This is a genomic window from Nocardia sp. NPDC058176 (genome assembly GCF_042883805.1).
Taxonomy (GTDB): Bacteria; Actinomycetota; Actinomycetes; order Mycobacteriales; family Mycobacteriaceae; genus Nocardia.
This window is the reverse complement of the sequence record NZ_JBHVVA010000001.1, coordinates 2,421,265-2,476,903: the sequence shown is the minus strand read 5'-3', so window position 1 is coordinate 2,476,903 and position 55,639 is coordinate 2,421,265. Positions and strand designations below refer to the sequence as shown.

The 55,639-nt window shown below is 70.5% G+C and carries 53 protein-coding genes (2 of these 53 running past the window's edge); 21 read left to right on the top strand and 32 right to left on the bottom strand.

The features are described from left to right. The 7 genes from ACFVVM_RS11540 to ACFVVM_RS11510 all read right to left on the bottom strand — a co-directional run. A protein-coding gene (locus tag ACFVVM_RS11540; protein ID WP_387616293.1) for a carbohydrate ABC transporter permease crosses the window boundary here: on the bottom strand, nucleotides 1–141 show its 5' end (the start). 672 nt of this gene lie to the left of the window's left edge; only the first 141 of its 813 coding nucleotides appear in the window; its start codon is at nucleotides 139–141; the stop codon falls past the left edge of the window. Then, on the bottom strand, nucleotides 131–1,081 hold the full coding sequence (locus ACFVVM_RS11535; RefSeq protein ID WP_387616291.1) for a carbohydrate ABC transporter permease: 951 nt from the start codon (nucleotides 1,079–1,081) through the stop codon (nucleotides 131–133). The genes ACFVVM_RS11540 and ACFVVM_RS11535 overlap by 11 nt, the downstream gene beginning before the upstream one ends. After that, nucleotides 1,078–1,944: a metallophosphoesterase gene (locus ACFVVM_RS11530; RefSeq protein ID WP_387616289.1), complete on the bottom strand. Its 867-nt coding sequence runs from the start codon at nucleotides 1,942–1,944 to the stop codon at nucleotides 1,078–1,080. The genes ACFVVM_RS11535 and ACFVVM_RS11530 overlap by 4 nt, the downstream gene beginning before the upstream one ends. Further along, a complete protein-coding gene (locus ACFVVM_RS11525; protein WP_387616287.1) occupies nucleotides 1,941–3,311 on the bottom strand; it encodes an ABC transporter substrate-binding protein in 1,371 nt (456 codons plus the stop codon). The genes ACFVVM_RS11530 and ACFVVM_RS11525 overlap by 4 nt, the downstream gene beginning before the upstream one ends. 32 nt (nucleotides 3,312–3,343) lie before the next feature. Beyond that, entirely contained in the window at nucleotides 3,344–4,480 is a 1,137-nt protein-coding gene (locus ACFVVM_RS11520; protein ID WP_387616285.1) for an ABC transporter ATP-binding protein, read from the bottom strand. A gap of 123 nt (nucleotides 4,481–4,603) precedes the next feature. Next, a complete protein-coding gene (locus ACFVVM_RS11515) occupies nucleotides 4,604–5,833 on the bottom strand; it encodes a cytochrome P450 (RefSeq protein WP_387616283.1) in 1,230 nt (409 codons plus the stop codon). Between the two features lie 101 nt (nucleotides 5,834–5,934). Next, nucleotides 5,935–6,816, bottom strand: coding sequence for a LysR family transcriptional regulator (locus ACFVVM_RS11510; protein ID WP_387616281.1), 882 nt, complete (start codon nucleotides 6,814–6,816; stop codon nucleotides 5,935–5,937). A 78-nt stretch (nucleotides 6,817–6,894) separates the two neighbouring features. Here ACFVVM_RS11510 and ACFVVM_RS11505 point away from each other — a divergent pair, with 78 nt between their 5' ends. Then, nucleotides 6,895–7,824 carry an SMP-30/gluconolactonase/LRE family protein gene (locus ACFVVM_RS11505; protein ID WP_387616279.1) on the top strand — a complete coding sequence of 310 codons (930 nt, stop codon included), beginning with the start codon at nucleotides 6,895–6,897 and terminating at the stop codon, nucleotides 7,822–7,824. 101 nt (nucleotides 7,825–7,925) lie between these two features. On the opposite strand, the gene ACFVVM_RS11500 is transcribed toward ACFVVM_RS11505, so the two are convergent. Together ACFVVM_RS11500 and ACFVVM_RS11495 are read right to left on the bottom strand one after the other, a co-directional pair. After that, nucleotides 7,926–8,912, bottom strand: coding sequence for a zinc-binding dehydrogenase (locus tag ACFVVM_RS11500; RefSeq protein ID WP_387616277.1), 987 nt, complete (start codon nucleotides 8,910–8,912; stop codon nucleotides 7,926–7,928). Nucleotides 8,913–9,025: 113 nt separating this feature from the next. Then, a complete protein-coding gene (locus ACFVVM_RS11495) occupies nucleotides 9,026–9,427 on the bottom strand; it encodes a DUF4440 domain-containing protein (RefSeq protein WP_387616275.1) in 402 nt (133 codons plus the stop codon). A 139-nt stretch (nucleotides 9,428–9,566) separates the two neighbouring features. Between ACFVVM_RS11495 and ACFVVM_RS11490 the strand changes: the two genes are divergently transcribed. Further along, on the top strand, nucleotides 9,567–10,790 hold the full coding sequence (locus ACFVVM_RS11490; protein ID WP_387616273.1) for a DUF418 domain-containing protein: 1,224 nt from the start codon (nucleotides 9,567–9,569) through the stop codon (nucleotides 10,788–10,790). 84 nt (nucleotides 10,791–10,874) lie between these two features. On the opposite strand, the gene ACFVVM_RS11485 is transcribed toward ACFVVM_RS11490, so the two are convergent. Further along, the gene (locus tag ACFVVM_RS11485) at nucleotides 10,875–11,549 is read right to left on the bottom strand and encodes a class I SAM-dependent methyltransferase (protein ID WP_387616271.1); all 675 of its coding nucleotides are present in this window, start codon (nucleotides 11,547–11,549) and stop codon (nucleotides 10,875–10,877) included. A 115-nt stretch (nucleotides 11,550–11,664) separates the two neighbouring features. Further along, complete coding sequence (locus tag ACFVVM_RS11480) at nucleotides 11,665–12,330, bottom strand: TetR/AcrR family transcriptional regulator (protein ID WP_387616269.1); 666 nt, start codon at nucleotides 12,328–12,330, stop codon at nucleotides 11,665–11,667. Between the two features lie 91 nt (nucleotides 12,331–12,421). Between ACFVVM_RS11480 and ACFVVM_RS11475 the strand changes: the two genes are divergently transcribed. The 4 genes from ACFVVM_RS11475 to ACFVVM_RS11460 all read left to right on the top strand — a co-directional run bounded on the left by ACFVVM_RS11475 (nucleotide 12,422) and on the right by ACFVVM_RS11460 (nucleotide 16,206). Further along, complete coding sequence (locus tag ACFVVM_RS11475) at nucleotides 12,422–13,909, top strand: MFS transporter (RefSeq protein WP_387616267.1); 1,488 nt, start codon at nucleotides 12,422–12,424, stop codon at nucleotides 13,907–13,909. Nucleotides 13,910–14,160: 251 nt separating this feature from the next. Continuing rightward, on the top strand, nucleotides 14,161–14,811 hold the full coding sequence (locus ACFVVM_RS11470; RefSeq protein WP_387616265.1) for an urease accessory protein UreF: 651 nt from the start codon (nucleotides 14,161–14,163) through the stop codon (nucleotides 14,809–14,811). Between the two features lie 26 nt (nucleotides 14,812–14,837). Next, nucleotides 14,838–15,545, top strand: coding sequence for an urease accessory protein UreG (gene ureG / locus ACFVVM_RS11465; protein WP_387616263.1), 708 nt, complete (start codon nucleotides 14,838–14,840; stop codon nucleotides 15,543–15,545). Further along, nucleotides 15,535–16,206, top strand: coding sequence for an urease accessory protein UreD (locus ACFVVM_RS11460; RefSeq protein WP_387616261.1), 672 nt, complete (start codon nucleotides 15,535–15,537; stop codon nucleotides 16,204–16,206). Before ureG ends, ACFVVM_RS11460 begins: the two co-directional genes overlap by 11 nt. Nucleotides 16,207–16,418: 212 nt before the next feature. On the opposite strand, the gene ACFVVM_RS11455 is transcribed toward ACFVVM_RS11460, so the two are convergent. From ACFVVM_RS11455 to ACFVVM_RS11440, 4 genes are all read right to left on the bottom strand, one after another. Next, on the bottom strand, nucleotides 16,419–17,228 hold the full coding sequence (locus ACFVVM_RS11455; protein WP_387616259.1) for a hypothetical protein: 810 nt from the start codon (nucleotides 17,226–17,228) through the stop codon (nucleotides 16,419–16,421). A gap of 169 nt (nucleotides 17,229–17,397) precedes the next feature. Beyond that, nucleotides 17,398–18,816 carry an NAD(P)/FAD-dependent oxidoreductase gene (locus ACFVVM_RS11450; protein WP_387616257.1) on the bottom strand — a complete coding sequence of 473 codons (1,419 nt, stop codon included), beginning with the start codon at nucleotides 18,814–18,816 and terminating at the stop codon, nucleotides 17,398–17,400. A 134-nt stretch (nucleotides 18,817–18,950) separates the two neighbouring features. Continuing rightward, a complete protein-coding gene (locus ACFVVM_RS11445; RefSeq protein ID WP_387616840.1) occupies nucleotides 18,951–19,847 on the bottom strand; it encodes a tat pathway signal sequence in 897 nt (298 codons plus the stop codon). 84 nt (nucleotides 19,848–19,931) lie between these two features. Further along, nucleotides 19,932–20,138 carry a hypothetical protein gene (locus tag ACFVVM_RS11440; protein ID WP_387616255.1) on the bottom strand — a complete coding sequence of 69 codons (207 nt, stop codon included), beginning with the start codon at nucleotides 20,136–20,138 and terminating at the stop codon, nucleotides 19,932–19,934. A gap of 190 nt (nucleotides 20,139–20,328) precedes the next feature. Here ACFVVM_RS11440 and recC point away from each other — a divergent pair, with 190 nt between their 5' ends. From recC to ACFVVM_RS11425, 3 genes are read left to right on the top strand one after another with little or no spacing between them, the layout of a single operon-like run. Beyond that, nucleotides 20,329–23,907, top strand: coding sequence for an exodeoxyribonuclease V subunit gamma (gene recC, locus ACFVVM_RS11435; protein WP_387616253.1), 3,579 nt, complete (start codon nucleotides 20,329–20,331; stop codon nucleotides 23,905–23,907). Between the two features lie 8 nt (nucleotides 23,908–23,915). Next, a complete protein-coding gene (locus ACFVVM_RS11430; RefSeq protein WP_387616838.1) occupies nucleotides 23,916–27,275 on the top strand; it encodes a UvrD-helicase domain-containing protein in 3,360 nt (1,119 codons plus the stop codon). After that, nucleotides 27,272–29,422: an AAA family ATPase gene (locus ACFVVM_RS11425; protein ID WP_387616251.1), complete on the top strand. Its 2,151-nt coding sequence runs from the start codon at nucleotides 27,272–27,274 to the stop codon at nucleotides 29,420–29,422. The genes ACFVVM_RS11430 and ACFVVM_RS11425 overlap by 4 nt, the downstream gene beginning before the upstream one ends. Before the next feature lie 45 nt (nucleotides 29,423–29,467). On the opposite strand, the gene ACFVVM_RS11420 is transcribed toward ACFVVM_RS11425, so the two are convergent. The 5 genes from ACFVVM_RS11420 to ACFVVM_RS11400 form a co-directional block, all read right to left on the bottom strand. After that, nucleotides 29,468–29,725, bottom strand: a complete 258-nt coding sequence (locus tag ACFVVM_RS11420; protein WP_387616249.1) for a hypothetical protein — start codon at nucleotides 29,723–29,725, stop codon at nucleotides 29,468–29,470. Nucleotides 29,726–29,801: 76 nt separating this feature from the next. Continuing rightward, nucleotides 29,802–31,526 carry a DUF4153 domain-containing protein gene (locus ACFVVM_RS11415; RefSeq protein ID WP_387616247.1) on the bottom strand — a complete coding sequence of 575 codons (1,725 nt, stop codon included), beginning with the start codon at nucleotides 31,524–31,526 and terminating at the stop codon, nucleotides 29,802–29,804. Between the two features lie 337 nt (nucleotides 31,527–31,863). Next, the gene (locus ACFVVM_RS11410; protein WP_387616245.1) at nucleotides 31,864–32,901 is read right to left on the bottom strand and encodes an ATP-binding protein; all 1,038 of its coding nucleotides are present in this window, start codon (nucleotides 32,899–32,901) and stop codon (nucleotides 31,864–31,866) included. After that, entirely contained in the window at nucleotides 32,898–33,599 is a 702-nt protein-coding gene (locus ACFVVM_RS11405) for a response regulator (protein ID WP_387616243.1), read from the bottom strand. The genes ACFVVM_RS11410 and ACFVVM_RS11405 overlap by 4 nt, the downstream gene beginning before the upstream one ends. A 69-nt stretch (nucleotides 33,600–33,668) precedes the next feature. Then, nucleotides 33,669–34,349, bottom strand: coding sequence for a TetR/AcrR family transcriptional regulator (locus ACFVVM_RS11400; RefSeq protein WP_387616241.1), 681 nt, complete (start codon nucleotides 34,347–34,349; stop codon nucleotides 33,669–33,671). Nucleotides 34,350–34,494: 145 nt separating this feature from the next. On the opposite strand from ACFVVM_RS11400, the gene ACFVVM_RS11395 reads away from it, so the two are divergent. Both ACFVVM_RS11395 and ACFVVM_RS11390 read left to right on the top strand, forming a co-directional pair. After that, nucleotides 34,495–36,069 carry a succinic semialdehyde dehydrogenase gene (locus ACFVVM_RS11395; RefSeq protein ID WP_387616239.1) on the top strand — a complete coding sequence of 525 codons (1,575 nt, stop codon included), beginning with the start codon at nucleotides 34,495–34,497 and terminating at the stop codon, nucleotides 36,067–36,069. Nucleotides 36,070–36,100: 31 nt separating this feature from the next. After that, nucleotides 36,101–36,928 (top strand): SDR family NAD(P)-dependent oxidoreductase, encoded by an 828-nt coding sequence (locus tag ACFVVM_RS11390; protein WP_387616237.1) that lies wholly within the window; start codon nucleotides 36,101–36,103, stop codon nucleotides 36,926–36,928. Nucleotides 36,929–36,998: 70 nt separating this feature from the next. Here ACFVVM_RS11390 and ACFVVM_RS11385 read toward each other — a convergent pair whose 3' ends face one another. After that, nucleotides 36,999–37,901, bottom strand: coding sequence for an NAD(P)-dependent oxidoreductase (locus ACFVVM_RS11385; RefSeq protein ID WP_387616235.1), 903 nt, complete (start codon nucleotides 37,899–37,901; stop codon nucleotides 36,999–37,001). Nucleotides 37,902–37,967: 66 nt separating this feature from the next. Between ACFVVM_RS11385 and ACFVVM_RS11380 the strand changes: the two genes are divergently transcribed. After that, on the top strand, nucleotides 37,968–38,372 hold the full coding sequence (locus ACFVVM_RS11380) for a MerR family transcriptional regulator (RefSeq protein WP_387616233.1): 405 nt from the start codon (nucleotides 37,968–37,970) through the stop codon (nucleotides 38,370–38,372). On the opposite strand, the gene ACFVVM_RS11375 is transcribed toward ACFVVM_RS11380, so the two are convergent. Beyond that, complete coding sequence (locus ACFVVM_RS11375; RefSeq protein ID WP_387616231.1) at nucleotides 38,364–39,176, bottom strand: putative protein N(5)-glutamine methyltransferase; 813 nt, start codon at nucleotides 39,174–39,176, stop codon at nucleotides 38,364–38,366. The genes ACFVVM_RS11380 and ACFVVM_RS11375 overlap by 9 nt on opposite strands. Nucleotides 39,177–39,213: 37 nt before the next feature. Next, nucleotides 39,214–40,089 carry a YdcF family protein gene (locus tag ACFVVM_RS11370; RefSeq protein ID WP_387616229.1) on the bottom strand — a complete coding sequence of 292 codons (876 nt, stop codon included), beginning with the start codon at nucleotides 40,087–40,089 and terminating at the stop codon, nucleotides 39,214–39,216. A 176-nt stretch (nucleotides 40,090–40,265) separates the two neighbouring features. Between ACFVVM_RS11370 and ACFVVM_RS11365 the strand changes: the two genes are divergently transcribed. Beyond that, entirely contained in the window at nucleotides 40,266–41,117 is an 852-nt protein-coding gene (locus ACFVVM_RS11365) for a bifunctional 5,10-methylenetetrahydrofolate dehydrogenase/5,10-methenyltetrahydrofolate cyclohydrolase (RefSeq protein ID WP_387616227.1), read from the top strand. 24 nt (nucleotides 41,118–41,141) lie between these two features. Here the strand turns inward: ACFVVM_RS11365 and ACFVVM_RS11360 are convergent, their stop codons facing one another. From ACFVVM_RS11360 to ACFVVM_RS11350, 3 genes are all read right to left on the bottom strand, one after another. Then, nucleotides 41,142–42,263 carry a hypothetical protein gene (locus ACFVVM_RS11360; protein ID WP_387616225.1) on the bottom strand — a complete coding sequence of 374 codons (1,122 nt, stop codon included), beginning with the start codon at nucleotides 42,261–42,263 and terminating at the stop codon, nucleotides 41,142–41,144. Between the two features lie 116 nt (nucleotides 42,264–42,379). Beyond that, nucleotides 42,380–43,132: a L,D-transpeptidase family protein gene (locus ACFVVM_RS11355; RefSeq protein WP_387616836.1), complete on the bottom strand. Its 753-nt coding sequence runs from the start codon at nucleotides 43,130–43,132 to the stop codon at nucleotides 42,380–42,382. A 173-nt stretch (nucleotides 43,133–43,305) separates the two neighbouring features. Beyond that, nucleotides 43,306–43,734 carry a winged helix-turn-helix transcriptional regulator gene (locus tag ACFVVM_RS11350; protein WP_387616223.1) on the bottom strand — a complete coding sequence of 143 codons (429 nt, stop codon included), beginning with the start codon at nucleotides 43,732–43,734 and terminating at the stop codon, nucleotides 43,306–43,308. Nucleotides 43,735–43,800: 66 nt separating this feature from the next. On the opposite strand from ACFVVM_RS11350, the gene ACFVVM_RS11345 reads away from it, so the two are divergent. Next, entirely contained in the window at nucleotides 43,801–44,694 is an 894-nt protein-coding gene (locus ACFVVM_RS11345) for an NADP-dependent oxidoreductase (protein WP_387616221.1), read from the top strand. Nucleotides 44,695–44,852: 158 nt separating this feature from the next. On the opposite strand, the gene ACFVVM_RS11340 is transcribed toward ACFVVM_RS11345, so the two are convergent. After that, complete coding sequence (locus ACFVVM_RS11340; protein ID WP_387616219.1) at nucleotides 44,853–45,512, bottom strand: cyclodeaminase/cyclohydrolase family protein; 660 nt, start codon at nucleotides 45,510–45,512, stop codon at nucleotides 44,853–44,855. Nucleotides 45,513–45,663: 151 nt separating this feature from the next. Between ACFVVM_RS11340 and ACFVVM_RS11335 the strand changes: the two genes are divergently transcribed. Further along, the gene (locus tag ACFVVM_RS11335; protein ID WP_387616217.1) at nucleotides 45,664–46,701 is read left to right on the top strand and encodes an LLM class F420-dependent oxidoreductase; all 1,038 of its coding nucleotides are present in this window, start codon (nucleotides 45,664–45,666) and stop codon (nucleotides 46,699–46,701) included. 66 nt (nucleotides 46,702–46,767) lie between these two features. On the opposite strand, the gene ACFVVM_RS11330 is transcribed toward ACFVVM_RS11335, so the two are convergent. Continuing rightward, nucleotides 46,768–47,103, bottom strand: a complete 336-nt coding sequence (locus tag ACFVVM_RS11330; protein WP_387616215.1) for an STAS domain-containing protein — start codon at nucleotides 47,101–47,103, stop codon at nucleotides 46,768–46,770. 205 nt (nucleotides 47,104–47,308) lie between these two features. Between ACFVVM_RS11330 and ACFVVM_RS11325 the strand changes: the two genes are divergently transcribed. The 3 genes from ACFVVM_RS11325 to ACFVVM_RS11315 are packed head-to-tail and all read left to right on the top strand — an operon-like array spanning nucleotide 47,309 to nucleotide 49,505. Further along, the gene (locus ACFVVM_RS11325) at nucleotides 47,309–47,788 is read left to right on the top strand and encodes a cation:proton antiporter regulatory subunit (RefSeq protein WP_387616213.1); all 480 of its coding nucleotides are present in this window, start codon (nucleotides 47,309–47,311) and stop codon (nucleotides 47,786–47,788) included. Nucleotides 47,789–47,818: 30 nt separating this feature from the next. After that, the gene (locus ACFVVM_RS11320; RefSeq protein ID WP_387616211.1) at nucleotides 47,819–48,301 is read left to right on the top strand and encodes a cation:proton antiporter regulatory subunit; all 483 of its coding nucleotides are present in this window, start codon (nucleotides 47,819–47,821) and stop codon (nucleotides 48,299–48,301) included. Nucleotides 48,302–48,311: 10 nt separating this feature from the next. Next, nucleotides 48,312–49,505, top strand: a complete 1,194-nt coding sequence (locus ACFVVM_RS11315) for a cation:proton antiporter (protein ID WP_387616834.1) — start codon at nucleotides 48,312–48,314, stop codon at nucleotides 49,503–49,505. Between the two features lie 14 nt (nucleotides 49,506–49,519). Here ACFVVM_RS11315 and ACFVVM_RS11310 read toward each other — a convergent pair whose 3' ends face one another. Next, nucleotides 49,520–50,173 (bottom strand): response regulator, encoded by a 654-nt coding sequence (locus ACFVVM_RS11310; protein WP_387616209.1) that lies wholly within the window; start codon nucleotides 50,171–50,173, stop codon nucleotides 49,520–49,522. Further along, on the bottom strand, nucleotides 50,170–51,156 hold the full coding sequence (locus ACFVVM_RS11305) for a histidine kinase (RefSeq protein ID WP_387616207.1): 987 nt from the start codon (nucleotides 51,154–51,156) through the stop codon (nucleotides 50,170–50,172). Before ACFVVM_RS11305 ends, ACFVVM_RS11310 begins: the two co-directional genes overlap by 4 nt. A gap of 181 nt (nucleotides 51,157–51,337) precedes the next feature. On the opposite strand from ACFVVM_RS11305, the gene ACFVVM_RS11300 reads away from it, so the two are divergent. The 3 genes from ACFVVM_RS11300 to ACFVVM_RS11290 are packed head-to-tail and all read left to right on the top strand — an operon-like array spanning nucleotide 51,338 to nucleotide 53,371. Continuing rightward, a complete protein-coding gene (locus ACFVVM_RS11300; RefSeq protein ID WP_387616205.1) occupies nucleotides 51,338–51,634 on the top strand; it encodes a hypothetical protein in 297 nt (98 codons plus the stop codon). A gap of 2 nt (nucleotides 51,635–51,636) precedes the next feature. Further along, complete coding sequence (locus ACFVVM_RS11295; RefSeq protein ID WP_387616203.1) at nucleotides 51,637–52,074, top strand: CBS domain-containing protein; 438 nt, start codon at nucleotides 51,637–51,639, stop codon at nucleotides 52,072–52,074. Between the two features lie 13 nt (nucleotides 52,075–52,087). After that, the gene (locus ACFVVM_RS11290; RefSeq protein WP_387616201.1) at nucleotides 52,088–53,371 is read left to right on the top strand and encodes an ArsB/NhaD family transporter; all 1,284 of its coding nucleotides are present in this window, start codon (nucleotides 52,088–52,090) and stop codon (nucleotides 53,369–53,371) included. Here the strand turns inward: ACFVVM_RS11290 and ACFVVM_RS11285 are convergent. Continuing rightward, complete coding sequence (locus ACFVVM_RS11285; protein WP_387616832.1) at nucleotides 53,362–54,267, bottom strand: arginase family protein; 906 nt, start codon at nucleotides 54,265–54,267, stop codon at nucleotides 53,362–53,364. The genes ACFVVM_RS11290 and ACFVVM_RS11285 overlap by 10 nt on opposite strands. 363 nt (nucleotides 54,268–54,630) lie before the next feature. Next, nucleotides 54,631–55,639 carry the 3' portion of an imidazolonepropionase gene (gene hutI / locus ACFVVM_RS11280; RefSeq protein WP_387616199.1) on the bottom strand. Its footprint extends 167 nt past the window's final position, so 1,009 of the gene's 1,176 nt are visible here — the last part of the coding sequence; the start codon falls outside the window, past its right edge — the gene reads right to left on this strand; it ends in the stop codon at nucleotides 54,631–54,633.

The window sequence follows — 55,639 nt, the reverse complement described above, 5'->3', positions numbered from 1 at the left end:
CGGCAGCGGCGACAGCGAGGTGACGTCCTGCGGCCTGCGCAACGCGGTCGCGAACAGCCAGTAGATCGGGAACACGCACACCAGCGAGGTCCCGGCGAGCAGCAGATGGCTGCCCACGCCGCGTAGACGCTCAATCATCATGGAAGGCAACCTTTTCCGAGATCCAGACCAGCAGCGCCGCCAGCACACCGAACCCGACGAACAGCAGCACGCCCGCCGCGGCGCTCAGGCCGGCGTCGAAGGAGCGGAAGGCGTAGTCCCACAGCAGGTAGTAGATGTTGGTGGTGGACTGGGACGGGCCGCCCTGGGTCATCGAGTCGATCAGCGGGAAGGTCAGGGTGGGGGTGAGCAGGACGGTGGTGAGCACGAGGAACACCAGGGTGGGCGAGAGCAGCGGCAGGGTGATCCAGCGCCGGATCTGGCCGGGTGAGGCGCCGTCGACCTGGGCGGCCTCGCCGTAGTCGCCACTGATTCCGGCGAGCCCGGCCCACACCACCAGCACGGCGAAGCCGAGCAGCTGCCAGCCGGTGATCACGATGATCACCAGGTGCGAGGTGGAGGCGTCGTAGACCCAGTTGTGCCCGGTGCCGAGGAGCTGGTCGACGAAGCCCGCGCCCGGATGCAGCAGCCACCGCCAGACCGCGGCGGTCGCGACAGGGGCGATGAGGAACGGGGCGAAGATCAGCGCCTGGTAGATCGTGCGCGACCGGCCGAGAATCCGCCTGCTCGCCAGCGCGATCAGCACCGGCAGGAACACGGTGAACGGCAACAGGGCACCGATGAGCACACCGGTGCGGCCCAGCGACGCCCAGAACGACGGAAGTTCCAGCAGCCGGGTGTAATTGGCCGTGCCGACCGGAATCATCGGCGCGGTCGGCAGCAGGTTCCACGAATACGTCGACAGCTGCACCGCCTGGGCCAGCGGCCGATAGGTCCACACCACCAGCAGCACGAGTGCCGGGGCGAGGTACAGGTAGGGCGCGGCGAGCCGGGCGACCCGGCGCCGGGTGAACCGACGCGGCACGGTGGCCGCCTCGGTGCGCACCGGCGCCGGGGTTTCCTCGAGGACGAACACCGTCACCGCGCCTGTGCCACGTGCGCGACGATCTGGTCCAGGATCTCGTCCTCGGCGCGGTCGTAGACCGGTTCGGCCGGGGTGGCCTCGATCGCGGTGGCCAGGATCGTGTCGCCGACGAGATCGATACGGCTGTAACCGAATCCGGCGAAACCGCGCTGCCTGCCCACCGGTGCCATCGGATCGAGGCGATACGCCAGCGCGGGCCCGATCCACACCGGGATCCCGGCCAGCGCGGCCGCCGCGGTGAGGTGGTTGTGCCCGCACAGGATCATCCGGACATCCGTGCCCGCCACCACGGCCGCCAGGTCCTCGGCATTTTCGAGCCTGAGCAGATCGGTCGCCGGAACCGAGGACGGCAGCGGCGGATGGTGCAGGATCAGCAGAGTCCCGCGCGGGGCCGGTTCGCGCAATTGCGCTGCCAGCCAGACCAACTGCTCGGGTTCGAGATAACCGTCGTGGCGCGTCGGCGTGGTGCTGTCGAGGGTGATGACGCGCAGGCCGTCGATCTCGGTGCGCTGATCGTGCGGCTGGTCCGGATCGACGGTGCCGGGCTCGCGGTCGAGCAGTTCGACCGCGAAGGCCACCCGCTCGTCGTGATTGCCCATGGCATAGATGATCTGGGCATCCAGGTCCGCCGCGACCGGCTCGACGGCCGCGCGCAGCCGTCGATACGCCTCGGGGGAACCGTCGTCGGTGAGATCGCCCGAGAGCACCAGCGCGTCGACCGGCTGACCGGCCTCGCGGAGCAGGGTCAGCACGCGGGTGAGGTTGGCGTGGGTGTCGACCGTGCCGCGCAGGAGTTCACCGGCCGGGCGCAGGTGGGTGTCGGTGAGCTGGACGATCGTCAGCTCGCTGCGGCCGCTCATGTCGTCGGGAGGAGTTTGTTGCCCTCGGTCTGGGCTGCGGTCAGGGTGGACTGCGCGTCTTTGCCCTGGAACACGACCGCCTCGATCGCGTCCATCATGCCGTCGCGCATCTGCAGGTAGTTGTTGCCCGGCATGGACACCCACGGCTCCATGGTGGCGAGCTGGGCGACATTGGGCTTGAGCAGGGGGTTGGCCTCGGCCCAGTCCTTCAGGGCGTCGGGCTGCTCGAGCAGGCCGGTGCGCAGCGGCAGATAGCCGATCTTCGTCGCGATCTTCACGAAGGACTCCTCACTGGTGAGGAACTTGATCAGCTCCCAGGAGGCACGCTGCTTGGCCGGATCGTTGGACAGGATGTGCAGGCCCGCACCGGAATTGGTCGGCACGATCGGCTTGCCGCCGAAACCGGGCATCGGGGCCGAGCGCAGATCCCACTTGTCCTTGGCGCCGGTCACGAACATGCTCTGCAGGGCACTGGTCTCCAGCATCATCGCGACATCGCCGCGCGCGAACGCCTCCCAGCTCTGCGGCTGGTTCAGCTTGGGCATGCTGCCGGTGTTCACCAGATCCTGGGCCATCCGGACCACCTCGACGGCGGCCGGATCGGCGTAGGTGAGGGTGCTGCGGTCCTCGGCGATGACGCGGCCACCGTTGGAGCGCACCAGCGACTGGAAGCACCAGTCCTTGGCCGACTTGGTGAGGCAGTCGATGTACACCCCGCCCTTACCGGTGCGGTCGGCGATCACCTTCGCGGCCTCGGCCACCTCGGCCCAGGTGGCCGGCACGTCGGCCGGGTCGAGACCGGCGGCGGTGAACAACGAGGCGTTCAGGTACAGCACCGGCGTGGAGAACACGAACGGCACACCATAGGTGTGGCCGTCCCAGTCGTCGAGGGTGCGGGCGCGCGGGGCGTAGGCGTGCGGGGAACCGTCGAAGTTGGCGGCCACCTCGTCCGCGCCGACCAGGGTGTCGAGCGGCTTGGCGCGCAGCTGGGTGATCGTGAAGTCCAGATCGCTGAAGCCGAGCTGGGCGACATCGGGCGGGGTGCCCGCGACCAGCTGGTTCTGGATGCTGGAGATGGTGTCGGTCGCCGGGTTGGGGCTGTTGCCCTGCGGCTTCTGCGCGGTGACCTTGATGTTGGGGTACTTCTGGCCGAACTCGCCGAGGAGTTCGTCGAAGGTCTCGGTCCACGCGCCCGCGGCGCCGTAGCTGTAGGACTCGAAGGTGATCTCGACCTGCTGGTCGGGGGCGAGTTCGGGGATCTGCGCGGCCGCCGTGTCGTCGGTGGCCACGGTGCCGCCCAACCCGCAGCCGCTCAGCGCGACGGCGGTGGCGAACACCACGCCCAGTATGGGCAGGGTGCGTTTCATGGTGATTCTCCTCATCGGGGTGGTGCGGAAGATCAGGCGGCCGGTACGGCGAGCGCGTCGGTGTTCGGGCTCGGCTCCGGTTGCGGCGCTTGCCAACTCAGGCGCAGGCCGGTGTCCGGGTCGAACAGGTGGATGTCGGCCGGGTCGACGCGCAGCGCGATGTCCTCACCCGCGCCGACCCGCGCGGGGCGCGGCGTGCGCAGGCACAGTTCGGTCGGTCCGGTGTCGAGGTGCACGAGTTCCTCGCTGCCGAGGTTCTCCACCATCCGGACCCGGCCGCGGATCGCGGTCGCGCTGTGGTCGATGCGCAGGCGTTCGGGGCGGATGCCGACGATCACGGCGCGGGTGCCGGACTCGTCCGCCGGTGCGGGGATGTCGAGCGCCGCGTCGACGCCGTCGGCGACCACGCGCAGGCCGTCCTCACCCACCGTGACGACGGCGGGGAACAGATTCATCGGTGGTGCGCCGAGAAAACCCGCGACGAAGGTGGAGCGCGGCCGGTCGTAGAGCTCGGCCGGGGTGCCGCACTGCTCGACCCGGCCCTCGTTGAGCAGGGCGATGCGGGTGGCCATCGTCATCGCCTCGACCTGGTCGTGGGTGACGTAGAGGAAGGTCGCGCCGAGGCGCTGGTGCAGCGCGATCAGTTCGGCCCTGGTCGCGCTGCGCAGTTTGGCGTCGAGATTGGACAGCGGTTCGTCCATGAGGAACGCGCCGGGATCGCGAACCATGGCCCTGGCCAGCGCGACCCGCTGGCGCTGCCCGCCCGACAGCGCCACCGGACGGCGATCGAGCAGCGCCGAGAGCTCCAGCGTCGCCGCCACTTCGCCCACCCGCTGGGCGATCTCGGCCCGCGGTCTGCGCCGCGCCCGCAGCGGGAACCCGATGTTGCGCGCCACCGACAGGTGCGGATACAGCGCGTAACTCTGGAACACCATCGCCAGGTCCCGGCGCTGTGGCGCGGCGTCGGTGACGTCGACGCCGTCGACCAGGATGCGGCCCGCGCTCGGTTCCTCCAGTCCCGCGATCATCCGCAGCAGCGTGGACTTACCGCATCCGCTCGGACCGAGCAGGACCAGGAATTCCCCGTCGGCGATGTCGAGGCTGACCTCGTGTACCGCGTAGGCGGTGTCGAATCGTTTCGATACCGCGTCGACCTGTAGCCGGGCCACGTCGCTCCTTCACACCGGTGGACTCGTGGCTTCAGTGTCGAGGCGCGGCGCGGGTGGGTGCGGTGGCGATAGTGGATGCCGATCGGCCGATCGAGGCAGGTGGCGAGCCGGCCGGCGGCCGGGTCAGCGCAGGCGGACGGGCAGGTCGAGCAGGCCCCGGATGAGCGTGCTGGTCTGCCAGCGGGCGGTGCCCGCGGTGGGTGCGAGGCGCAGATCAGGGTAGCGGCGCAGCAGGGCGGTGAAGGCGATGGCGGCTTCGAGCCGGGCCAGTGGCGCACCGACGCAGAAGTGGATGCCGTGGCCGAAGGCGAGATGTCCCGCCGTCGGGCCGTCGAGGGTCAGCACGTCGGGGTCGTGGAAGCGGGCCGGGTCGCGATTGGCGGCCGAGAGGGCGACGTAGACCAGTTCGCCTTCGGGAATCTCGGTGCCGCCCAGGGTGACCGGTTCCCCGGTGAAGCGCACCGTCGCCATGTCGACCGGGCCGTCGAAGCGCAGGAACTCCTCCACCGCGGCGGGTACCCCGTCGGGGTCGGCGCGCAGGGCCTCCCACTGCCCGGGGTCACGCAGCAGCGCGTACACGCCGTTGCCGATCAGATTGACGGTGGTCTCGTGGCCCGCGACCAGCAGCAGGAACGCCATCGCCACGAGCTCGGTGTCGGTGAGGCGGTCGCCGTCGTCGTCGGCGAGGGTCAGCTGGGAGAGCAGATCGTCGGCGGGCTCGGACTGCTTGGCGCGCACCAGGTTCGACAGATAGCGGGTCATCGCGGCCGCGGCCGCCGAGCGCTCCTCGTCGGCCACACCGGCGACGCCGAGCAGGGACCTGGTCCAGGACTGGAAGTCGGCGCGGTCGGCCAGCGGCACCCCGAGCAGTTCGCAGATCACCGTCACCGGAAGGGGATTGGCGAAGGTGTCCATGAGGTCGACCTCGACCTCGTCCGCGGCGGCCATCGCGTCGAGCAGCGACTCGGTGATCTCTTCGATGCGCGGGCGCAGCGCCGCGACCCGGCGGGTGGTGAACGCCTTGTTCACCAGTTTGCGCAACCGGGTGTGGCCCGGCGGGTCGGTGCTGAGCATGTGGGTGAGCAGGGCCAGCGACTGCGGATCGGTGGGCGGCACCTGCCGTTTGTGGTCCAGGATCGCGGCGGCGCCGGCCATGTCCTTGCGCAGGCGTGGATCGGCCAGCGCGGCCCTGGCTTCGGGGTAGCCGACCACCACCCACCGCACGACGTCGTCGGGGAAGCGGACCCGGTGGACGGGCCCGTCGGCGCGCCAGCGGCGGTAATGGGCGTGCGGGTCGTCGAAGAAGTCGGCGCCGATGGACTCGATGCGGGTGGGAGCGGAGAGGTCGGCCATGCCATCGACGGTACCTACTCGCGCTGACGGACTCCGGCGGATCGTGCTCGTCGGGAAGGTGGAGCGCCGCTACGGAAAGGGTTGTGGTGGTAGATGATTCGTCATTCGTTATCGACGGTGGCCTGGACGATGTCGAGAAAGGCCGTGGCGGCGGGTGTCCGGCCGGACTCGCTCCAGACGACGTACTCGACCCGGGTCGGCGCGTCGGTGACCTCGACCGTCACCACGCCGGTGAGCTGCGGCGCGTAGGCCGCGGGCAGCATGGCCACGCACAGGTCCTGTTCGACCAGCCGGGCGATGTAGTCCGCGGTGGTCACCTCGAACGCGACATCACGGGCGAGGCCCGCGGCGGTGAAGGCCAGATCGGATTGGGCGCGGGCGGCCGTGCCCGCGGGCAGGTCGACGAAGACCTCGGTGGCGAGTCGGTGCAGGTCGACGGCCGGTTCGGCAGCCAGTGCATGACCGGGTGCGACCACCGCGACGAGACGGTCGCGCGCGAGCTCGCGCACGGCGACCCCGCGCGGTGGACCGGTGTCCGGGAGGCCGAGGAAGGCCACGTCGAGCAGTCCCTGTTCGACCCGCTCGGCCAGCTCGTCACTGGCCCCGACCCGCAGGCTGATCCGCACCTGCGGGTGGCGGTTGCGGAACGCGCGCAGCGCGGCGGGCAGGTCGAGCGCGGTGACCGTCGGGATCAGGCCGACGGCGAGCCTGCCGCGCACCTCACCGACCGCGGCGGCCACCTCGGCGGCGGCGCGTTCGGCGGCGTCGAGGCACTGGCGCGCGGCGGGCAGGAAGGCCGCGCCCGCCGGGGTCAGCCGGACCCGGCGGCTGGTCCGTTCGAACAGTTTCGCCCCGAGTTCGCGCTCCAGGCGGGCGATCTGGTGGCTCAGCGCCGACTGCACGACGTGGCATTGCCGCGCGGCCTTCGTGAAGCTGTTCGTCTCGGCGACGGCGAGGACGTAGCGCATCTGCTGGAGCTCCATCGATCCATCGTGAATCACGATCCGTGCGGTGACAAACATGTGTTGGATTCATTGATCCGCGGCCGGTGAGATGGACGAATGAGACGAATTCTCGGCATCGGCGCGGCCCTGATCTGCGTCGCGATGACCGTGGCGCCTGCTTCCGCCGACGCACCGCTGTTCCCCGACACCCTCTCCCTGCCCGCCGGATTCCGGCCCGAGGGGATCGCGATCGGCACGCTGCCCATCGCCTACCTCGGCTCCATGGCTGACGGTTCCATCTATCGTGCCGATCTGGTGACCGGGCACGGGCATGTCCTCAGTCCGGGACCGGGGACACCGGCGCTCGGATTACGGCTCGACGACCGAGGCAGGCTGTTCGTCGCGGGCGGCACCGGCGGCGACGTCCGGGTCATCGACAGCTGGACCGGTGCGGTGCTGGCGAACTATGCCGTCGCGAGTTCACCGGACACCTTCGTCAACGATGTGGTGTTCACCCCCGAGGGCGAGTGGTTCACCGATTCGACCGCGCCGGTGCTCTATCACCTGCCGATCGGACCCGACGGAGCGCTGCCCACGCCCGATGCGGTGGTGCGGGTTCCACTGAGCGGCGATATCGCCTATGTGCCAGGCGAATTCAATGCCAATGGGATCGTGCGCACGCCGGATGGCGCCGGGCTGCTCGTCGTGCAGTCGGTGACCGGTGAGCTGTTCCGAATCGACCCGGCCACCGGTGTGGCACGGCGAGTCGATCTCGGTGGCGAGCGGCTGCCCGACGGTGACGGCATGTTCGCACGAGGCGACACCCTGCTCGTGGTCGAGAACCGGTCCAACACGATCGCGGTGCTCACCCTCGACCACACCGGAACCACCGGCACCGTCGAACGGCGAATCACCGACCCGCGCTTCGACATCCCCGCCACCATCGCGTCCTTCGGCGACCGCCTCTACCTGCCGAACGCCCGATTCACCACGCCGCCCGGGCCTCAGACGCCCTATACCGCGGTGGCCGTCGATCAGCCCTGGTAGGCGAGCGGATGGCGATACCGGATGCGATCGCGTGCCGGACCGAGTGCGAGAAGACCGTGGAGAGTCGGTGCGGGCGTCCACTCCCCGCACGGTGATCGGGGTCAGCGAGCGCCGGCGTGCAAGACCACTTTGCCGTTGCGGCCGGGGGTTTCGGAGACGACAGCGGCCTCGGCGGCCTGGTCGAGGGGGAACTCGGCCTGGACGTCGAGGCGTAAGGTGCCGTCGGCGGCGAGGCCGACGAGCTCGGTGATCAGGCGGAGGTAGTCGGCGCGGTCGATCTCCGCGCTGCGCTGCTGGCCCCAGAAGCCCTTCACCACAGCCTGTTTGAAGATCACGGCACCGGTATCGATGATGAGCGGCTTGCCCGAGAGAGCGCCGAAGGAGATCAGCTCGCCGCGCGGAGCCAGCAGGGACATGAGCGAGCCCGCGGCCTGGCCGCTGACCTGGTCGACGGCCCGCACGATCGGTTCGCCACCGGTGAGCTCGGCGGCCCGCTCGGCCCAGCCCGGCGCTTCGGTGTCGACCACCGGGCCGTAACCGAGCTGGTCGAGGGCCTGCACCGAGGCAGGGCCGCGGACCAGACTGAGCACCCGCACGCCACGCTGCCGGGCGAACAGGTTCACCAGGCGGCCGACCGCGCCGTTGGCCGCGTTCACCGTGATCCACTGGCCGGGCTCCACCCGCAGGTCGTCGAGCAGCATCAGCGCGCTCAGCGGCATCGCGAGGAGCTGACAGGCGGTCTCGTCCGGCACCGACGGCGGCATCGGAACCACCTGCTCGGCGCGGGTGAGGAAGAAATCGGCCCACGCCGCGCGGGTACCGGCGACCGCGACACGCTGACCGACCTCGACCCGGTCGACACCGGGGCCGACCGCGTCGACGACACCGGCCGCCTCGGTGCCCGGAATCGCGGGCAGCGGCGGTTTGTAGCCGTAGACGCCGCGGATGATCGCCAGGTCGTGATTGTGGATCGGCGACAGCGTCGTCGCCACCCGTACCTCACCCGGCCCCGGCTCGGGGGTGGGCACCGACTGCGCGGTGAGCACGTCCTTCGGATCGCCGAACCGGTCGATGACGACAGCCTGCATGTCCGCCTCCGTGGTGGTTACGAGTCCCGCCCGAGCACGTTCGCGTTCCATTGTGCACCGAGGCCGGTGCGGGCCGGTCGGACGCGTACGGTTTCGCGCGCCGGACCGGCCGCTCAGCTGATGGGGGTCTCGTGGACCGCCCGCCACCTCAGCGGCGAGCCGGGTGTCTCGACGAGTACCGCGCTCACCCGCCGGTCGCTGGTGCCCGCACCGAGGCGATGCCGCTCGCGGAAGCGGACCACGACGGTACTCCCGTCGTCGACCACGGTGTCGACCTCGGTGATCTCGATCGCCAGGCCCGGTTGCGCATTGCGGGCCCCGCGCAGGCCGGTCAGCAATTGGTCACGGTCGAGGACGGCGCCGTCGGTGGTGACCATGCTGAACGCCGGGTGCTGGGCGGCGGCGAAGCGTTCGAACACCACCGGCGGTGCGGCCGAACCCAGCCAGGTCGACAGGTCTTCGTGCAGGGCGTGCACGGCGGCGAGAACTTCCGGTCGGGGCAGGGGAGTGCTCATCCTCGCGATACTAGGCCGAGGCACCCGGTCGGGTCGCTGTCAATACGCCGCAGGATGGAGGTGTGCGTAGGGGTTTCGCGGCGCGGAAGTCGCTCCCAGGGGGGATGCCCCAGCGGTGCGGCGTCCCTACCCTTGTCCCATGGCCGACGCACTCGGAACCCGTTCGACCGCAGCCGTTTCCGGCCGGCGCATCGCCGAGGTCGACATGCTGCGCGGCCTCGCCCTGTTCGGCATTCTGGTCACCAACGCGGTGGTGGCCACCACGCTGTGGTCGGTGTACGGCACCAAGGACGAACCGGTGTTGCGGTTCGACGGTGCCGTCGACCAGGTGGTGCGAGCTACCGTCGACGCACTCTTCTCCGGGCGCTTCTACCTGCTGTTCGCGTTCCTGTTCGGCTACTCGTTCACGCTGCAGATCGCCGCCGCGCGGCGTGCGGGAGTCGCGCCGACGCGCCGGCTGCTGCGCCGATGCCTGGCACTGATGGTGATCGGCGCTGTCCATGTCTGGCTGCTGTGGTTCGGTGACATCCTCACGCTGTACGCGTTCCTGTGCCTGATCCTCATCGCCTTACGCAAACTCCGGCCGCGTACCGCGGTGATCACCGGTGTGGTGTTGTACACGCTCTGGTCGGCGTTGAGTTTCCTGCCCGGCGACAACAGCAGCATCCTCGCGCTCGGCCAGATCATCGACCTGCCCGCCCTCGCGGCAGGCTACACCGGCAGCTTCGCCAAGACCTTCGACGCCCAGGCCGGTCTCGCGCCGATCTTCGTCCTGGTGATCTGGTTCATCCAGGGTGTACCGAGCCTGGCCATGTTCCTGATCGGCATGGCCGCGGGCAAACGCAACCTCTTCGACGACGCGGACACCCTGCGCCGCTGGGCGCCGCGCGTGCTGGTGATCGGTCTCGGTCTCGGACTGCCGATCTCGGCACTGACCTTCGCCGACAAGATGTCGTGGTGGAACGCGCCCTCGCTGATCGCCGGCCTGCAGCAGCTGGTGAACCCGGCCATGACCTTCGCCTACATCGCCGCCATCGTGCTCGCCGCCCAGTCCGCCCGCACCGCCCGCGCCACCGCACTGCTCGCCCTCGCGGGACGGATGGCCGCGACGAACTACATCGGGCAGTCGGTCGTCCTCATGCTCGTCTACACCGGGTACGGCTTCGCTCTGGCCGACGACATCGCCCCGCTGGGCGTGATCGCGATCGGCCTGCTCACCTTCGCCGCCCAGCTCGCACTCAGCGCCTGGTGGCTGCGCCGGCATCCCTACGGTCCTGTCGAATGGGTACTTCGCGCGGCCACCTACCTGAGCATCCCGGCCTGGCGTCGGCCCGCCGAGCAGTCACCGACCGCGAAGAGCTGACGGTGTCCGGCAGGTAGCGCCTCGGCACCGGCCGACAGCCGCGAGCATGCGTGCCGGAAACTTTTGCGGTGCTGTGCCTTTCGGCTATTGCGTGGCATTCTGGGTGTCGCGGTGGAATTCGGCTCGCCAGCGGTACAGGCCGGGCACGTCGGCGCGGGGGAGACGTTCGACGCGGACCGGGGTCACATCGGTATCGGCGAAGGAATCGATGTCGGCGGCGGTGAGCGGCCACGGTGGGCCCGGTGCGGGCGCGGTGCTGATGTCGGCGATGACCAGCAATGTCGCCTCGGGCGCGAGGAATTCGCGGATGCTCCTGATCGCGGTGGCGCGGACCTCCGGCGGCAGCGACTGGACGGTGATCGACTCGACGACGAGGTCGAACGTGCCCTGCCAGGCGGCGGGCGGACGCAGGAGATCGGCGACCTTGTAGGTGACCGGTGACTGCGGGAAGCGGGCCCGCGCCGCACGGATCGCGGTGGGGGAGATGTCGAAGGCAGTGGTGCGAATGCCCTGGGCGGCAACGAATTCCGCATCGGTGCCGTAACCGCAGCCGATCACCAGCCCCCGCGCACACGGCGCCGGCGACCGATCGCGCAGCCAGTCGGCGAGCAGCGGATTCGGCTCGTCCCGATCCCACGGCACCACCGAGGTCCCCGCCGCGGCTTCGGCATACAGCGGCTCGAACCATCCCGTCGGATCGTTCGCCGCCAGCGATTCGGCGGCCAGCCGACGATCGGCGGGCGTCTGCGCGTCGGTCATGCCTCCAGTCTCCACCACCACGCGCCCCTCGCGCGTCCTGGTCAGGTGATCACCAGGCTCTGGTGGCGTGTCCTACTCGGCCGATGCCGCCACCAGAGCCTGATGATCTCGGTCGTCAGCGGGCGGCGCGGGCGGCGAAGCCGTCGCAGAGGGCTTCCAGGCCGAGGGTGAGGAGGTCCTGGGAGGTGAGGTTGCTGACGCCGGCGCCTTCGAGGTCGGCCAGGGCGGGCGGGACGGGGAATTGGGGGCGGCCTTCGAGGAGGTCGCGCAGGCCGTTGGTGTCGTCGGTGGCGGTGCGGCGCTCGGCGAGCAGGGCACCGCCGACGACCGGCAGGCTCGCGCCGGAGATGTAGTTCCAGACCGTGAACGCCATGGTGGTGGCCTCGCGGGCGGAGACGTCGAGCTCGCGCAGACCCTCGACCAGCCAGGCGAGGCTGGCCAGCCCCTGCGGGCCGAAGCTGTAGCGAGGGACCGCGAAGGTGAGCAGGACCCAGGGATGGCGCTGGTAGAGCTGCCAATCGATCTCGGCCGCGATGCGGACCCGGTCCCGCCACGTCCAGCCCTGGCCGGTGGGGTCGGGGTAGGGGTGGTGGGCGGCGATCTCGTCGGTCATCTCCGCGATCAGCTCGTCCTTGTTCGCCACATGCCGATACAGCGACATGGTGCCGACCTCGAGCCGGTCGGCGATGCGGCGCATCGACACCGCGTCGAGGCCGTCGGCGTCGGCGAGGGCGATCGCGGCGTCGACGATCGCGGCTCGGGTGAGCTTCGCGTCAGTCATCCCATGACTCACTTTCCGTTTTCCCCATTCATGCGTACACTGTACCCATTCCCTGCGTACGGCGTACGCAAACCCCTGGAAGGATGTCGGAATGACGAAGCTGGAACCGGCGCTGCCCACCGCGGCCGCCGGTGGACGCCGCGCGTGGCTCGGGCTGGGCGTGCTGTTGTTGCCGGTGCTGCTGGTGTCGATGGACATCTCGGTGCTGTTCCTCGCCATGCCGACGCTCACGGCGGATCTGGATCCCAGTGCCGCCCAACAGCTCTGGATCCTCGACATCTACGGGTTCATGCTGGCAGGCCTGCTCATCACCATGGGCAATCTCGGCGACCGGATCGGCAGGCGCAACATCCTGCTCGCGGGCGCGGCGGTCTTCGGCCTGGCCTCGGTGCTCGCCGCGTTCGCGCCCAGCTCGGCGGTCCTCATCGCCGCGCGCGTGCTGATGGGCATCGGTGGCGCGACCCTGCTGCCGTCGAGCCTGGCGCTGATCTCGAACCTGTTCCCCGACGTCCGGCAGCGCGCGACCGCGATCGGCATCTGGACCGCCTTCTTCGCCGGCGGCTCGGCGGTCGGGCCGATCATCGGTGGCGTACTGCTGCACCACTTCTGGTGGGGCTCGGTCTTCCTGATCAACATTCCCGTGCTGGCGATCCTGCTGCTGTTCGGGCCGCTGCTGCTGCCCGAACACCGCTCCGCCGCGCTCGGGCCGATCGACCTGCCCAGCGTCGCCCTCTCCATCGGCGGCATCCTGCCGCTGATCTACGGCATCAAGCACATCGCGGCCGAGGGCTTCGACCCGGTCTCGCTGCTGATCGCCGCGCTCGGCGTCGCGCTGCTGGTGGTGTTCGTGCGCAGGCAGCGCGGGCTCAGTGAGCCGCTGCTGGATCTGAGCCTGTTCACCCGGCCGCTGTTCCGGGTGGCGATCGGGGCGAGCATGGCCGGGATGATGTCGCTGGCCGCGCTGAGCTACCTCACCAGCGTGTACCTGCAGTCGGTCACCGGGCGTGACGCGCTGCAGGCCGCGCTGCTGGGCATTCCGATGGCGATCGCGGTGTTCGTCTGCTCGATGAGCGGCGCCAGGATCGGCCTGCGGCTGGGCGTGCGGGCCACGTTCACGCTGGCGCTGGTGCTCTCGGCGGTGGGCAACCTGATGCTGCTCGGTGTCGGGGTCGACGGCGGGCTGATGTGGTACGTCGCCGGGTCGGCGATCGCGGGTGTCGGCTACGGCATCTCGTTCACGCTGGTCTCGGACGTGGCGGTGTCGGCGGTGCCGGCCGAACGCGCGGGCTCGGCGGTGGGTATCTCCGAGACCAGTTTCGAACTCGGCAACGCGCTCGGCCTGGCCCTGCTCGGTTCGGTGGCCGCCCTGGTGTTCCGCTCCGGCGGGAACTTCGGCGAGACACTGGGCGACACCTTGGCCCACTCCGGCGGCGACACCGGGCTGATCCACGCCGCCCGCGAATCGTTCGTCAGCGGCATGCACGTCGCCACGACCGGCGGCGCCCTGCTGCTGCTCGCGATGGCGGCCCTGGCCTGGCGCTCGGCCCGCGGCGAGCGTGTGACCGTCTCCGGACACTGATCGGCTGGTCGCCGGTCGGCCTGGGCCGCCGCGCGGCGGTGACCGGTTGATCGGCGCTCGGCCTACGGCGGCTGCGCGACCGGCGTAGAGCATCAGCCAGTGGCGCTCGCCCGTGACCAGCTCCCCGCGCCGCCAGCTGGTCACGCGGCCGCGCACTCCGACGACCATCGGGCCCAGTGACGGGCGCCACTGCGGGTCGCTGAGGCGGCCTCAGCGGGCGTGTACGCAGCTCCGTTGCATAGGATCGGCGGATGCGAAACGAGGGTGTGGCGGGTCTGGCGACAGTGCTCGCCCTGGCCGATTCCCGCCTGCCCATCGGTGGGCACGTGCACTCCGGCGGGGTCGAGGAAGCGGTCTCGTCGGGGTTGCTGCGCGACAACGCGAGCGTCGAGCTGTACCTGCGTCGGCGGATCGCGACCACGGGTCTGGTGACGGCCTCGCTGGCGGCCGCGATCTGCGGCGGTGCGCTCACCCCGGAGCGCGCCGAGCTCGAAGCCGACGCTCGCACACCGTCACCCGCCGCACGAGCGGCCTCGCGCGCACAGGGGCGCGGCCTGCTGCGGCTGGCGAAACAGCTGTGGCCACACCATGATTGGGCGCCCGCGGGAGCACGACCACACCTGTCGACGGTCTTCGGCATGGTCGGCCTCGCCTCCGGCGCACGCACCGACGAACTCGCGGGCGTCGTCGTCTACACGACGCTCACCGGCGCCGCGACCGCCGCGCAACGCCTGCTCGCGCTCGATCCCGCCGCCATCGCCGCGGGCACCATGCGCCTCGCGCCCCTGTGCGACCGGATAGCCGAGGAAGCCGCCCTCGGCCTCGCGGCGCTCTCGGATCCGCTGCAGGACGCGCTGGCCGAACGTCACCTGCACCGCGACATGCCCCTGTTCGCGTCCTGACCCATCCCACCGACGAAGGAGTCCTCATGCCGCCCCATCTGATCGACGGCGAACCGCACGATCACAGCCACGACCGGCCCAAGCGGCACCGCGCGCCGGGTGAGGCCGTGCGCATCGGCATCGGCGGCCCGGTCGGTTCGGGCAAGACCGCGCTCGTGGCCGCCCTGTGCAGGCAGCTGCGCGACGAGCTCTCCCTCGCCGTGCTCACCAACGACATCTACACCACCGAGGACGCGGACTTCCTGCGCCGCCACGCCGTGCTGCCCGACGAGCGGATCACCGCCGTGCAGACCGGCGGCTGCCCGCACACCGCCATCCGCGACGACATCACCGCCAACCTCGACGCCATCGACGACTTGGTCGCGGCCAACCCGCCGCTGGACCTGATCCTGGTGGAGTCCGGCGGCGACAACCTCACCGCCACCTTCTCCTCCGGCCTGATCGACGCGCAGATCTTCGTCGTCGACGTCGCGGGCGGCGACAAGGTGCCGCGCAAGGGCGGCCCCGGCGTCACCTTCTCGGACCTGCTGGTGGTGAACAAGACCGACCTGGCTCCGCTGGTCGGCGCCGACCTCGGCGTGATGGAACGCGATGCGGCGAAGGTGCGCGAGGGCCGCCCCACCGCCCTGATCTCGCTGACCGACGACCCGGCCGCCACCCCGGTCCTGGCCTGGGTGCGCGAGCAGCTGCGGGTCGCCGCCGAGCAGGACGCGGCCACCGGCGTTGCGCACTGAACTCCGCATCGTCGCCGCCCCGGGCAGGCTGCCCCGCATCGACGCGGTCGGCGGCCTGGCCGGGCGGCACACCGGCACCGACACCGTCCACCTGATCGGCACGGCGGCGACCCCGCTGGGCGGGGACGAACTCGAGATCAGCATCGTGGTGCGGCCCGGCGCGCGCCTGGTGGTCCGCTCGGTGGCGGCGACGATCGCGCTGCCGAGCACCGTGACGCCGTTGTCGGTGGCGCACTGGCGTTTCGAGGTGGGCGAGGGCGCCGAACTGGACTTCGACCCGGAGCCGACGATCGTGGCCGGTGGCGCACATCACCACACGGTGTCCACCGTGCTGCTCGCCCCCGACGCGCGCCTGCGGCTGCGCGAACGGGTACAGCTCGGCCGCAGCGGTGAGGACGGCGGCGGCTGGCGCGGTGACCTGATCGCCGACCTGGGCGAGATCCCCCTGCTGCGGCACCGCCTCGAGCTAGGGACGGGCGCGGTCACCGACGACCGCCTGCGCGCGCCCCGCGCACTCGACAGCGAACTGGTCTACCCCGACGACCGTCCCGCCTGGTCGGGCAGCATCGATACCGTACGACTGCCCCTGGCCGCCGGTGGCTCACTCGCCACGAGCGTCGGTTCCCGCCTGCGTGCGGAGGTTCCGGTCCAGGTCGGCTGAGTCCACCGAAACGGTCCCGCCGGTGATCCGAGCCCGCCTGTGTCGGCGGATCGAATGCGTCACCGCCGGAACGACATTCGACCGGCCGAGCTCGTCCTTCGCCGGAGCCAGGGCGGTCCGTGGGCGCGCGGCTTTGGTGCCGTCACCGGACCGACGGAAACGACGAGTGGGAGCCGGGCAGATGCTCGGCTCCCACTTGTACTACCTGCGGATCAGGCGTTGACCAATACCGCTTCGTCGGCGATCTCGCCCGGCGTGGCCGCGCGCGGCGGCGCGAGGAAACCGCTCGCCGCGCCCACCGCGGCACCGACACCGGCGCCGACGACGGTGACGGGCACCGACACCGCCATGTAGGCGACCATCCCACCCAGGATGGGCCCGGCGACCAGGCCGATCGGCAGCAGCGGGATACCGGCGACGAGACCGGCGACCGCGCCCATCGTGCTCGCCGCCATCGCGAACGGGATCGCGACGGTCGACCCGACGGCTGCCCCGCGCGCCGCGGATCCGAGGGTCTCGGCGGCGATCCGGTCCGAGCGGCTGCGCTCGAGCCCGACCGAGTCCAGGAACGTGGCCAGATTGGCCTCGGTGTTCGCGGCGGCATCGTTGATCTGGATCGAGGTGTCCACCGGGACGAAGTCGGGCACCGGAACCTGCTGGTCACCGAAGCGGAACTGGCCCGGCGGCGGCAGGATCGGCGGCACCGGCTCGACCGCGGTCGGCGCGTGCAGCGGACCGACGGGGGACAGGTAGCTCGTCTCCGGTCCCGTCCGCGACCACTGCAGCGAGCTGCGCGTGTTCTCCGGCATCTGCTGGCCCACGTACGGCGTGGCATTGGGCGCCATCGCGTCGAACTCCGGTCCGGCCGGATGCTCGGTCTGGGTCACCGCCGCCTGCGCGGGATCGGCATTCGCGGTGCCCGTGCCGATCAGGGCCATGACCAGGGGGACCGCGCCTGCTGCGACGACCGAACCGACCTTCTGTCGCTGCGGGCTCGGTGCCCTGTGTTTCCCCGTCGCCATAGATCACCTTTCATCCTGGGGATTTGGTCACACATATGACCTCCGACATTCGGACCGGTCCCGGACTCGGATGGGTCCGAAACACGGGCAACCCGGAATCGTGGTGCGTGCCGACGACGAAGGCCGGGTGGTTCGGTGAACCACCCGGCCTTTCGAGAACGGTGATCGGCTAGCCGACCTCGCGCTTCTCGGTGAGCTCGTTGTTCTCCGGCGGTGCGCCCAGATGCGCCGCGAGTTCGTCGGCTTCGGCCCGGTCGGCATTGACTTCCTCGATCGCCAACCGCGCGAAGATCCACTGCTCGGTCGCCGCCATCTGCCCGCGATTGCGGCCGAGGAACGAGACGAACCAGCCGATCACGGTGACGATGCGGCTGCGGTAACCGACCAGGTAGTACAGGTGCAGCGCGAGCCAGGCGAGCCAGGCCAGGAAGCCGCTGAACTCGAGCTTGCCGATCTGGCAGACCGCGTCGAAGCGCGAGATCGTCGCCATCGAGCCCTTGTTGAAGTACTTGAACGGCGCCCGATCCGCCGGCGCCTGCCCCTTGAGCCCGGCCTTGATGGCCTTGGCCGCGTAGGTGGAACCCTGGATCGCGCCCTGCGCCTGCCCGGGCACACCCGGCACCGACATCAGGTCGCCGACCACGAACACGTTCGGATGACCCTTGACCGTGAGGTCGGGCTCCACGATGACGCGCCCGGCCCGGTCCACCTCGGTGCCCTCGGAACGCTCGGCGATCATCTGGCCCAGCGGGCTGGCCTGCACACCGGCCGACCACACCTTGCAGGTGGCCTCGATCCGGCGGGTGGTGCCGTCGGCGTCCTTGACGACCACGCCGTGCGCGTCGACATCGGTCACCATGGCGTTGAGCTGGATCTCCACACCCATCTTCTCCAGCCGCTTCTGCGCCTTGGCACCCAGCTTGGGGCCCATCGGGCCGAGCACCGCACCCGCGCCCTCGAGCAGGATGACCCTGGCATCGCGGGGGTCGATGGTGCGGAAGGTGCCGTCGAGGGTGCGGTCCGCGAGCTCGGCGATCTGGCCCGCCAGCTCGACACCGGTCGGACCGGCGCCGACGACGATGAAGGTGAGCAGCCGGTCGCGCTCCTCCTGGGTGGTCGCCAGCTCGGCCTGCTCGAACGATCCGAGGATGCGCGCGCGCAGTTCGAGCGCGTCGTCGATGGTCTTCATGCCGGGGGCATAGGTGGCGAAGTGGTCGTTGCCGAAGTACGACTGCTGCGCGCCGGTGGCGACGATCAGGCTGTCGAAGGCGGTGACGGTGTCGCGGTTGAGTAGTCGCGAGGTGACCTGCTTGTTCGCCAGGTCGACATCGATGACATCACCCAGCAGCACCTGCGCGTTCTTCTGCTTGCGCAGCACCAGCCGGGTGGCGGGCGCGATCTCGCCGGTCGAGAGGATGCCGGTGGCCACCTGGTACAGCAGTGGCTGGAACAGGTGGGTGGAGGTCTTGGAGATCAGCGTGACATCGACGTCGGCCCGGCGCAGATGCCTGGTGCCGAACAGACCGCCGAACCCGGAACCGATCACCACCACACGGTGCCGCTGGTTCCCGACAGACTGAGTGCTCATCGCCTCGCTCCTCGACAGACTGGGGTGCGCCCCACAGTGGTGGTGACAGGCTCAACCGTAGTCGGCTCCGCAAGCGGCGTCGTCACGAGACACCGGTTCCGAACGACAAGATCGACAATACGGGACCGACCCGTTCAGCGACCGGCAAGCAGGAGCTCGGCGACCTTGGTGTCGGTCGCGGCGCCTTCGGTGTAGCCACCCTCGGCGCCGAGGGCGTTCATGATGGCGAGGGTGTAGCGCTCACCGTCGCCCGCGACGCCGACCGAGTTCACCACCCAGCCGTCGGCCTCGGCCGACCAGCCGTTCTTGAGGCCGGGCCGCATCCGCGAGCCCGCGCCCCACACGCCCCAGTGCTGGTTGGAGTCGACCGAGCGCATCCGGTCCAGCAGATAGTTCAGGTCGTCGGGGTGCATGGTGTCGAGGATGGTGTTCATCAGCCGGTCCAGATCGGCGGCGGTGCACTTCTGGAACGACCAGTCCGGGAACAGCGCGGTGTTGGTCGGCTGCGGGATCAGGCTGGTCATGCCGTAGGCGCGGAAGGCGTTGTTGTAGGCCAGGCGGTCGAAGCCGATGTACTTGTTCCACAGCACGTCGGCGGCGTGATCGTTGGAGGTGGCCAGCATCGCCTCGATGTTGTGGCGGTCGTCGGGGGACAGGCCGATGGCGCCGACCCTGGCCCGGTTGAGCAGGTCGGCGGCGATGGCCAGCTTGATCGTGGAGGCGGTCCACACCTGGTTCTCGGCGTGTTCGTTGGCGTAGATGCCGCCGGTCTGGCGGTCGCGCAGCACGTAGCCGACCACACCGGGCCGACCGGCGAGATAGGAGTTCACCCGGGCTATCCGGGAACTCATGTCGCAGTCGAAGCCGGGTAGGCACGCCTGGGTCAGCGCGGGGGGAGCGGCCTGGGCCTGACTCACCAGGACGGGGACGCCCGGGGTGAGGACGGCCGCGGCGGCGAGCAGGCAGGCGGTTGCAGCGACCCGGGAAACGACGCGGGTGGCGGGGGAACGGTCACGCACGAGGGACCACACTCGCACACCGCGCGCTCGAGCGCACTACTTGAGCTGGCAACCGGACTGTGTTACAAGCGCCCTTGCGCCGCATCGCAATTGCGCTCAGTGATGGGCGGCGTGCGGTGTCGCGATGGGGCAGCCGTTGAGTCGATGGCAGTGTTCGAACGCCTCGCCGTGCCGGTCCAGCGGCCACACGTGCAGTACCTGATCGGGTCCGTAGCGTCGGGAATTGATCAACTCCCAGCGGGCGCCCGCCCGTCGGACGACGAATCCGCCGTCGGGAACCAAGGGAATCACCTGCGCGATCATGAACCGAAAACCAGCCTTTCGCCCGCGGCCGTACTGTCCCACCCGAGGAGCAACGATCCCACGGTGGTCACCGACGGCCGCGCAGGCGTGGCCGGGACGTCTTGCGGTGTGGCCTATTTCACTTGCCCTGTTCGGTGGTCCCGGCGGGGCCGCGGGATTGCGGGTCGGTCGCTGGGCGTATAAACGACGGATGCCGTTGCACCTCCATCGCGCCGAACGCGCCGACGCGCTGGCCGACGGACTGGGGAGTTTGCTCGGTGTCGCGCCCGCCGACCCGTTCGCCACCGAGGTGGTCGCTGTCCCCGCCAAAGGGGTGGAGCGCTGGCTGGCCCAGCGGCTTTCCGGCGTGCTCGGTGTGGCGGGCACCGGCGACGGCATCGCCGCCAACATCGCCTTCCCCGCGCCGTCGGCGCTGGTGGCCGAGGTGCTGGCCGCGGCGAGCGGTGTCGCCCCCGCTGACGATCCGTGGGGCGGGCAGCGGCTGGTGTGGACGTTGCTGTCGGTGATCGACGAGGTCGCCGACCAGCCGTGGGCCGCGGTCCTGGCCCGGCATCTGGGTCTGCCCGGCACGAGCCACCGCGTCGGCAGGCGCTACGCCACCGCCGCCCACCTCGCCGCGCTCTTCGACTCCTACGCCGCACAGCGCCCCCAACTGCTGCTCGACTGGGCGGCCGACACAGACAGCGACGGCGCGGGCGGCCGAGTCCCCGACGACCTCGCCTGGCAGCCCCGGCTGTGGCGGGCCCTGCACGCGGCGATCGGCGCCCCGAGCCCCGCCGAACGCCTCGCCGACGCCTGCGCCCACCTGCGCGCCGACCCCGCCTCGGTCGACCTCCCCGCCCGCGTCTCCCTGTTCGGCCTCACCCGCCTCCCCGCCGACCAACTCGCCGTGTTCACCGCGCTGGCCGCCCACCGCGACGTCCACCTGTGGCTGGCCCACCCGAGCCCGACGATGTGGACGGCCCTCACCTCGGACCGTGGGTGCGATGACGTACCGCCGGTGTACACCGGCAGCGATATCGCTGCGATGAACGACACTGTGTCAGCTGGCGATACGGGCCTCAGCGCTGCTGCCACGGATGCTACCGAGAGCGCCACTGGTGGCCGCCTGGGTACCAGCGCGTCGATCGGCGATACGGGCGTGAGCCGTGCGGGCGCGGCGATGCGTGACACTTCGGCCACTATCGGCGGCGGGGGCACGGCGGCGCCCGATGCTTCGAGGGACGTGTACCTCTCGACGGCGCGGTCGCGTGCTGCGGACACCACCGCCGATCTGGTGCGACATCCACTGCTGGCTGGTCTGGCCAGAGATGTCCGCGAAGTGGAGCAGCGGCTGATCCCGGTGTTGGACAGCGACATCCACCTCTCCGGGGCGGGTGCTGCACCCACCTTGCTCGGCGTCTTACAGAGCGCCATCCGCGACGACCGGGCGCCGGCCGAAGGGGCGGTGCCCGATGGCAGTGTCGAGGTGCACGCCTGTCACGGACCCGCTCGCCAAGTGGAGGTGCTGCGGGATCTGCTGCTGACGACCTTCGCGGCGGATCCGGCGCTGGAACCGCGGGATGTGCTGATCATGTGCCCGGACGTGGAGGCGTTCGCGCCGCTGGTGCGGGCGGCGTTCGGGCAGCGCGGGGCGGGTGCGGTGGATGTGCCGGTGGAGGGCGAGCATCCGGCGCACCAGTTGCGGGTGCGGCTGGCCGATCGCGGGCGGGCGGTGACCAATCCGATGCTGGCGGTGGTGATCGAGCTGCTGGAACTGGCCGACGGACGCGTCACCGTGACGCAGGTGCTCGACCTGGCGGCGAGCGACACCGTGCGCCGCCGTTGCGGTTTCGACGACGACGACATCGAACGACTGCGCGAGTGGGCCGCCGAATCGGGTGCGCGGTGGGGCATCGGACAGCGGCAGCGCGAGGCGTTCGGCCTGGTCGATTTCGCGCAGAACACCCTCAATGCCGCCGTCGACCGGATCCTGCTCGGCGTCACCGCCGACGAATCCGGTGACGACTGGCTGGATCTGGCGCTCCCACTCGACGACGTGGACTCCAACGATGTCGACCTGGCCGGCCGCTTCGCCGAATTCGTCGACCGCCTCGCGGTCTGCCTGCGTGACCTGCGCGGCCCGCGCCCCGCCGCGGAGTGGACCACCGTGCTGCTGCGCGCCGTCGACCTGCTCACCGATGTACCGGTCGCGCACTCCTGGATCCGCGCCGAGGCCCGCCGCGAGATCGTCGCCGCCACCGAGCACGCCGGGGACACCCCGCTGCGGCTGGCCGATGTCGCGGTGCTGCTCGCGAGCCGCCTGGCCGGCGGTCCCGGTCGCGCCAACTTCCGCACCGGCGAACTCACCGTCTGCACGCTGGTACCGATGCGCTCGGTCCCGCACCGGGTGGTCGTCCTGCTCGGTCTCGACGACGACGTGTTCCCCCGCCCCGGCACCGTCGACGGCGACGACCTGCTCGCCCGCGACCCACTGGTCGGTGAACGCGATGCCCGCAGCGAGGACCGTCAGCTCCTGCTCGACGCGATCATGGCGGCGGGCGACAAGCTGCTGGTCCTGCACACCGGCGCCGACCCGGTGACCGGCGCCGCCCGGCCGCCCGCGGTCCCGGTGGCCGAACTGCTCGACGTGCTCACCGCCCACGTCGGCCCGGCCGCGATGCCCGCCGTGCACATCCGGCATCCGTTGCAGGCCTTCGACCGTCGCAATTTCGCCCCCGAGCACCCGCGCAGCTTCGACACCGTCGCCCTGGCCGGTGCGCGCGCGGCCGCCCGGCCCGCGCATCCGCGTCCACCGCTGCTCACCGCGCCCCTGCCCCCGGCCCCGGCCGCCGATGTCGCACTGGCGGAACTGATCTCGTTCGCCGAGCATCCGGTCCGCGCGTTCCTGTGGCAGCGGCTCGGCCTGCGGGTGCCCGAGGAATCCGAGGACATCGCCGATCAGCTCCCGATCGAACTCGACGGCCTGGCCAAGTGGGATCTGGGCGAACGGATGCTGACCGCCCGCCTCACCGGGGCCGACCCGGCGGGCTTGCGAGCCGCCGAATGGCGACGAGGTACCCTGCCGCCCTTCGGTTTCGGCGCCGCGGTGCTCGACGAAGTGGAGGGCACCGTCGACACCCTCGTGCGCACCGCCCTGCCCGACTACGAGGCCGAGCCACGCGCTGTCGACATCGCCATCGACCTCGGCAACGGCCGGACCCTCGCCGGAACGGTGCCCGAGGTTCGCGGCGAGACCCTGGTGCGCACCACCTACTCCCGCCTGGCGCCGAAACACCGTCTCGCCGCCTGGGTTTCGCTGCTGGCGCTGGCCGCCACCGAGGACCGCTCGTGGCGGGCGATCAGCACCGGACGCGGCCAGTTCCGCAGCAGACCGGTCACCCGATCGGTGCTGGTGGCCCCCGAGGCGCCCGCCGCGCTGACCGTCCTGCGAGACCTGGTGCGGTTGCGCGACGAGGGCCTGTGCGAACCGCTGCCGATCGCGCCCGCCGCCACGGCCGCCTACGCCGAACGCCGCTTCCGGGGCGACAGTGTCGCCGATGCCCTGCTCGCCGCCGAACACGCCTTCGACGGCGGACCCAACGGTCCCGACAAGTTCGGCGACCACACCGACCGCTACCTCCGCTATGTCTGGGGCCGCGCACCACGTTTCGACCGCTTGGCCGCCGACCCGGCGCGACCGGGCGAACCGGAGTCCACCCGCTTCGGCGCGGTGGCCCGCCGCTGGTGGGCGCCGCTGCTCGCCGCCGAGAGTCAGGGACAGCCGTGACGGGGACGATGTCGGCGCCCGCCGCCGAGGCCTTCGACGCGGCCGGGCCGCTGCCCACCGGTACCACCGTGCTCGAGGCGAGCGCGGGCACCGGCAAGACGCACGCCATCGTCGGGCTCGCAGTCCGCTATGTCGCCGAGGCCGGGATCGGGATCACCGAGCTGCTGCTGGTGACCTTCAGCCGCGCCGCCACCCAGGAGCTGCGCGAACGCACCAGGGACCGCTTCGTCACCGTGGCCGCCGCCCTGGCCGAACCGGACAACGCCCGGTCCCATCACGACGACCTGGTGCGCGCCCTCGCCGACACCGACGCCGCGACCGTGCGGCTGCGCAGGCACCGATTGCTCACCGCCCTGGCCGATTTCGACGCGGGCACCATCGCCACCACGCACTCGTTCTGTCAGCGGATGCTCGACGAACTCGGCCTGGCCGGGGAACACGATCCGGGCGCGCGACTGGTCGAATCGGTCGACGAACTCGTCGCCACCGTGGCCGACGACCTGTACCTGGCCCGCTACGCCCGCGACCGCGCCCCGTTCAGCCTGCGCGACGCGCGCACCCTCGCCCTGGCCGCCGTGCACGACCGCCACGCCGACCTCGCGCCACGCACCGACGGCGCGGCGGGCGAGCGGGTCGCCTTCGCCACCGCGGTCCGCGCGGAGACCGAACGCCGCAAACGGCAAGCGGGCCTGCGCGATTTCGACGACCTGCTCGTCCTGCTGCACGACGTGCTCGCCGATCCCGACCACGGTCCGCGCGCCTGCGCCCGGATCCGGCAGCGATACCGGGTCGCCCTCGTCGACGAGTTCCAGGACACCGACCCGCTGCAGTGGGACATCCTGCGCCGCGCCTTCCACGAACACGCCACCCTGGTGCTGGTCGGCGACCCGAAACAGGCCATCTACGCCTTCCGTGGCGCCGAGGTGCTCAGTTACCTCGACGCCGTCGCGCACGCCCAGCGGCGCAGCGAACTCACCCGCAACTGGCGCAGTGACGCGGGTCTGCTGCGCGCCATCGACCACCTGTGCGGCGGTGCGGAACTCGGCCATCCCGAGATCAGCGTGTACCCGGTGGCGCCGACGCGCCCGGCGACCCGCCTGGACGGCGACCCGGCGGTGATCACCCCGCTGCGGCTGCGGGTGCTGCCGCGCACGGGCGCCGGGCCGCGCAATCGGTCGGGGTTCCCCTCGGTCGGCAGGCAGCGGGCCAAGGTGGCCGACGATCTGGCCGCCGACATCGTCACCCTGCTCGAATCCGGCGCCACCATCGAGGCCGGACCCGAACGGGGCGCCGAGCACGCGCTCACCGAGGTCGGCGACGGGCGGGTACGCAGGCCGATCGGGCCCGGCGACATCGCGGTCCTCGTGCGCACTCGCACCCAGATCGATGTGGTGCGGGCCGCGCTGGACCGGGTCGGCGTCGCCTCCGTCCTCGCCGGTGGCACCAGCGTGTTCGCGACCCCCGCCGCCACCGACTGGCTGTGGGTGCTGCGGGCACTGGAACAACCACACCGCGGCGACCGAGTGCGGCTGGCCGCGTGCACGCCGATCCTCGGTGTCACCGTCGCCGAGATCGACGCGGGCGGTGCGGATCTCGTCGGCCGTGTGTCGACCCAGCTGCGCGAGGCGGCGCGGGTGTTCGGCCGGGCCGGATTCGCCGCGGTCTTCGACAAGCTCGCCACCGAGACCGAGCTGGCGCCGCGCCTGCTCGCCATCGACAACGGCGAGCGCGAACTCACCGACCTGCGCCATCTCGCCCAATTGCTCGACGAGGTCGCCCTCGCCGAGGGACTCGGCCTGACCGCGCTCACCCGCTGGCTCGCCGACCGGGTGCGCGATCCGGAAGCGGGCAATGTGAGCGGGCGTAGCCGTCGGCTCGACCGCGATGCCGCGGCGGTGCAGATCGCCACCGTGCATGCCAGCAAGGGACTCGAGTTCCCGATCGTCTACCTGCCCTTCGCCTGGGACAGCGCCAAGAACCCGTATCCGGCGACCCTGCTGTTCCACGACGACAACGGCACCCGCGTCCTCGATATCGGCGGCAAGGAGGCGCCCGGCTACGGCGAACGCCAATTGCGCTGTGAGACCGAGGAATCGGGGGAGGAGCTGCGGCTGCTGTATGTGGCGCTGACCCGGGCCATGTGCCAGGTCGTCACCTGGTGGGCGCCCGCGGTCACCACCGCCGCCGCGCCCCTGCACCGGATGATCCTCGGGCGACGGCCCGGCTCGGCGCAGGTCCCGCGGCGCGCGGAGATCCCCGCCGACACCGCCGCGGTGCAACGGCTCACCGAGTGGGCCGACCCCGCCGCCGAGGTCATCTCGGTGACCGCGGTGGACCGGCCGGAGAACGTGGCGCCCCGACGCGTGCGCACCGAACTGCCGACCGGTGAACTGTCCGCCGCCGATTTCACCCGGGGACTCGACCAGCAGTGGCGGCGCACCTCGTATTCGGCGCTGACCGCAGGCGCGCACGATCTCGCCGGGGTGAGCGAGGGCGAACCCGAGGACGGGCCCGGCCCCGACGACGAACCCACCGAGGCGCCACTGGACGCGCCGACCGGCGGCACGGCGGCGCCCTCGCTGATGAACGAACTGCCATACGGTGCCGAATTCGGCACGCTGGTGCACGGCGTGCTCGAGACCGTCGACACCTCCGTCGAGGATCTCGCCGCCGAGGTGCGGGCCCGCTGTGTCGAGGCCGTCGAACACACCATGGCCGAACTCGATGTGGACCTGCTGGCCACCGCGCTGCTCGAAGTCCTGCGCACCCCCACCGATTTCGGCTCCCTGGCAGCCGTCGCGACCAGGGACCGGCTCAACGAACTGGACTTCGAACTGCCCCTCGGCGGCGGGGAGCGGCCCGGTCCGCGCGCGGCGGGAATGCACGCCGTCGCGGCCCTGCTGCGTGCCCACCTGCCCGCCGACGACGACCTGGCCGGCTACGCCGAACACCTGGCCGCCCTGCCCGATACCGTCCTGCGCGGCTATCTCACCGGCAGTATCGACGCCGTCCTCCGGGTGCCCGACGCGGCGGGGGAGCACCGATACCTCATCGTCGACTACAAGACCAACCGCCTCGGCACCGGCGACCTCACCGTCGAGCACTACCGCCGCGAACACATGGTCGCGGAGATGATCCGTTCGCACTACCCGCTGCAGGCGCTGCTGTATGCCGTTGCGCTGCACCGGTATCTGCGCTGGCGGCTGCCCGGCTACGATCCGGCCCGGCATCTCGGCGGGGCACGGTATCTGTTCGTGCGCGGCATGATCGGCGCGGCGACCCCGCCCGGCCACGGTGTGTTCGACTGGTATCCGCCCGCCGAACTCGTTGTCGCGCTGTCGGATCTGCTGGCGGGAGACGCGCGATGACCTCGATCCAGGTGGCGCAGCGCGGAACCGGGCTGCTGCGGGTGTTCAACGAGGCAGGGGTGCTCTCGGCCGCCGATGTGCACGTCGCGGTCCGGCTGGGCCGGATGGGGCGTGAGGACAGTGAGGCCGTGCTGTTCGCGGCGGCGCTGGCCGTGCGCGCGGTGCGCTCCGGTTCGGTCTGTCTGGAACTGGCGCGAATGCGTGAGATCGGTATCGACGCCGACGAAACCCGTGACCCCGCGGCGGGAATCGACCCGGCGACCCTGCCGTGGCCCGACGCCGACCAGGTGCTGACCGCCCTGCGGCGCAGTCCGCTGATCCAGGGTGGGCAGGCGGGTCCGCTGCGGCCCCTGCGGATCGTCGAAGCCGACGCCGAGGGTGGGGCGCTGCTCTATCTGGACCGGTACTACCAGCAGGAACAGACCCTGCGCCGGGTCCTCACCGAACGCAGCGCCGACCACCCGGTGATCGACACGGCATTGGTGCGCGCGCAACTGGACCGGCTCTTCGCCGAGCCGCTCGGTGCCGGACCGGACCGTCAGCGGCTGGCCGCCGCGCTCGCCGCGACCCACTGGACCACCGTCGTCGCCGGCGGCCCCGGCACCGGCAAGACACACACGATCGCCCGCATCCTGGCCCTGCTCACCGCGCACCGCGCCGCCACCCCGAAACTGCCCGCGCTGCGCATCGCGCTCGCCGCCCCCACCGGCAAGGCCGCCGCGCGCCTCCAGGAGGCCGTGCGTGAACAGGCCGCCGAACTCGGCCTGCCCGAACTCACCGCCTCGACCCTGCACCGGTTGCTTGGCTGGCAGCGCGGACGCACCACCCGGTTCCGCCACCACGAACACAACCGGCTGCCCTACGACGTGGTCGTGGTCGACGAGACCTCGATGGTGTCGCTCACGATGATGAGCCATCTGTTCTCGGCCCTGCGCCCCGACACCCGCCTGGTCCTCGTCGGTGACCCCGACCAGCTCGCTTCCGTCGACGCTGGGGCGGTGCTGGCCGATCTGGTCGCCGGACCGATCGGCGGCGCACCGAACCCAGCCCTGGGTGAACTGCTGGCGAGTGACCCGAAACTTGATGGGAAACAAGCAGATTCGATCGGACCGACATCCGATGCGGCCGTCGGCGCGGAGTCGTCGACGCGTGTCGGGCGGAGCGTCGGTCCGGCCGCGGAATGGCCCGAGCGTGGCGGCGCGGAGACCGGTGACGACCTGGGCGCCGCGTCGGCGGGAACCGGCGCGGAAAGCGTTCGGGGTCCGGGCGGCACCGACGGCCTTGCGCGGCAGGGTCGTTCCGGCGTGGATAGTGGGCCGGGAACGGGCAGCGCGGTGGTGGGTGCCGCGCTCACCGCGGTGGAGCAGCGGCGGCTGCGCGGCGGGATCGTGCGGCTCACTCGCGGACGGCGGTTCGGTGGGCGGATCGCGGATCTCGCGGTGGCTGTTCGCGCTGGCGACGCGGACGCGGCACTGGCGATTCTGCGAGCCGGTGCCGCGGACGTGTCGCTGTGCGCACCCGACGACACCGCCGCCGTGCGTGCCGACGTGACCACCGCCGCGCTGGCGGTCACCGCGGCTGCCGAGGCGGGTGACGCGGTCGGCGCGCTCACCGCGCTGGAGTCACACCGACTGCTCTGTGCCCACCGCCAGGGCCCCTTCGGCGTGGAACGCTGGGACCGGATGGCCGCCGAGTGGGCCGCCGCGGGCGGCGCGGGACCCGAAGGGCCGCAAGCGGTCTGGTATCCCGGTCAGCCGCTGCTGGTCACCGCCAACGATCACGAGGCCCGCATCTACAACGGCGACACCGGCGTCATCATCCGCCGCCCCGACGGCTCCCTGCGTGCCGCCCTGCAACGCGGCAGCGAACCGTACCTGGTCCACCCCACCCAGTTCCCCGCCGTCGTCACGGTCTTCGCGATGACCATCCACCGCAGCCAGGGCAGCCAGTACGACACCGTCTCCGTCGTCCTCCCCGACCCCGAATCCACCCTGCTCACCAGGGAACTCCTCTACACCGCCATCACGCGCGCCCGCACCCACGTCCGCGTCATCGGCACCGAGGACTCCATCCGCGCCGCCATCGGCCGCCGAGTCCTGCGCGCCAGCGGCCTGTCCCGCACCACACCGCCGACCCGCGATCAGTAGGGACGAGCGTCAACTCATCGAGTCCGGTCGGGGTGACCGCGAACGTCATCGGTCGGCGTCCAGCATGCTGAAAACCTGTTCGGCCTCGGTGTAGACCTGCGTCATCGCGGCACGGTGCCGGTCGGCGATGGATCGGGCGAGGCGATGCGGTCCCCAGGTCATGGCCCGGTCACTGAGATGGAGATCGGTGATGCGGCCGCTGATGTCGGTCTCGACGACCACGCCGGCATCGGGTGTGCTCGCCTTGCCGCGGATCTCGGCGAGGCGCGCGCTGACGCGGTCGATCTCTGCGGGCTCGGTCATGGGATCCTTCCTGACTCGGACAAGGGGTTCACACCACAGATGCGCTGCGCGGGCTGCGCGGTTCGCGGCTGACCGGTCAGCGGGCGGAGCTGCGGGACAGGTTCCAGGACCACCACGGGTCGGCGTCGAGGTCGGCGTGGATGGGGGTCTCGATGTGGGTGCGGAGTGGCTCGGGGAGGCGGTGCAGGGCGGGGAGGATGTCGGGGGAGAGGGTGCTGAGGTAGGTGGTGTCGAGGCGTTCGTTGGTCTCCCAGCGGTCGATGTTGCGTTCGGCGACAAGGAGTTCCGGGTTCAGCAGGGCCAGGGCGATGAGGGTGGTGAGGGCGGTGCCGACGGCCGCGCGTGGCACCCAGGTCCAGTGCAGCCGGGCGATGGCGACCAGCACGAGGACGTACACCAGGCCGACCCACAGCTCGCAGACCGTGACCAGTACGCGCAGCACCGTGAATCCGTAGGCCTGCTGGTAGGTCCACATGCGGGCCAGCGCCGAGCACACGATGACCAGGGCCAGCACGCTCACCGCGCTGAGCAGGAGCCGCAGCCAGCGGCGGTCGGCGGCGCTGTCCTGTGCCGACCAGTGCAGGACGGCGAGGATCACGGCCAGGGTCAGGATGCTCACCGCCGACAACTGCCAGAACCCGCTGCGCGCGTACTCGGCGTAGGTCAGGCCCGCGGTTCGCTGGACGTAGTCGTCGCCACCGAACAGGGCGACGAACTGGGCGCCGAGGAACACCGCGAACAACACCGTCAGCGCGCCGACCGGCAATACCCACTCGCTGCGCGCCCACAACCGCAGGGGGCGAGTCGATTCCGCCGCATGGGCGGGCGGACCGGCGAGCAGATACAGCGCTCCCAGGGCACCTGCCCCGAGTACGGCGAACAGCAGGATCCACTGCCAGGCCGCGGCGGCGTCCACCGTCGGCACCAACCCGCTCAGTAGTTCGGCGAATGTCGCGTCCGCCCCGCCGAGCAGCGGCACGAACACGACCAGCAGTGCGGCCGTCACCGCCACCGAAACCCCGTAGCGCCGCACCTTCGACACCTGCGCCGACCGCACCTCCCGGAACCCGGAGAATGCCCACGGCACCGCCGAGAACGAGGCCAACGGCACGGCGACCATGTCGTGCACCAGCCCCCGCCCCGTCCGCCGCCCCAGCACCGCGAGCGACCCGGCCACACACGCGGCCAACACACACAACACGAACAGCCACCCCGCGGCCCGGAATGTCCCGACCCCGAGCAACACGAGCGCCGCGGCCGCCCACCAGACCCGGTCCCGAGCCGTGGGCGGTTGAGCGGCCGCCCTTTCCGGCGAGGTGTCCTGGTCCGCCGAGCTGCTCAGGGTGGACTGCTTCGTCAGCGGACCGCTCGCATCGCCGACCTCGATCGCGGTGTCGGACTCGGTCGTGTTGACGGGCTTCGTCCCGCTGTCGGACGCGGCCACGGAATTCGTCGGCGCGGTGACCGCATCGACCACCGCCGAGGTGCTCGCCGGGGCGGCTCCGGATGGTGGTGCGCTTTCGGTCGTAGCGGAATTCGCGGTGACCGGGTTGTTCTCCACTGCAACGGATTCCGTTGTAGAACCACCAGGCGTACGAGATCGGGCGCGATGGTCTACGGCGTAGAGGGCGCCGACGATCGCGGTTCCGGTGAGGAGCCAGCCGATGCCGGGGCGGTCGAGCGGGAGGACGGTCGCGCCGATGGCCCCGACCGCGGCTGCGGCGGGAAGCACACTCGCCGGGCGAGCGACGCGCTGCCAGCGCTTGGGTACCGGCGGGATGCGCGGGGGTGGCGGAGGCATGGGGCCCATCGAGGTGAGGGGAGTGGCGCCGGTCTTCGTCGCCGGCCCGGCTGGTGTATCGCCTGGCGCGGTAGGCGGTGTCGTCGCAACGGCCGTTGCCACCGAACTACCCGAGTCGGAGCCTGCCGCGGGTGGAGTTGCCTCGGACTGGGGCGACGCCGTGGTGGTCGCGGACGGAACGGCACTCGCCGTCGCGGCCACGGCGCCGGCGGTATCGGCCGCGGGTGTGTTGTCGGTACCAGCAGATGTGTGTTCGGACATGGGTGTTCCCTCCGAAGGGTGTGCGGGATCGCCCCGGGACCGAAGGGCCGGGAAGGTGATCAGGGATGTGGGTCGGTCAGTCCGTGGGCAGGACGACGCGAATGCGGGAGCCGGGTTCGGCCACGGCGATGGTGCCGCCGTGCAGATCGACGACCCAGCGGGCGATGGCGAGGCCGAGACCGGTACCGCCGCCGTCGGTGCGGCCACCGCGGGTGAAGCGGTCGAAGACGGTGGCGCGGTCGGCTTCCGGGATACCTGGCCCGTCGTCGGAGATCTCGAGAACGGTGGCACCGCCCTCGATCGTCGCCACGACGCGGACCTCGCCACCGGCCGGACCGTGCCTGGCCGCATTGTCGAGCAGGTTGAACAGCACCTGGTGCAGGCGGGCCCGATCGGCCAGCACGCGCGCCTCGGCGGGCTCGACGACCGTGGTGAAGCGGACACCGCGACCGAGTGCGGCCGTCATCACCTCGGCTTCGGCGATCGCAGCCGCCAACAGCGGTGCGAGCGGGAGGTTCTCGCGGTCGAGCGTCGACGCGCCCGCCTCGATACTGGACAGGTCGAGCAGTTCGGACACCAGCAGCCCGAGCCGCTCGGTCTGTGCCAGCGCGGTGCGCAGCGTCGCCGGGTCGGGTTCGCTGACCCCGTCGACCAGGTTCTCCAGCACCGCGTGCAGGGCGGTGACCGGCGTGCGCAACTCGTGCGAGACATTGGCGATGAGGTCACGCCGCTGCTGGTCGGCGGCGGCGAGGTCGGCTGCCATCTGGTTGAACGCGACCGCCAGCTGTCCCACCTCGTCCCGGGAGGACGCGCGCACCCGAAAGCTGTAGTCCCCGTGCGCCATCCGCCGCGCGGCCGCGGTCATCTCGCGCAGCGGCCGGGTGATCCCGTGCGCGAGGAACTGCGAGGTGACCAGCGCGATGATCATCGCGGTCAAGGTGGTGAAGGTGGGCAGCCAGCCGATCCGGAACCAGAAGTAGGCGAACGCGACCGCACCGGAACTCACCATCAGCACGGCCAGCTTCAGCTTGATCGACCGCAGCGGATCCAGCGGCCGGGGCAGCCGGTCGGCGACACGATCGAGCAGCGACGCCGCGGCCTCGGTGGTACTCATCGCGCGTCCAGGGCGTAACCGACACCGTGCACGGTGCGGATGAGATCGGCACCGAGCTTGCGGCGCAACGCCTTCACGTGCGAGTCGACCGCGCGGGTACCGGCGGCATCGGACCAGTCCCAGATGTCCTCGAGCAGCCGCTCCCTGGCCAGCACCGCCCGCGGCCGTTGCGCGAGCCGGGTCAGCAGATCGAATTCCAAGGGCGTTAGCCGCGCTTCGTTCTCGCCGCGCCAGACCCGCCGCTGATCGAGATCGATGCGCAGATCGCCGACGACGATGCTGACCTCGCCCCGATCGGCGGCCCGATCCACCCGTCGCAGCAGCGCGTGCACCCGGGCGGCGAGCACCCGCATCGAGAACGGCTTGGTCAGATAGTCGTCGGCGCCGACACCGAGCCCGATGAGCTGATCGGTCTCGTCGGTGCGCGCGGTGAGCATGAGCACCGGCACCGGCCGCTCGGCCTGGATCCGCCGGCACACCTCGATGCCGTCGAAGCCCGGCAGCATCACATCCAGCACCACCAGATCGGGTTCCCCCGCCGTGGCCGCAGCCACCGCGCCCGGTCCGTCGTGTGCCACCTCGACCGCGAAGCCCTCGGCCCGCAGCCGCGCCGCCACCGATTCGGCGATCGTCACCTCGTCGTCCACGACCAGGATGCGGCGCCCCGCCTGTCCTGTCGTGCCCCCACTGAGTTCCATGCTCAGACCCTAGCGAGCCGGTGTGGAGGGTTCCGTCGCCAAATGTGGAGATTCTGTGTGGACCGGAATCTACGGGTCGGGGAACAGGCCGGGGAGTTCCATGGCGTAGGCGAGGTCGTCGCGGGTGCCGAGGGTGACCAGCAGGACGCGGATCATGGTGATCCTGGCTTCGGTCGCCAGTGCCGGGTCGGGATCGCTGCCGGGTTCGGTGCCCGCGGTCAGGCGATAGACGACGTACTCGCACACGTGCAGCGCGGCGTCGAGATCGAGGGCGGCGGGCACGGGACGGCCGAGTTCGCCGAAGGTCTTGCGGACCAGATCGCGGATGTCGTCGAGGGCGCGTTCCCGATAGGCCGAGACCGGCGAGCCCGCATCGTGCAGCTCGGCGAAGAGCGGACGCAGCATCGGACCGTGCCCGCGCGCCCAGTCCACATAGGCGTCGATCAGCCGGATGCCCAACTGGACCGGCTCGTCGGTGCCGACCAGCGCCGCCCTGATCCCGCCGACCAGTCCGTCGTTGGAGGCGTCGAGCACCGCCTGCAGCGGCTCGGAGGCATTGCCGAAATAGCGGTAGAAGGTGGGCCTGGCCAGCCCGGCCTGCTCGATGATCTGGGCGACACTCAACCCACGCGAGCCGTTGCGCGCGAACACCGCGGCCGTCGCCTCGACGATCCGGGCGCGGACCTCTTCGGCCTGCTCCTCGGTCTGCGGCGGGCGCCCACGGCGCACCGCGGCCGGATCACCGGACATCGCACCTCCTCACCACCGCCGGACACTCGCGGAAAGCTTGACACGGGACCGGGCTCAGCCATTAATCTAACACTAGTGTTCAGCAAATAGCCGGACCTGCGCGACTGCTCCGCGTGACCCATCTGCCAGAGGAGAAGGGCCGACAATGACGACAGCCCCTGAGCTGACCGCCGAACCCACCGCGCTGCCGACCGCGCTGGTTCAGCCCCTGTTGGATCGCGCCGTCGCCGGTGGCGCGCCGTCGGTCCCGGTCCTCGCCCCGGCCACCGGCCACAAGATCGGCGATCTGCCGCAGTCCTCCATCGACGACATCGAGCGCGCCTTCGCCGTCGCCCGGCACGCGCAGCGCGACTGGGCCAAGGTGCCGGTCAAGCAGCGCGTGGAGATCGTGCGCCGCTTCCACGACATCGTGCTCGCCGAGCAGGACACCATCCTCGACATCGTGCAGACCGAGACCGGCAAGTCGCGCCCGCACGCCTTCGACGAGGTCGGCGACGTCGCCCTGAACTCGCGCTACTACGCCGCCGTCGCGCCCAAGCTGCTCGCCGACCGCAAGCCGCGCGGCGTGCTGCCGGTGCTCACCTCCGTCGACGTGCGTCACCGGCCCAAGGGCGTCGTCGCGGTCATCTCGCCGTGGAACTACCCCCTCGCGCTGTCGGCCTCCGACGCGCTGCCCGCGCTCATCGCCGGCAATGCCGTCGTCGCGCGCCCCGACAACCAGACCGCGCTCTCGGCGCTGTGGGCCATCGACGCCGCCGAACGCGCCGGACTCCCGCGCGGCCTGTGGCAGGCCGTGCTCGGGCGCGGCCGCGAGATCGGCGGCGATGTGATCGCGCGCGCCGACTACGTCGACTACACCGGTTCCAGCGCCACCGGCCGCACCATCGCCCAGCAGGCCGGTGAGCGGCTGATCGGCTACTCCCTGGAACTCGGCGGCAAGAACCCGCTGCTGGTCCTGGCCGACGCCGATGTCTCCAAGGCGGCCAAACTGGCCGTGCGGGCCTGCTTCTCCTCGGCCGGTCAGCTGTGCGAGTCGATGGAACGCATCTACGTCGACGCCTCGGTCTACGACCAGTTCGTCGCCGAATTCGTCGGCAATGTCAAGAACATGTCGCTGGGCGGCGAACTCGACTACAGCCGTGACATGGGTTCGCTGACCTTCCAGCGTCAGCTCGACACCGTCACCGCCCACGTCGACGACGCCGTGGCCAAGGGCGCCAAGGTGCTCGCCGGTGGCCGCGCCCGCCCGGACCTCGGCCCGTACTTCTACGAGCCCACCGTGCTCGCCGACGTGCGGCCCGGCATGACGGTCTACCGCGAGGAGACCTTCGGCCCGGTCGTCTCGGTGTACAAGGTCGACTCCGACGAGGCCGCCATCGAGGCCGCCAACGACACCGCCTACGGCCTCAACGCCAGCGTGTGGAGCAAGGATGCCGAGCGGGGCAAGTCCGTCGCCGAGCGCATCAACGCCGGATCGGTGAACGTCAACGAGGGCTTCATCGCCGCGTGGGGCAGCATCGACGCGCCCTCGGGCGGGCTCGGCATCTCGGGCCAGGGCCGTCGCCACGGTCCCGAAGGGCTGCTCAAGTACATCGACACCCAGACCATCGCGGTCCAGCGGTTGCTGCCGATCGCGCCGCTGCCCGGCATGTCCGAGCAGGTGTGGGCCAAGACGATGACGCTGGTCTTCGGCGTCATGAAGACGCTGCGCCAGAAGTAGCGAACGAGCGGGAATCAGGGGAACCGATTACATGAAACTGGAGACGGTCGCGGGCAAGCGGGTGCTGGTCACCGGCGCCGCCATGGGCCTGGGCAAGCTGTTCGCGGAGAAGGCGGTCGCCGAGGGCGCCGACGCGGTGGTGCTGTGGGATGTCAACGAGATCGCCCTGCGCGACACCGCGGCCCAGCTGACCGCCGCGGGCGGCAAGGTGCACCACTACGTCGTCGACGTGTCCTCGCAGGACTCGATCCGCGAGGCCGCCGAGGCGGTGCGCAAGGAGATCGGTGGCATCGACATCCTGGTCAACAACGCGGGCATCGTGCGCGGCAACACCTACTTCTGGGAAACTGCGAACCGCGCCGACATCGACAAGACGATGGCGATCAACTCGCTGGCCCCGATGTACATCGCCCTCGAGTTCCTGCCCGGGATGGTCGCCGGGGCAGGCCAGGCGCGCGTGCTCAACATCGCGTCCTCGGCCGGCCTGGTCGCCAATCCCCGCATGGCCGTCTACGCCGCCTCGAAGTGGGCGGCGCTGGGCTGGTCGGACTCGGTGCGCCTCGAGCTCGAGCAGGCGGGCCACGCCCACGTGAAGTTCACGACGGTCTGTCCGACCTACATCAACACCGGCATGTTCGACGGCGCCAAGGGCATCCTGTTCACCCCGATGCTCGAGCAGCACGATGTCGTCGACACCTCCTGGTCGGAGATGAAGAAGGGCGGTGCCCTGGTGGTGCTGCCGTGGACCTCGCGGATGAACCGCGCGCTCACCGGCCTGCTGCCGATCAAGGTGCGCGACCTCTATCTCAACGCGGTCGGCGTGTACCACTCGATGGACCAGTTCACCGGACGCAAGTAGAGACGGCACGCACCGATGCCCTCGCCGGCCGACCGTCTACGCGGCGGCGGGCGGGGGCATCGCGCTGTCGTCAGGAGCGTTTCTTGAACTGCTCGTAGACGGCGAAGTAGTTCTGTTCGCCGTACCCGTCGGCGATGGCGCGTTCGGCGATCTCCCGCATCAACCGGGGCTGCTCGGCGTGCACGCCCTGCTCTTCGCTGGTGCGGGTGATGTGTTCGAGCGAGTTGAGATTCATCGCCATGGTGCCGAGGGCACCGGGGTAGTCGGCGGCGTCGAGGTCGGGCGCCTGCTCGGCCAGCGACGCGTAGTCGACCACGGCGGGCATGAACCAGCCCAGTGCCAGCTCGGCGAACTCGCGCGCCGAGACATTCGCCGAGTCCAGGAGCGCGGTGGCGTGCAGCCAACCGTTCACGGTCGTGTACATCATGTCCAGCAGCGCGGTGTTGTAGAGCACGGCCAGTCCGATTTCCGCCCCGAGATGGCGTGGGTCGCCCAAGTCCGCCAACGTCTTTCGATGCTCGTCGAAGATGCCCCGCCCGCCGCTGTACAGCAGGACCGATTCGGGTCGGCCGACCAGCGGCGGCGGCACCATGATGGCACCGTCGAGATAGTCGATGCCGTGCCCGGCGGCCCACGCCAGGGCGGCGCGCGCCTCGTTCGGGGTGCCGGAGGTGAGGTTGACCAGGGCTCGACCGTCGAACTTCGCGTCGACGGAATCGAAGATCCGGTACATGGTCGCGTAGTTGTCGAGGCACACGATCGTGATCGAGCTCGCGGCGACGACTTCGGCCGCGCTGTCCGCGCGCTCGGCGCCCCTGGCGACCAGGTCGTCGGCCTTGCTCTGTGTGCGATTCCAGACGGTGAGGGAATGGCCGTGCGCGATCAATGCGTCGGCGAGCGCGAGGCCCATGGGTCCGAGTCCGATGAGGCCGATGCTGTTGTCCTGCTGGTCGATTGCGGATTCCGGTGTCATGGTCGCCTACGTTAAAGTCTCACATCAATGTGAGAGTCAACCCTCGATCGTGGTGGTGATCGGCACGTGCGTATCGGAGCCCTGTCCCAGCGAACCGGTGTCAGCGTGCGGTTGTTGCGCTACTACGAGGAGCAGGGCCTGCTCCAGCCGGTGCGGCGGCCCAGTGGATATCGCGAGTACCGCGCCGACGATGTCGACACGGTGCACAGCATCCGGCGGCTGCTGTCGGCCGGTCTCAACACCCAGACCATCGCCGCGCTGCTGCCCTGCATGGTCGGCAGCGGGGAATCGTTGGCACCCGGGTGCGCCGGGCTGCTGCCCGATCTGGACCGGGAGCGGGAACGCATCGACACGGCGATCGCCGATCTGCTGGCCGCGCGGGACGTCCTCGATGTCGTCATGGCCGCGACGGAACCGCCGGCGTCCACGGCGGACGGCGCCGACGAGTGCGCTGTCGCGCCCTCAGCGTGACTCGGTCGCCCTGGTCCCGAGGACGACAGTGGCGTAGTGCTCCTCGGAGTGCTCCACCCGCGGGGTGAGCCCGTACTCGACGAGCACCGCGCACGCCGTATCGACCTGGCCGGTCCCGGTTTCCACCAGCACCGTCCCGCCCGGGGCCAGCCATTCGGCCGCGCCCTCGGCCACCCGGCGGAACACGTCGAGACCGTCCGCGCCGCCGTCGAGCGCGACGAGCGGTTCGTGGTCACGTGCTTCGGGTGGCAGATCCGCGACCCGGGCGCTGGGCACGTACGGGGTGTTGGCGAGCAGCATGTCGATGCGCCCGCGCAGATCGCCGGGCAGCGCGTCGAACAGATCGCCCCGGAACACCGGTGCGGCGATCGGGGTGAGGTTCTCCCGTGCGCAGGCCACGGCGATCGGGTCGATGTCGGCGGCGACCAGTTCCACCTCGCACCCGCGGGCGTCGAGTTCGGTGGCGGCGGCCAGGCCGAGCGCCCCGCAGCCGCAACACAGATCGACCACGCAGGCCCGCCGGGAACCCTCCGGCACACCGGCCAGACCACGCTCCACCAGGAACGCGGTGCGCTGTCGCGGCACGAAGACCCCCGGCCGCACCCGCACCCGCATCCCCCGGAACTCCACCCAGCCGAGCAGGTACTCCAGCGGGGTCCCCGCGACGCGTCGGGTCACCAGATCGTCGAGGCGCGCGGGATCACCGGCTGTGGCGTCGAGCAGCAGCGCCGCCTCGTCCTCGGCGAACACGCAGCCCGCGGCGCGCAGGGCGACGATCACGTCATCGAGGGTGGAAACGACCATGCTGCGATTGTCCCGTGCCGGGCAACCGAATTATCGATCAGCGCGAGGTGGCGAGCTGGAAGGTGCGGGTGGCGTCGAGGTAGATGCCGCGCTGGGCGCTGCGCGACGGCGGCGGCAACTGCGAGACCAGTTCGTCGAGCGAGGTCGTCGCTCCGACCACCGCGGTTCCGGCCACGATGAAGTCGGCGACCGCGCGCCGGATGTGGTTCGGCGAGGTCACCACCACCGCGCTGGTGGCGCCGAGATCGCGCAGCAGGCGCGTGCTGAACAGCGCGTTCTGCACCGTCGACCCGGCCCGGTCCTCCACGTGGATCCGCTCGTTGGGCAGGCCGCGATCGACGAGCCAGCGCCGCATTGCCTCGGCCTCGGTCACGCCGTTGCTCGGATTGCCCCCGGTGACGACCACCGGCGAGAACGGCGCCGCGATCGCCTGCAACCAGGCCGCGGTGAGCCGGTTCTCCAGCTCGGGCCGCGGCGTGCCGTCGGGCAGCAGGCCATAGCCGAGGACCACGATGCCGGTCTGCGGACCCACCAGCGCGGGCAGCGGATTGGGCAGGGTGGCCGCGGCGGCGGTGACCGCGTGCAGCACATGCGCCGTGCCAGCGGCCATGCCGGGATCGACCGCGCCGAGCCGGTGCATCGCGTCGTGCACCGCGCCCGCGTCGCCCGCGTAGTGCGACCAGATGGCCTGCAGGGACAGCGCCTCCGCGTCGTGTGGTTCGGCGGCGATCAGGGTGCGCAGGTCGGCGCGGCCCGCGTCGTCGTTGCCGTTGGTGAAATGGTGCTGCGCGGAGTTGTAGAGCGCGACGACGTCCGGTCCGCCCGCGACGGCGGGGCCGACGGCCGTGGTCGTCAGCGCGCCGACCGTGACCACGGCGGCGGCCAGTTGTTTCCAATGCCTCGAGATCTTCACGACAGTCGACACCCTTCCCGCGAACGGTTCGGTACGTGCTGGCAGAGCTGATGCTGATGGCAGAGCAGCCAACACCCTACGACCGACCCGCACGACCACGGCGGACCCCGACCGCCTTCCGCGCGTCGCGGCCCGGCGGCACGGAGCCCGCGCACCGGCGGATAAGCTGACTCATCGTGGATACCGCTTCGCTGACCGGCAAGGAACTCGCCGCCGCCATCAACGCCGACACGAAGGAGCGCGCGGCCGCGCTCACCGCCGCGGGCACCGCGCCGACGCTGGCGCTGATCGTCGCCAACGACGACCCAGCCAGCGCGTGGTACGTGAACTCCCTGCGCAAGGCCGCCGAACGGCTCGGCATCGCCTGCGAGCGCATCGACCTCGGTGCCGACGCGAGCGCCGAGACCATCCGCGCCGAACTGACCGCGCGCAGCGCCGATCCCGCCGTCGACGCGATCATGCTGCAGACCCCGCTGCCCGCGGGTGTCGGCCTCGACGACGTGAGCTCGGCGATCGCCGCCGCCAAGGATGTCGACGGCGTCAGCCCGCTCTCACTGGGCCTGCTCGCCTCCGGCCTCGACGGATTCGTGCCCGCCACCTCCGAAGCCGTGGTCGAGCTGCTGAAGCATCACGGCATCGCGCTGCAGGGCCGCCTGGTCACCGTCGTCGGCCGCTCCAATGTCGTCGGCAAGCCGCTCGCTCAGCTGCTGCTCGCCGAGAACGCCACGGTCACCGTCGCGCACTCGCGCACCGCCGAGCTGGCCGCGGTCACCACCCCCGCCGACATCGTCGTCGCCGCGGCGGGCCGGATCGGGCTGGTCACCGGCAAGCACATCGGGGAGGGCGCCGTGGTGATCGATGTTGGTACCAACGAAGCCGAAGACGGTGGCATCGTCGGCGATGTCGACGCGGCCTCGGTCACCGGCAAGGCGGCGGCACTGAGCCCGGTGCCCGGCGGCGTCGGCCCGGTCACCACCGCGCTGCTCATGCGCCACGTGGTCGTCGCGGCCGAGAAGTCGCGCGCCTGAACGGAGTTCGGGCCTCGGTCGGGTCTAGCGCACCGGCCCGATCGAGGTGATCAACGTCTTGGTGCCCACCGCGGCGGTGTCGACCAGCTGCGGGTTGTAGACGATCGGCACCGCGTCAGGCCGGAACTCGGTGATCGTCACGAGGTACTGCCCGGCGGCGGGCCCCGGCGCGATGTCGAGGCAGTGCGTGGTGCCCACCGGGATCGTGTCGATGCCGGCCTGGATGGCGGCGCCCGAGGGCAGCGCGGCATTGCTCGCCACCAGGGTGCGGGCCTCGTCACCGGAGCGCGCGACGTAGTACGCGTGCTGGAACGCCAGGATCGCCGCGATACCACTGTCGGTGCCACCGGGACCATTGCTCTGGAGCTTGCCGTCGGTCTGCTCGGTCGGGCAGCTCGCCGCGATGGCGGTCGCGCTCGGCACCGGCTCGAGCGGACTGCTCGCGGCCGCGGATTCCGGTGCGGGACCGCGGAATTGGAGATACCCGCCGCCGATCAGCACGGCACCGGCCACCGAGGCCGCCAGCGGGGCGACCCACCGGGGGGCGCGGCGGCGCCGGGAGCGGTCGATCATCCGCGCGAACACCTCGTCGTCGCCCCCGTAATCGGGTGCGGGCCGGTCGGATTCGTCGGCGCTCGGGACCGGCCAGGTGTCGCGGACGCGCGGTGCGGGATCGTCGTCAACCGGGTCCGGCCAGGTGTCACGGGGCTCGGGCGCGGGGAAGTCGGGGGTGATGATCGGGAGTTTGTCGGTGTCGGGACCGTTGTCGGGTTCCTCGATCGCGAACGCGGTGTCGGTGTCCGCGGAATCGGCGAGCGCGTGGCGTGCGGCGGGATCGAAGCGTCCGCCGACGATCGGCAGCCGGTCGGTCGCGTAACCGTCCTCGGTGACGACCGGACCGAGCCGGTCGATCGACGACAGCGAGATCACCGGGATCCCGGCCGGGGTGATCGGTCCGCCCTCGACGCGATGCCGGGCACCGGTGCGGCGCGGCGGATTCTGGTCGATCGGCTTGCGGGGCCGGGGTGCGCCGAGACCGCGACCGGGTCGGCGGATCGGAATGGGCACCGCGAACGGAGCATCGGCCGATCCAGGGTCGTCGTGCTGTCGAGCACCGATCGGTCTGTGCGCATCCGGTCGATCCATCGCCCCACCTTCATAGGCTGTCGCCGTCAGGGTCTCGTGTCCCGCAACGATTTCGTTACGGGCACGATACTGCGCTGACGGTGGGAACGCCGAATGCCACGAGGGAATTCGTCAACTCACCAATGGATGTAGACCTGATCGCCGATGCCGACGTTCTCGTAATACCAGGCCGCGTTCTCGGGCGAGAGGTTGATGCAGCCGTGGCTCACATTGGCGTAGCCCTGCGAATCCACCGACCACGGCGCCGAGTGCACGAACACTCCGCCCCAGGTGAGGCGGACGGCCCACTCGCCGTCGATGATGTAGCCCTCGGGATCGTCGAGCGGAATCCCGATGGTGCGCGAGTCGAACACCAGTGAGCGGAACTTCTCCAGCACGGTGAAGGTGCCGGTCGGTGTCTCGAAACCGGGCTTGCCCATCGACGCCGGCATATTGCGCACGACCTGTCCACCGATGCTCACCGTGAAGGTGTGTGCCGACAGATTGGCTTCGGCGTAGACACCGCCGTTGGTCTGGAACTGGGTGCGCTGATTGCCGAACTGCACCGAGATCGGTGAATTCGTGGGCAGCGTCCCGTTCGGCGTCCAGCGCAATTGGGTGTCGTCGATCCAGGCGAAGGTGCCGGGCAGCGCGTCGGTGGCGCGGATCGCGGTGGCGCGTTCGGCGGCCGCGCGGTTGGTGACCGGGGCCGCGAAGGTGAACGTGACCGGTGCGGCGATGCCGACGACCTGCCCGTTCGCCGGGAATATCGAAGTGACCGTCGCGGTCGGGGTTCCTCCGATCACAGCGGCGGACGCGGCTCCCGACCAGAACGCGGCCAGTACTGCCGCCATGGTCGCGACGAACAGAAATCGAAGTGCGCTCCTCATAAACGCCACCCCTTCGGTCACTCGTAGGCGGACACCAAGTCTAGGCCGCCATGATCAACTAGACCTATCGAAGTGGTAACGGCCGACGGGTCCGACGGTGTGTCGTCTTGTGTTCGCGCTGGTGAGAGGTCTCGAGGATCGTTCCCACTTCGATATCGGCGGGTCGGCCCCGGTCAGTGAAGGGTGCCGGGACGCGGTAGCGGCGGGGGGTCGAGGGCGAGTGCGGCGTCGAATTCGGCTCTGGCGGCGGTGATCTCGTCGTGATGCTCGACCACCCACGCGCCCATGGCCTGGCTGATCCGGCCCAGATCCGCGCCCAGCGCCGTGATCGAGTACTCCACCCGCGGCGGCACGGTCGGGTACACCGCGCGCCGGACCAGGCCGTCGCGTTCGAGATCGCGCAGGGTCTTGGTGAGCATCTTCTGGGTGATCCCGTCCAGGCGTCGGCGCAACGCGTTGAACCGCACCGGACCGTCGGCCTCCCGCAGTGTGCCGAGGACCAGCAGCACCCATTTGTCGGCGAGTACGGACAGCAGCTGCCGGGCGGGGCAGTCGCGCAGGAACGCCTCGACCGAGCGCTGATCCGCCTCGGTGGTATCCATGGGGTACCACGGTATCCGAAAGGTGCCTACTTCCGTTCGGATACCACTGCGCGCAGACTCGACGGCATGTGGCAGATGGAGCAGAAGAGTTTCGGTGGGCCCGAGGTGTTCGAGCGGGTGGAGGTTCCCCGGCCCACGCCCGGACCAGGTGAGGTGCTGGTCCGCATGGTGGCGACGAGCGTGAACGCCGCGGACTGGAAGGTGCGCAGCGGGCGCATCCGGCAGCTCGGCGAGCCGCCGCTGGTGCTCGGGCTCGACCTGTCCGGCGTGGTCGAGGCCGTGGGCCCTGGTGCGGATCGGTTCGTGCCGGGGGAGGCGGTTTACGGCGTGGTCTTCGGTGGCGCCAACGCCGAATACGTGGTGGCGCAGGAGAATCGGCTGGCCCGTGTTCCGGTGTCGATCGATCCGGTGCATGCCGCCGCGCTGCCGGTCGCCGGGTTGACCGCCTGGCAGACGCTGGCGACTGTGCGCGCGGGGGAGCGGGTGCTGGTGCACGCGGCCGCCGGCGGGGTCGGCCACCTCGCGGTGCAGATCGCCGCGCATCGCGGTGCCGCGGTGGCGGGTACGGCGCGCACGGACAATCACGCCTACCTGCGCGCCCTCGGTGTCAGCGACCCGATCGATTACCGCACAACAGATTTCACCACCGCGATCACCGATGTCGACCTCGTCCTCGACCTCATCGGCCCCGACTACACCGACCGGTCACTGACCGTCCTGAGCCCCACGGGACGGGTGATCGCCGCCGAAGGCCCTGATACACACCCGGATTCGCGCGTCGAGCGCTTTCGCGTCGACCCGAACACCGCCGACCTCGAAGTCCTCGCCGCCGCGATCGACCGCGGGGAACTGACCGTCGACATCGCCGAAACCCTGCCGATCACCGACCTCGCCACGGCCCATCGGCTCAGCGAGTTGGGGCGGGTCCGCGGCAAGATCGTGCTCACCGCGAATGGGTGACCCGGGGCTACGCAAGTCTGATGCGGCCCCGCACGGTCTGACGCGGCGGCGCACGGTCTGACGCGCCCGCGCACGGTGTGATCCCCGTTGCGCGCCAGCGATCTGGCGGCGCAGCGTGGTCCGGCCGCGTGCGGTGCATCAGCTGCGCATGGTGTGCCTCAGCTGCGCACCGCGTGCAGCACGTCGGCGTGCAGGGCATCGGCTCGTGCGGCCACCGTCTCGACCCGCAGCAGCGCCTCGGCGAAGGCATCGCCCAGCTCGGCGGGCAGCGAGCCGAGATTGATCTCGATGTTGAGCTGGGAGCTCATTGCCGCCGCGCGGGCTGCGTCGGCGGCCGCGCCGATGTCGGTGACCACATTGGGGTTGCCGACCGGCAGGAGTTCGGCTGCCAGCGACAGGATCTCGTCGGCCTCGTCGACCACCGCGGCGGGCACCCGGGCCGCCTCGACGAGGGACGCGTTGATCGCGGCGGTGCGGGCGGCGCGTTCGGCGTCGGTGTCCTTGGGCAGCTTGTAGGCGGTGCCGACCGCGGTGAAGGCGGCCGCGTCGGCGTCGGCCAGGGCCAGCGACCGGGTGCGCGCGGCGTCGGCGGCCTCGATGATCCGGTCGACGACCGGCCGGTGCTCGGCGTCCTTGGCGCGGGTGGTGTAGCGCGCCACCATCGCCACCAGCGCCGCGGCCTGTGCCGCGTGCAGTGCGGCCACGGCCCCTCCGCCGGGTGCGGGCACCTTGGCGGCCAGCTCCGACAGATAGTCCTCGATGGTCACCGCGGCGAAGGAGGGGGCGATCTGCTGCGGCGAGACGGTGGGCTGCGACACGACGGGGAGGCCTTTCGATGCGGCGAGAACTGCGCTGGGAATCACCGTCAACGCTACCGGGTGCCCACCGGCGCACCCCGCCCGACCAGCACCTGTGCCGACAGACCGACCGGTCGGGGTGCGCGGGGCCGCCGGGGCTATGTTGGGTGGTATGCGGATCGGATTGAGCATCAACTACTCGGGCGGGTTCAAGGAGGTCGCGGCCGAGGTCGCCGACCTGGAACGCGCCGGCCTCGACATCGTCTTCGTGCCGGAGGCGTACTCCTTCGACGCGGTCAGCGCGCTGGGCTACCTGGCCGCGCGCACCGAGCGGGTGCAGCTGGCCTCGGGCATCCTGCAGCTCTACACCCGCACGCCCAGCCTCACCGCGATGACCGCGGCCGGGCTCGACTTCGTCTCCGACGGCCGCTTCATCCTCGGCATCGGTGCCTCGGGTCCCCAGGTCATCGAGGGATTCCACGGCGTGCCCTACGACGCCCCGATCGGGCGCACCCGCGAACTCGTCGAGATCTGCCGCAAGGTCTGGCGCCGCGAGAAGCTGAACTATCAGGGCAAGTACTACCAGATCCCGCTGCCCGCCGACCGTGGCACCGGCCTGGGCAAACAACTCAAGCTGATCAATCACCCCGTCCGCGAGCGCATTCCGGTGCTGCTGGCCGCGCTCGGCCCCAAGAACGTGGAGCTGGCCGCCGAGATCGCCGAGGGCTGGCAGCCGATCTTCTTCCTGCCGGAGAAGGCGAACGAGGTCTGGGGCGACGCGGTCGCGGCGGGCACGGCCAAGCGCGATCCGGCGCTGGGCAAGCTCGATGTCTTCGCCGGTCCCGCGCTGGCCATCGGGGAGAACGTGACCCCGCTGCTGGAGTTCGTCAAGCCGCACCTGGCGCTTTACATCGGCGGCATGGGCGCCAAGGGCAAGAACTTCTATCACACCCTCGCCACCAAGTACGGCTACGGCGAGGCCGCCGACCGTATCCAGGAGCTGTACCTGGCCGGTGACAAGCAGGCTGCCACCAAGGCCGTGCCCGACGACCTGGTTCGCGACGTGTCGCTGATCGGTCCGGAGAGCTTCGTGAAGGAGCGCGTCGCGGCCTTCGCCGAGGCGGGTGTCACCACCCTCAACGTCGTGCCGATCGCCGAGGACGCCGCGGGGCGGATCAAGCTGATCGAGCAGCTGCGCGGCCTCTGCTGACCCACCGCCGAACACGACGCGCCGCCGTCCGGAGAGTGCTCCGGACGGCGGCGCGCGTGTGTCAGGTCAGGACTTGAACGATTCCAGGGCGGTGGCGAGGGTGGTGTGCATCGCGAACACCTGGTCCAGGCTCGTCATCTTCAGCTGACGGCTGGTTGCGGGCCCGTCGGCCACCACCGCGATCGCGGTGGTGTCACCGGCGCGCTGATGGGCGGCGACCAGGGTCGCCATCCCCGCCGAGGCGAGGAATCCGACCGCGGTCAGATCGATCACCAACGTCGCCGGTTTGTCGGCCAGGATGGTCTCGATGGCGGCGTCCAGCGCGGGCGCGGTGGCCAGATCGACCTCGCCGGTCACCGTCAGCACCGTGACGCCGTCGTGTACCGCCGTCGTGGTGGTCATCGTGTCCGTGAGTGGATACGCGTCTCCGGATGAGTTGGTCACCTCTCCAACAACACACAACTTCGCCCGAATACGCAAGCCACAGACCCTCGGTGCCCGCGATCCCGGACGGTCGACTCGGCGCTCCCGGCTATACTCGGGGCCGCCGGTCCCGGTGAGCAGGGTGCGGGCTGGTGTTCGGCCGATGCCGTCGTACTGTGTGGACGTGAACATCGATGTGACGCCTTTACCGGGGATCGGCGTGTGCAAGGACTTTCCGCTGGCCGGGGCGCGGCGCCGGATCGGCGTGATCGAGCACCGCGACGGGTCGGTGGACCTGGTGGTCTCGCGGGCGGGCGACTTCGACTCGACGACCGCTATTCCCCTGTCGAGTACCGAGATCGGCGTGCTGGCCGGCCTGCTCGGCGCGCCGCAGGTGGTGCAGAAGACCCAGGACACCCTCGGTATCGGCGAGCTCTCGACCCGGCAGTTCGCCATCGACCGCGGCAGCCCGTTCGACGGCCGCCCGCTGAGCGACACCGAGATGCGCACCCGCACCAAGGCATCGGTGGTCGCGGTGGTGCGCGCCGGTGAGGTGTCCCCTTCGCCCACACCGGATTTCACCTTCATCGCCGGTGATCTCATCGTCGTCGTCGGCACCGACCACGGCCTGGAGGCGGTGGGCAGACTGCTGAACGCGGGCTGAGAACCCGTTAGGCATGGTAAAGGGGAGGGTATGAACGTAGAAGTGACGTCGCTGCCGGGAATCGGTGTGCGAAAAGAGTTTTCGCTGTCGAAGGTGGACCGGCGCATCGGCGTCGTCGATCATCGCGACGGCGGAACGGACCTGATCTTCACCCGGGTCGGTGACTCGGATTCGACCGTGCAGATCCCGCTGTCGGAGGTCGAGGCGCGCACGCTCGCCAGCCTGCTCGGCGCGCCGCAGCTGGTCGCGCAATTGCGCGAGGAGCATCGCGATCTCGACGGGGTGAGCACCAGATCGCTGCCGGTGCCGCCGAATTCGCCCTATGCCGGGCGTCGCCTCGGCGAGACGGAACTGCGGACCAGGACGCGCGCGTCGATCGTCGCGGTGCTGCGTGCCGGGCAGGTGTTCGCCTCGCCCGGACCGGAATTCGGGTTCGTCGGCGGTGACATGATCGTCGTCGTCGGGACCAACGCCGGGCTCGACGCCGCTGCTTCGATCCTCACCCACGGCTGAGCCCGTGCAGATCACGGGGACAACGCTGGCATTGATCCAGCTGGGGGCGGTGTTCTTCGGATTGGGCGTCCTCGGGCGCATCGCGGCCCGGATCGGGCTCTCACCCATTCCGCTCTACCTGCTCGGGGGACTGCTCTTCGGGACCGGCGGTCTGGTCGAACTGCACGAGGTGGAGTCGTTCATCCATCTCGCCAGCGAGATCGGGGTCGTGCTGCTGCTGTTGCTGCTCGGTCTCGAGTACACCGCGGGGGAACTGGTCACCGGAATGCGCAAGTCGTGGCCCGCCGGTCTGCTCGACCTGGTCCTCAACGCCACACCCGGCGTGATCGTGGCGCTCATGCTCGGCCTCGGGCCGACGGGCGCGATCGCGATGGCGGGCGTGACCTACATCTCCTCCTCCGGCATCGTCGCCAAGGTGCTCAACGACCTGGGCCGCCTCGGCAACCGCGAGACGCCGGTGGTGCTCTCGATCCTGGTGTTCGAGGACCTGGCGATGGCCGTGTACCTGCCGGTGCTGACCGCGGTCCTGGCCGGGGTCAGCTTCGTGACCGGGCTGACCACCGTCGGCATCGCACTGATCGCGGTGACGCTGGTGCTCGTCGTCGCCCTGCGCTACGGCCGCTACGTCTCGGCGATCGTGGCCAGCGAGGATCGCGAGATCTTCCTGCTCAAGCTGCTCGGTTCGGCCCTGCTGGTGGCCGGTATCGCCTCGGCGGTGCAGGTGTCGGCGGCGGTGGGCGCGTTCCTGCTCGGGATCGCGATCTCGGATTCGACCGCGCACGACGCCACCAAGATGCTCGAGCCGCTGCGCGACCTGTTCGCGGCGATGTTCTTCGTGCTGTTCGGGCTGAGTACCGATCCCAAGAGCATCCCGCCGGTGCTGGCCTGGGCGATTCTGCTGGCCGTGGTCACCACCGCGACCAAGATCGCCACCGGCTGGTGGGCGGCCAGACGCGCGGGTGCGTCCCGGCTCGGCCGGGCCCGTGCCGGCACCGCGCTGGTGGCGCGTGGGGAGTTCTCCATCGTCATCGCGGGCCTCGCGGTCGCCGCCGGTGCGTGTCCACCCGAATTCGCCGCGCTCGCCACGACATACGTGCTGCTCATGGCCGTGATCGGACCGATCGCGGCGCGCATCGTGGAGCCGGTGATGCGGCTGGTCGCCGATCGTGGGCAACCGGTGAAGGTGGACGCCGATCCGGAGTGACGCCGGCGACGACGTCACGGCTCGATCAATCCGGCGCGGATCGCGTACCGGGTCAGCTCGAGCCGGTCGCGCAGGCCCAGTTTCTGCAGGATGTTGGCGCGGTGCCGGTCGACGGTCTTGGCGCTGATCACCAGCGTTTCGGCGACATCGCGGGCCGAGTGCCCCTCGGCGATGAGCTTGAGCACCTCCTCCTCCCGCGGAGTGAGGATCGCCTCGGGCAGCGCGGCGCCCTGGCGCGCCAGCTGGAGATAGTCGCGGACCAGGGCGGTGACCGCGCCGGGGTAGAGGAAGGATTCGCCGCGCATGGTCGCCCGGCACGCCTCGATGAGATCGCGATCGGCCACCGATTTCAGCACGTAGCCCGAGGCGCCCGCCTTCAGCGATTCGAAGAAGTACTGCTCGTTGTCGTACATCGACAGCATCAGGATGCGCACCGTCGGGTGGCTGCGGATGATCTCGCGCGCGGCCTGGATGCCGGTCATCCTCGGCATGGCGATGTCGAGGATGACCAGGTCGATGTCGTGTTCGCCGAGCGCGGTGATCGCGTCGAAGCCGTTGTCCGCCTCGGCGACCACGGTCAGATCCGGTTCGTTGTCCAGGATCATCCGCAGCCCGCTGCGAACCAGGGCGTGATCGTCGGCCAGCAGGATCCGGGTCGGCTCGCTCATCTGGATGCTCCGATCTGCTGGGGCGGAATCGCGAGGACGACCTGGGTGCCACCCGATGGCGGTGAGGTGATGGTCAGGCTCGCCTCGATCAACAGGGCGCGTTCGCGCATGCCGCGGATGCCCGCGCCGTCTTCGACCGCGCCGCCGCGGCCGTTGTCGGACACTCGCAGGATCACGCTGTCGCCGCGCGGCTCGAGCTGCAGATGCACCGCGTCGGCGCCCGCGTGGCGCAGCACATTGGTCAGGCTCTCCTGGGCGATGCGGTAGCAGACGAGTTCGACATCGGGGTCGAGCCGGGTGATCGCGGGATCGAGATCGCGGCTCACCGGAATGCCCGCGGAGCGGGTGAATTCGTGACACAGCGCGTTGATCGCACTGTGCAGGCCCAGATCCTCGAGCACGTCGGGACGCAGGCGGGAGGCGATCCCGCGGACCTCGTCGAGGCAGCCGCGCACGGTCTCCTGCGCCTCCTCGACCTCGTCGCGCAATTCGGCGGGCGCTCGGTCGACGACCCGTTTGAGCCGCAGCAGCGCCACCGTCAGGCTCTGGCCGATCTCGTCGTGCAATTCGCGCGCGATGCGCTGGCGCTCGCGTTCCTGGGCCGCCAGCGCGGTGGCGCCCGCGACCGAGCGCTCCGATTCGAGCCGGTCGAGCATCGCGTTGAAGGTTTCGATCAGCTGGTGGAAATCGCCGCTGGCCCCGCGGTCGAGCCGGGCGGCCCGGTGTGGGGGATCGACGCGGCGCATCGAGGCGACCAGCTCGTCGAGCGGGGCGAAGGTGGTGCGCAGCGCGATCGCGTTCGCCGTCAGGATCACCGCGAGGCCCACCAGCAGCACCGGCACCTCGGTCAGGCGCACCCGGGCCGACACCGTGGCGGGGGAGAACGCCAGAACCAGTGTGCCCAGGGTGAATACGACACCGTTGAGCAGACAGACCCGCCAGAACAGCGCCGTCACCGGAGTCCGGGCTGCTAGACGGTTCATACGACCCAGCATGTCTGGTCCGCCTCCTGTGTGTCCATGGGGCCCGGCACCCATTCCGCGCGGCCGCACCTGCGTTTGTACAGGGTCGAAATGGGTGTCGTGGCCGATGGTGCGAGCTTCGCCGCCCGTCGAGACTCGATGTGTAGACGCATTCGATCACGCCAGGAAGGACTCCCTGGGGATGGACACCGATCGCACGACGATCCCGGGCACCGGCGTGCTGCACAGCTTCCGCACCCGTGGCGGTATCCGCTTCGCGTTGCTGACCGAGTCGTCGGGGGCCAGGCACCTGTTCGCCTACGAGGCGGGCGGCGACGAACCGGTCGTCGACATCGGGCTCGAACCCGACGAGGCCGATCAGCTCGCCGACCTCCTGCACAGCGATTCGATTCCCGATCGGCTGGCGCGCGTCGAACAACGGCTCGACGAGCTCACCGCGCGGCTGGAGGGGGACGCTCCGTGCGCGCAGGCGACATAGCGATGAACCTGCCGACCGTCCGGCCCACCGATCCGGTGGCGAAGGCCGTCCGGCTCATGGTGGTCAATCGACTACCCGGCCTGATCGTCGTCGACGAGGCCGACCGGCCGATCGCCGTGCTCCCGGGTACCCAGGTGCTGCGGCTGGTGATTCCCGGGTCCTACCAGGACGATCCGTCGCTGGTCCGCACGATCGACGAGGTGCACGCCGACCTGTTCTGGCAGGAACCGGGCAGCTTGACCGTCGGCGACTGCCTGCCCGACGGCGTGGTCAAACCCGCGACCGTCACCGCCGACGCGACGCTGCTCGAGATCGCGATCCTGATGGCGCGCAAGCACAGTCCACTCATCGCCGTGGTCGACCGTACGCGCGTGCTGCGCGGCGCGATCACCCTGGAACGGCTGCTGACGAGCCTGGCCCTCGTCGGACCGGGCGACTAGGCAGGCCGGGCGCATGGCCGCAGCACTCGCCGTCGCGATCTTCGTTGTCGCCTTCTTCTTCATCGCCACGGAGAAGGCGGACAAGGTCAAGACCGTGTTGATCGCCTCGGGAGCGATGGCCGTGCTCGGCCTGATCCCGGGCGAGGAAGTCTTCTACTCCGCGCACGAGGGCATCGACTGGAACGTCATCTTCCTGCTGCTGGGGATGATGATCATCGTCGGTGTCATCAAGCAGACCGGCCTGTTCGACTATCTGGCGATCTGGTCGGCCAAGCGGTCGAGGGGCAAACCTTTCCGCCTGATGGTCATGCTGATGTTCATCACGGCGGTGGCCTCGCCGTTCCTGGACAACGTCACCATCATCATGCTGGTGGCGCCGGTGACGATCGTGGTGTGCCGGCGGCTCGGGCTCCCCGCGGCGCCGTTCCTGATCGCCGAGGTCCTCGCCGCCAACATCGGTGGCGCGGCGACGCTGATCGGCGATCCGCCCAACATCATCATCGCCAGCCGGGCCGGGCTGACCTTCATGGATTTCATCGTGCACATGACACCGATCGTGGTGGTCACCTTCGTGCTGTTCGTCGCGCTCACCAGGGTGCTGTTCCGCTCGGCGCTGCACGGGGACCCCGAGTCGGTCGACGCGGTGATGGCGCTGCAGGAGAAGCGCGCGATCCGCGACCCCAAGTTGCTCGTGCGCTCGCTGATCGTGCTGACCGGCGTGGTCGTCGGCTTCTGCCTGCACAGCGTCCTGCACGTGGCGCCGTCGGTGATCGCGCTGGTCGGTGCGGGCACGATGGTGCTGGTTTCCGGCCTCGACATCGGCGACATCCTGCAGGAGGTCGAATGGGCGACGCTGGTGTTCTTCATGGGCCTGTTCGTGATGGTCGCCGGGCTGGTGCACACCGGGGTGATCGCCGCGATCGGCAAGGCCGCGATCGAGGCGGTCGGTGACAACTTCTTCGCGGCCGCGACGGCGCTGGTCTTCGGCTCGGCCCTGCTCGGCGCGTTCGTCGACAACATTCCCTATACCGCGACGATGGCTCCCGTCGTCGCGGACATCGTGGCCACCGCGCCCGATCCGGAGACTGGTCAGGCACTGTGGTGGGCGTTCGCGCTCGGCGCCGACTTCGGCGGCAACGGCACCGCGGTCGCGGCCAGCGCCAATGTCGTCGCGCTCGGTATCGCGGCCAGAGCGGGGCAGAAGATCAGCTTCTGGCAGTTCACGAAATACGGCGCGCTGGTCACGGTCCTCAGCTGCTTCCTGGCCTGGGGTTACGTCTGGATCCGCTACTTCTGAGTTCTGTGCCCGATGACGATGCGGTGGATCAGCCGGGCGGCGGTGCGCGCGGTGCGGTCGTCTATGTCGAGGCCAGGGGACAGCTCGGCGACATCGACCACGGTCAGCATGCCGCTGGCGGTGACCTGATCGCAGACGGCCTGGATCGTGGCCAGTGGGACGCCGAAGGCGGCGGGGGCGCTGACCCCGGGAGCGACTGACGCCGGGAGGACATCGAGGTCGATGGTCAGGTACAACAGGTCGATTCCGGTCAGGAACTCGGCGACGAACGCGGCGGCACGGGCCGGTTCGCAGTCGTCGTCGAGGAGGTAGCGCACGCCGAATCGGTGCGCGGTGTCGAACAGGGCCGTGGTGTTGCTCGGCTGGCTGATGCCGAGGACCGCGTATCGCACGGCATCGTCGGATTCGAGAATCTGTCGGAACGGAGTGCCGGAGCTGGGGATCGGGTCGGGGCGTAGGTCGAAGTGCGCGTCCAGATTCAGGATGCCGATCGTGGTGCCGGGTGTGCGGCGCGCCGATCTCGCCAGCCCGAGATACGTGCCGTAGGCGACCTCGTGACCACCGCCGAGCACGACCGGGAAGGCGTCGGCGTCCAGCAGGGCCGTGACGGTGTCGCCCAGTCGACGTTGCCCGTATGTGAGCAAGTCGTCCACGGCGTGGGTGTCGCCCGGGCGACGTTGCCCGTCTGGATGACGGTCGTCGATGGTGTTGGTGAGGTTGTGCTCGCCGCCTCGGGGCAGGCCGTGGACCGTGCTGGTGTTGTCGAGGCGGCCTCGGCTGTCCTGGGTGCGGTCGTCGGTGGCGTTGGAGCGGCCATGACCGTCTTCGACCGGGTCGTCACTGGCGCCGGGGTCGCCGGATCGGTGCCGACCGCCGGTGAGCGCGTCGGCGGGCAGCTCGCCGGAGTCGTCTGATCGGTGCTGGCGGTTGTCGTGTGGGTCGTCGGTGGTGTTGGTTAAACCGCGGTGATTGTCGTCGGATCCGGTGTCGACGGTGATGGTGCCCGCATCGAATGCTCGGAGGGGTGTGGGGAGGGCCATCGGGGACAGGGCTCGGCGGAGGGCGTCCGGGCCGTGGGCGGCGCCGGGGCGGCCGTGGTTGCGGCGGACGCCTTCGTCGCTGGCGAAGCCGATGAAGATGCAGGCGCCGGGGTCGGTACCCGGTTCGTAGGGGGCGACGGCTTGGTGCCAGCGCAGGTGATCGGGGGTGGTGCCGTCGATTCGGCCGGTCCAGGCGGGTAGTGGTGACATCGGCGGACCTCAGTTCGAGTGGGCGAGTATGCCGTCGCGCCACACGTGGCTGACCAGTGCGATGCCGGGGCGGTAGGCCAGGTGCAGGTGCGAGGGGGCGTCGAGGGCGATGGCGTCGGCTCGGTGGCCGGGGGTAAGGGTGCCAATGTCGTTTCGGCGCAGAGCTTTCGCGCCACCGGCGGTGGCCGCCCACACCGCTTCGTCCGGGGTCATGTGCATTTCGCGCACGGCCAGTGCGATGCAGAACGGCAGGCTCGTCGTGTAGCTGGTGCCCGGATTGCAGTCCGCGCCCAGTGCCACGGTGACGCCGGCGGCCAGCAGCGCTCTGGCGTCGGGATAGCTGTTGCGGGTACAGAAGTCGGCGCCGGGCAGCAGTGTCGCGACGGTGCCGCTTCCGGCCAACGCGTCGATATCGGCAGTGCTCACATGCGTGACATGGTCCACGGACGCCGCACCGAGCTCGACGGCGAGAAGCACTCCTGGTCCCTGGTGCAGCTGATTGCCGTGTACCCGCGGCACCAGCCCGTGCGCGATCCCGGCGGTGAGCACGGCATGGGCTTGATCCCGGTCGAAGGCGCCCTGCTCGCAGAACACATCGATCCACCGGGCGTGCGGCGCGCAGCGCGGGATCATCCGCTCGCACACCATCGTCACGTAGTCGTCGGTACGCCCGGCGTACTCCGGCGGCGGTACATGCGCGGCCAGCAGTGTCACCTCGTCGGTGTAGCGGCCCGCGATCCGCACGCTGCGCAGCTCGTCGTCGGCGGTCTGGCCGTAGCCGCTCTTGCATTCGACGGTGGTGCTGCCCGCGCGCAGCGATTCGGCCAGCAGCCGCCGCACCGTCGCGGCGAGCTGCTCGTCGCTCGCGGCGCGCGTCGCCGCGATGGTGGTGCGGATACCGCCCGCCGCGTACGGCTGTCCCGCCATCCGCGCGGCGAACTCCTCGGCCCGATCCCCGGCGAACACCAGATGCGCGTGCGACTCGACGAACCCCGGCAGCACCGCCCGCCCGGCCAGC

Bases quoted from the DNA above. Each gene is read 5' to 3' on its own strand.
- ACFVVM_RS11530 (WP_387616289.1), bottom strand. From the start codon at position 1,944: ATGAGCGGCCGCAGCGAGCTGACGATCGTCCAGCTCACCGACACCCAC.
- ACFVVM_RS11525 (WP_387616287.1), bottom strand. From the start codon at position 3,311: ATGAAACGCACCCTGCCCATACTGGGCGTGGTGTTCGCCACCGCCGTC.
- ACFVVM_RS11515 (WP_387616283.1), bottom strand. From the start codon at position 5,833: ATGGCCGACCTCTCCGCTCCCACCCGCATCGAGTCCATCGGCGCCGAC.
- ACFVVM_RS11510 (WP_387616281.1), bottom strand. From the start codon at position 6,816: ATGGAGCTCCAGCAGATGCGCTACGTCCTCGCCGTCGCCGAGACGAAC.
- ACFVVM_RS11505 (WP_387616279.1), top strand. From the start codon at position 6,895: ATGAGACGAATTCTCGGCATCGGCGCGGCCCTGATCTGCGTCGCGATG.
- ACFVVM_RS11500 (WP_387616277.1), bottom strand. From the start codon at position 8,912: ATGCAGGCTGTCGTCATCGACCGGTTCGGCGATCCGAAGGACGTGCTC.
- ACFVVM_RS11495 (WP_387616275.1), bottom strand. From the start codon at position 9,427: ATGAGCACTCCCCTGCCCCGACCGGAAGTTCTCGCCGCCGTGCACGCC.
- ACFVVM_RS11490 (WP_387616273.1), top strand. From the start codon at position 9,567: ATGGCCGACGCACTCGGAACCCGTTCGACCGCAGCCGTTTCCGGCCGG.
- ACFVVM_RS11485 (WP_387616271.1), bottom strand. From the start codon at position 11,549: ATGACCGACGCGCAGACGCCCGCCGATCGTCGGCTGGCCGCCGAATCG.
- ACFVVM_RS11480 (WP_387616269.1), bottom strand. From the start codon at position 12,330: ATGACTGACGCGAAGCTCACCCGAGCCGCGATCGTCGACGCCGCGATC.
- ACFVVM_RS11475 (WP_387616267.1), top strand. From the start codon at position 12,422: ATGACGAAGCTGGAACCGGCGCTGCCCACCGCGGCCGCCGGTGGACGC.
- ACFVVM_RS11470 (WP_387616265.1), top strand. From the start codon at position 14,161: ATGCGAAACGAGGGTGTGGCGGGTCTGGCGACAGTGCTCGCCCTGGCC.
- ureG (WP_387616263.1), top strand. From the start codon at position 14,838: ATGCCGCCCCATCTGATCGACGGCGAACCGCACGATCACAGCCACGAC.
- ACFVVM_RS11455 (WP_387616259.1), bottom strand. From the start codon at position 17,228: ATGGCGACGGGGAAACACAGGGCACCGAGCCCGCAGCGACAGAAGGTC.
- ACFVVM_RS11450 (WP_387616257.1), bottom strand. From the start codon at position 18,816: ATGAGCACTCAGTCTGTCGGGAACCAGCGGCACCGTGTGGTGGTGATC.
- ACFVVM_RS11440 (WP_387616255.1), bottom strand. From the start codon at position 20,138: ATGATCGCGCAGGTGATTCCCTTGGTTCCCGACGGCGGATTCGTCGTC.
- recC (WP_387616253.1), top strand. From the start codon at position 20,329: ATGCCGTTGCACCTCCATCGCGCCGAACGCGCCGACGCGCTGGCCGAC.
- ACFVVM_RS11430 (WP_387616838.1), top strand. From the start codon at position 23,916: ATGTCGGCGCCCGCCGCCGAGGCCTTCGACGCGGCCGGGCCGCTGCCC.
- ACFVVM_RS11425 (WP_387616251.1), top strand. From the start codon at position 27,272: ATGACCTCGATCCAGGTGGCGCAGCGCGGAACCGGGCTGCTGCGGGTG.
- ACFVVM_RS11420 (WP_387616249.1), bottom strand. From the start codon at position 29,725: ATGACCGAGCCCGCAGAGATCGACCGCGTCAGCGCGCGCCTCGCCGAG.
- ACFVVM_RS11415 (WP_387616247.1), bottom strand. From the start codon at position 31,526: ATGCCTCCGCCACCCCCGCGCATCCCGCCGGTACCCAAGCGCTGGCAG.
- ACFVVM_RS11410 (WP_387616245.1), bottom strand. From the start codon at position 32,901: ATGAGTACCACCGAGGCCGCGGCGTCGCTGCTCGATCGTGTCGCCGAC.
- ACFVVM_RS11405 (WP_387616243.1), bottom strand. From the start codon at position 33,599: ATGGAACTCAGTGGGGGCACGACAGGACAGGCGGGGCGCCGCATCCTG.
- ACFVVM_RS11400 (WP_387616241.1), bottom strand. From the start codon at position 34,349: ATGTCCGGTGATCCGGCCGCGGTGCGCCGTGGGCGCCCGCCGCAGACC.
- ACFVVM_RS11395 (WP_387616239.1), top strand. From the start codon at position 34,495: ATGACGACAGCCCCTGAGCTGACCGCCGAACCCACCGCGCTGCCGACC.
- ACFVVM_RS11390 (WP_387616237.1), top strand. From the start codon at position 36,101: ATGAAACTGGAGACGGTCGCGGGCAAGCGGGTGCTGGTCACCGGCGCC.
- ACFVVM_RS11385 (WP_387616235.1), bottom strand. From the start codon at position 37,901: ATGACACCGGAATCCGCAATCGACCAGCAGGACAACAGCATCGGCCTC.
- ACFVVM_RS11375 (WP_387616231.1), bottom strand. From the start codon at position 39,176: ATGGTCGTTTCCACCCTCGATGACGTGATCGTCGCCCTGCGCGCCGCG.
- ACFVVM_RS11360 (WP_387616225.1), bottom strand. From the start codon at position 42,263: ATGGATCGACCGGATGCGCACAGACCGATCGGTGCTCGACAGCACGAC.
- ACFVVM_RS11355 (WP_387616836.1), bottom strand. From the start codon at position 43,132: ATGAGGAGCGCACTTCGATTTCTGTTCGTCGCGACCATGGCGGCAGTA.
- ACFVVM_RS11350 (WP_387616223.1), bottom strand. From the start codon at position 43,734: ATGGATACCACCGAGGCGGATCAGCGCTCGGTCGAGGCGTTCCTGCGC.
- ACFVVM_RS11345 (WP_387616221.1), top strand. From the start codon at position 43,801: ATGTGGCAGATGGAGCAGAAGAGTTTCGGTGGGCCCGAGGTGTTCGAG.
- ACFVVM_RS11335 (WP_387616217.1), top strand. From the start codon at position 45,664: ATGCGGATCGGATTGAGCATCAACTACTCGGGCGGGTTCAAGGAGGTC.
- ACFVVM_RS11330 (WP_387616215.1), bottom strand. From the start codon at position 47,103: ATGACCACCACGACGGCGGTACACGACGGCGTCACGGTGCTGACGGTG.
- ACFVVM_RS11320 (WP_387616211.1), top strand. From the start codon at position 47,819: ATGAACGTAGAAGTGACGTCGCTGCCGGGAATCGGTGTGCGAAAAGAG.
- ACFVVM_RS11310 (WP_387616209.1), bottom strand. From the start codon at position 50,173: ATGAGCGAGCCGACCCGGATCCTGCTGGCCGACGATCACGCCCTGGTT.
- ACFVVM_RS11305 (WP_387616207.1), bottom strand. From the start codon at position 51,156: ATGAACCGTCTAGCAGCCCGGACTCCGGTGACGGCGCTGTTCTGGCGG.
- ACFVVM_RS11300 (WP_387616205.1), top strand. From the start codon at position 51,338: ATGGACACCGATCGCACGACGATCCCGGGCACCGGCGTGCTGCACAGC.
- ACFVVM_RS11295 (WP_387616203.1), top strand. From the start codon at position 51,637: ATGAACCTGCCGACCGTCCGGCCCACCGATCCGGTGGCGAAGGCCGTC.
- ACFVVM_RS11290 (WP_387616201.1), top strand. From the start codon at position 52,088: ATGGCCGCAGCACTCGCCGTCGCGATCTTCGTTGTCGCCTTCTTCTTC.